Source organism: Butyrivibrio sp. VCB2006 (genome assembly GCF_000420945.1).
Taxonomy (GTDB): domain Bacteria; phylum Bacillota; class Clostridia; order Lachnospirales; family Lachnospiraceae; genus Butyrivibrio.
On sequence record NZ_ATVX01000010.1, the window covers coordinates 57,672 to 115,342 of the forward strand.

Genomic DNA, 57,671 nt, shown 5'->3' on the forward strand with positions numbered 1-57,671 from the left:
CTAATCATATCTTCGTTTATCATAGTAATGATGCAGTATTTCTTTTACTATGTTCTGTATCATCCCATGTATTCGCCGTTGTAGCTTACAAGTACTGCGCTGTTAACTCCGGACATATCAGCAAGTTCATTTATAAAGTCTGTGTTGTCTTCCTTAAGTCTTACTTCATAGTTGATCTCAAGATTTCCCTTCTGAGCGCTCTTACTCTTTACTACCATTTTCTGTGTCTTATTCTTGATATACTCAGAAGCCTTAACCTCTGCATCATGACCTTCACAGTTAAGAACAATGATATAAGGCATGAGATGTGACTTTCTGTTTACAAATACAAGAAGGAAAAGACCAATTACAATGCTTCCGAATACTGCAAGCGGAATCATTCCGGCTGCAAGAACAATACCTGCAGCAATTGACCAGAATAAGAATGCAATATCAAGTGGCTCCTTGATAGCTGTTCTGAAACGGACGATTGAAAGAGCACCAACCATACCAAGTGAAAGAACTACGTTACTTGTAACTGCAAGAATAACAAGAGTTGTTACCATTGTAAGAGCAACCAGTGTTACGCCAAAGCTTGATGAAAACATTACACCCTGATAGGTCTTTTTATAGATTAAAAAGATAAACATACCGATAGCAAAAGCAAGAATCATTGCAATTGCCATATCCAGAATACTGATACTTGCAACGTTCTCCAAAAAGCTTGATTTAAAAATGTCATTAAAAGTCATTGTTTCTATTCTCCTTATTTTTCGCTATATTTTAATTCACTTTTTTGTTATTAACTTAATCCTCATACCCTGCATATCTTGGATCTATCATGGGAAGCCTGCAGGCTTCATACTTGGAAAAAGCTCCTGTCCTTGCGTGGGGAAGTTGAACCACATCTCTTATAATTTCCGGAAGGAATTCATCCCATTTGACCTCCATGATGCATATGCCCTGAGCTGCCGGAATTGTTATACACTCTGTATCAAGAAAATCCGTATTGCTAAGTCCTGTCCTGATGTTGTAGTCAAGAGTAACTCTCACATTTCCGGGACCATATATAAAAGGTTCCCTTGTGTAGTCTACAATCACCTTGGGCTGCAATCTTTCCGAGACCATTCTTGAGTAAAGCTCACGGATGAGTTCATTTTCCGACTTTTCCATCCATCCAATGTCACCATGAACAATTGCTCCGGCCTCTTCTTCAGTCAAATTCGCAGATACCTTAAGGCCAAGTCCGCCAACTTTACATTTCTTTTCCAGATGGATAACTGACTTATCGCCGTTGTAATAGCGAATTCGAAACTTTTGTCTTCTGCTGACACCGCTTTGCTTTTCCAAAAGCGCTTTATCACCGGGCGTATCAAAATACAAACTTCGTATCAGATACTTACCATCAATTGCATGTTTATCAGGCTCAGCAACAGCTCTTAGCCTCTGCCTAATGGTGATCATATCTGCTGTCGTGATGTCATGCTTAAGTTCGTGTCGATATTTCACCTTGTTTCTCCCTTCCCTTTATGAATAATAATGCCCTTTTTTGAGCATTTTAAACAACCTTGTTAGACGATACACCCTGAAACTAAAATGAAACTAAAATGAAACTAATAATAATCAAATAAAAAAATACCTGTCACTGTGAAGATTCACAATGACAGGCATTTTCTTTACACTCAAGTTTTCTTAATAAAACGTTCTCCGCACTTAGGGCATCTTATCTCTATTCTGCCCTTTCCCTTCGGAACTCTTATCTGCTGGTGGCAGTGCTTACAGATATAGTATCTGCTTACATTTCTGTCTCTACACTGAAGTATTGCCAGTTTAAAGATTTTTCTTGGTCCTTCCGTTATCTGCATAAACTTCTTGTTTTCAGCATATCTTTTTGTAATATTCTTGGAATAGATTCTGAAAACGGAATAACCAAATAGAGCCACCCAAATGAAATATATCACTATGCTCTGAGCAAATATATTGATAATTAGCAGAACTATTGCTACCGCATTGCAAAATCTTGCCAGATTATCAAAACCATTTCTACCATAGAAAAACTGCGCCATCCTACTGCTAATCATATAGCCTAATTGCCTGATTTTGTTTTTATCCATTAGAGTTTACTCCTAATTAACTTCTTAAAGCTTCTCAAACACGACGGTTCCGGTCCAATATGGATTATCCTCCGGATTGTTGCATTACTTAAAACTATCAACCAGTTCCTGTAATTCAACGTATCTTTCCATTTTTCGCTCAATCTCAGCATCCACATCTTCCTTCTCTTTGCTAAGTTTCATGAGCTTTGGAAAATCTGTAGCAGCCTCTGCTATTTCTGTTTCCAGTTCAGCGCTGCGTTTCTCAAGCTTTTCTATTTCTGATTCGATACTGTCGTATTCTTTCTGCTCTTTATAAGAAAGCTTTGTTTTCTCCCTGGGAGACTGGTATTTTGCCTTAGCAGGCTTTTCTTCAGTTTTCTGATTTTTACCGTTGCCCTTACTTACAGAGATTTCAGCTTCCTGTATTTCTTTTTTATGAACAAGGTAATCCGAGTATCCACCTTCACTTTGCTGCAAATGACCATCTGCTTCAAAAGAAAAGATCCTGGTAACTACTCTGTCAAGGAAGTATCTGTCATGGCTTACTGTAATGATGATGCCTGCAAAGCCATCGAGGTAATCCTCCAATATTCTAAGGGTCTGAATATCCAGATCATTAGTAGGCTCATCAAGAATAATGACATTGGGCTGTTCCATAAGTACCTTAAGTAAGTATAGCCTTCTCTTTTCACCGCCGGAAAGCTTGGATATAGGTGCATACTGCATATCAGGATCAAACAGGAATCTGTCGCACATCACAGAAGCAGAAACAAGGCCATCTGCAGTCTGTATAAACTCTGCAATGTCCTTAATATAATCGATTACTCTTTTGCTTTCATCTAAAGCTTCATTTTCCTGGCCAAAATATCCGATTTTGATGGTCTGACCAATCTCAACAGTACCTGAATCCGGAGAAATCGCTCCAATAATACATTTAAGAAGAGTTGATTTACCACAGCCATTAGGACCGATTATACCGATTCTATCAAGCTTGTTGAATGTATATGAGAAGTCTGTAAAAAGAACTTTCTCGCCATAGCTTTTGGATAGTCCCTCCAAAATTATGGTCTTATTACCCATTCTGGTAGGAAGAGAATTAAGTTCTACCTGGCGTTCTTCTTCAGGGCGCTGTCTGTCGCGGAGAGCCTCAAACCTTTGAATATGGGCCTTCTGCTTGGTGGAACGAGCTCTTGCGCCTCGCAGCATCCAGGTAAGGTCTTTCCTATAGAGAGCCGCAGCCTTCCTCTCTGCAGCCTGCTCATAGTCCATACGCTGCTGCTTAAGTTCCAGGTAACCTGAGTAATTGGACTCATAACGATAAACACTACCCTTGTCAATTTCCAGAATCTGATTGGTTACCTCATCAAGGAAATATCTGTCATGGGTAATCATCAAAAGAGCTCCTCTAAAGTGCTGCAAAAACTCTTCCAGATATTCAATCATCTCGGAATCAAGGTGGTTGGTAGGCTCATCCAGAATCAAAAGATCTGAAGGAGTCATGATAGCTGCCACAAGAGCAGCTCTTTTCTTTTGGCCTCCGGATAAGACTGTTACACTACACTCAGGATCATCAATTCCAAACTTCGCAAGATTAGCCTTGATTTCTCCCATTTTGTCCCAGTTATCGTTACCTGCATATATCTTTTCAGTAATGTTTTCAAGCAAAGTTTTATTTACATCAAACACCGGGTTTTGGGGAAGATATGAGATTCGAAGGCCATTACTGATTACAACCTGTCCCTCATCCGGTTCTACAACACCTGCCACAATGGATAGGAGCGTTGATTTACCGGTTCCGTTGGTTCCGACTATTCCAATCTTGTCAGTGTCTTCTATTCCGACGGAAATCCCGCTCAGAACAGGCTTGGACATATATGTTTTTGATACATTTTCTACATTTAAAATATTCATACTATCAGATCTGCCAAGCTAATTCTTGCAACCGTAATAAGGTCCTGTGGAGTTAGCTCTATTTGGAAGCCTACCTTTCCTGCGCTTACATATACTTTGTCAAAAGAAGTAGCCGTTTCGTGAATAAATGTCGGAAACTGCTTCTTCATACCGATTGGTGAACAGCCGCCATGAACATAACCTGTTAAAGGAAGTAACTCCTTTTGTTTGATCATGCTGACTGCTTTTTCACCACAGGCCTTGGCTGCCTTTTTAAGATCAAGTTCCTCCTTAACAGGAATTACAAACACATAGTAAGCATTACTCTTTCCCTGTGTCACCAGAGTCTTGAAAACTTTCTCCGGTGTCTCGCCCAGTATGCCCGCAATCTCTTCACCTGTCATGGTGGCGTCAGGTTCATAGGAATGGCTTACATAAGGTATTTTCTTGCCATCAAGAACCCTCATTACATTTGTCTTTTCTTCTTTTTTCATATTTCAAAAATGTCCTTGTTTATTATTGCGTATATCAAAGTGCTGCCCTATAAATCTTCTCTACAGCCGCAGCATCAAGAGGTCTGATTCTTGAAAGCTTAACTGTATCGTTCAATGTTGCATCAAGAGCAAGGGCCTTTATATCATCATCAGATGGATAAACTCCCAGCTCGCTGATACGTACAGGCATTCCTATGTTTTTAAAGAACTCTACAGTCTTCTCAATTCCAAGAAGAGCTTTCTTGTCGTCATCGCCTTCAGTAATACCCCAGACCTTATCAGCAAACCTGGCAAATCTTGGAAGAGCCTCCTTATACAGTTCTTTTGCCCAAGACCCCCATACAGCTGAAAGAGATGCTCCATGTGTTGCATCATATTTAGCTGAAATGGCATGGCCTAATTTATGTACAGAAAAATCCTTTCCTCTTCCGCATTCAGTGAGGTTATTGTGAGAAAGGCTAGATGCCCAGAACACTTCACACATTGCATCATAGTTACTTGGATCATCAACTATAATTCTGCCATTTTTAATAACAGTTCTGATAAGTCCCTCTGCAATCTCGTCCGTCATATCACATTGAATACCCGGAATGAAGTATCTCTCCATGGTATGCATCATTATATCGGTAACACCGGCAGCCAGCTGATTCTTGGGAAGCGTCATTCCAAGGGCAGGGTTAACAATTGCAAAGCGGCATCTGTTAAAGTCAGTATTTATGCCGGCTTTCTTGCCAATAGCTTCATTTGTCAGAACCGCTGAATCACTCATCTCACTTCCTGCAGCGGCTATAGTAAGAACTACGCCAACAGGCATAGACTTTGTAAGCGGGACCTTTTTTGTCCACAGCTCCCAAAGATCATATTCAGGATTAGCTGAGCCGTGAGCAATGGCTTTTGCTGTGTCTATAGCGCTTCCGCCGCCAACAGCAATTATCATATCTGCGCCAAAAGAAAGAGCTTCTTTAATTCCTTCCATCGCATGAGCCAAAGTAGGATTAGGCTTTGCCCCGCCAAACTCCTTGTATTCCACTCCTGCATCAGATAAAGATTTCTCAACTCTGCTTAGGAGACCACTTTTTATAACACTGCCTTTTCCAAAAACAATAAGGGCTTTATTACCATATTTTTTGGCTGTTTCTCCTGTCTGACTTTCTGTGTCTTTTCCAAAAACAACTTCTGTTGGTGCATAGTACTTAAAGTTTTCCATAGTCTTCTCCCTTTCTTCACATGTTCTGGCTAAATCATGACTTAACTAGTGACTTCTCAGCAAAAGAGCTCCAAAGCATTCGCTCCAGAGCTCATTTAAGTTCTTTTCAAAGTGCTATATGCTGATCCTCGGCACCCTCAAACAATCTCTTACCATTGAATTCAGCATCGGTAACGTAGGTTATAATACCTTTTTTTCCAAGCTTCTTGCGGCCATACAAAACCAAGTGTATTCTCTTATCCTCAGTCATGTACTCCTCGGAAACTTCATTAAAATCATCGCTTTTCTCTACAACATTTTTGAAATCCGACACAAAAGCAGGTATGATCACCGCTCCTATGCTCTGGCCCTGATTCGGACCATAAATCCCCATAATTTCATGCAACAACTTCATTCTAAGTTCATCCATATCGCTTCCCCCAAAGCTTTCATATTTTTTTGAACTTATGCGAAGGCATACATGTTACATGCCGATTTGATTTGCACAGATAGATGATAAGTGTATATGCGTACAATCCGATTTGATTTGTTTACAAATCATCGGAGGATTGGACACATATATACGCATCATCTACTTGCAAATCATAGAGGCTCGTCATATATGCCGAGCATTACTGCTGAATTGTTTCTACGATTGATGGAAGGAGCTGTTTCTTACGAGATACCACTCCAGGCAAGATCGCGCTGTTTCCCTCTACATTAACACCAAATGCAGAACCAAGGGTGTGCTGAGCCTTATTTCCTGCAAAAACAACTTCTGATGATTCATCAATAATATTAGTCAGCATGAAGAACAGCATATCAAGGCCATCATCTGAAGCTACCTTCCTAAGCTCAGGCTGAATCTTTTCCTTGATCTCTGAAAGCTCCTCTGCACTCATAGAGTTGATCTGTCCGATACCGATAGTCATATCATCAACAGTAAACTTCTTGAAATCCTGATGAAGAATTTCAGTTGCAGTCTTGTCACTAAGATTAGATCCGGCATGGAACATCTCTTTTGCAAAGGATTCATAATCAACACCTGCAATAGCTGCAAGCTCTTCGCCGGCGTTCTTATCAATAACAGTACAGGTAGGTGACTTGAACATAAGTGTATCTGACAGGATTGCTGCAAGAAGAAGTCCTGCAATAGTCTTGTCTATCTCTACCTGGTACTCTTTGTACATAAGGTAAATAATAGTACAGGTTGATCCAAGAGGCTGGTTTCTGAAAAATACCGGGCCTGCTGTCTCAATAGTACGAAGTCTGTGATGATCTATGATCTCCAGAATCTCTGCACTGTCTGCTCCGTTAACAGCCTGGTTCTTTTCGTTGTGATCCACCAAAATAAGCTGTTTCTTGCGAGCACCCAGGAAGTTTCTTCGGCTGATCATACCAATGTAATGGTCATCCTTATCAAGAACAGGGAAATATCTGTGTCTCATCTGTGCCATCACTTCCTGAATATCTTCGATATAATCATCCATGTGGAAACATACAAGACCATCTTTTTTCATTACATGCTCAATTGGCATACTCTGGTTGATAAGTCTTGCCACAATGAAGGTATCATGTGGAGTTGTGATAATCTTGGTGCCATGCTCTCTAGCCTGAATCTGGATAGTCTTGGCAACATCAGCGCCCTCGCAGACAATGATACATCCGGCGTTCATCTCAATAGCGCAAAGCTGCATGTCATATCTGTTACCAAGGATAACAACATCGCCCTCCTCAATAACATTTTCCATCATATCAGGGTTAGCTGCAGCAATAACAACTTTGCCTTTGTGGAGGACATCATCTATATCTCCCACAATCAGTTCTCCGTTTAAGGTTTCAACAATATTTCTATAGCAGGTCTTAGCTTCAGAAAGAATCTTAGGATCAATAACATCCATGTAGGTCTCAACGATATCATTGGTTGTAACAATACCATTAAGATCCGCACCCTCAGTAATACAAAGGGTAACAACTCCGGCGTCTCTCATCTTGGCCCAGGCATTCTTAAGAGAAAGATTTCTGTCTATGCCTTCAAGCATTCTTATCTCCATGTCCCTGACCTGAGTTCTCACGTCCTTAACATAGGCTGGGGTCTCTACTCCAAAATGAGAAAGAACAAACTGTGTCTCCTCATTGAGGTGTCCCGCTCTGCAAGCGATGTAATTTCCGCCTGTTATCTTTCTTTTTAAATTAGCATATGTAATAGCTGCACAAATAGAGTCCGTATCCGGATTCTTGTGTCCCATTACTATAACCGGTCTATCCTGTTTATTCATCAAACTTTTCTCTCCTGATATTGTCATAATCCTCAAGGAAGTGATGTCTTATTCCATCCTTATCTTTATAACATATTAACGCATTTATACTTACATTTTCTACACTTTTAAAAATATTTGATTCCAAATACGGATTAATCTCTCGTAATTTACGAATTATAGCCTTTGTTTCTGCCCTCTTGGATACTGAACTGTCATTGTGAAGATTACCTTCCTTTTCAAGCCGCTCAGTAAGCTTGCAGGCACATCTGATAAACTTAAGCTCATTATAATTCATCCAGTGGATAATGTCTTCTTCTCTCACAAGATAAAGGGGTCTTATAAGCTCCATTCCATCAAAGTTCGTGCTGTGAAGCTTAGGCATCATGGTCTGGATCTGACCTCCATACATCATGGCCATAAAAATAGTCTCGATAACATCATCAAAATGGTGTCCAAGGGCAATCTTATTACAGCCAAGCTCCTTGGCCTTACTGTAAAGAGATCCTCTTCTCATTCTGGCGCATAAATAACAAGGAGATCCACCAACCTGGGTAGTTACATCAAAAATCTCCGTATCAAATACTGTAAGCGGAATATTCATAAGCTCCGCATTATGTAAGATATTCTGGTAATTGGCATCACTATAGCCGGGATTCATGGCAAGAAAAATAACCTCAAAGTTGTGCTTGCCGTGACGGGCAAGCTCCTGAAAAAGCTTAGCCAGAAGCATAGAATCCTTACCGCCTGAAATACATACAGCAATCTTATCCCCATCCTGAATAAGATCATAGGTATTGATTGCCTTTGTAAACTTACACCATATTTCTTTTCTGTATTTTTTTATGATCGACCTTTCAATTTCACGGCAGCGATCTGTGCTTTTTTCAGCCATTAAAACCTCCGACTGTTCTAAAAAACTACTATTTGCCTGTAATGTTAATCAATGCTTGTGAAAAGAGATAAATACTCATCGCACTCCTCAACGCTCTCACCGTAGGTAATCACATAACCTACATAGCCCTTATATATGAAAACATACTGCTTCTCATAAATATGAAAACCTTCAAAATTAAGGTCAACCAAAACTCCCTTATAGGGTTTGCCGCAGAATTCGCCATCCATCGTTTCGATAGTGACATCATCAGCATCCCACTCCTTCTTAAGAGCAGCTTTATTGATATACTGCTTCATATCAACGCCGTCAAGCAAAGTATCATCATCAATTCCGTAGTACTTAACCCTGACAATGACTTCTCCAAGAGATAAATCATCTGTGGCTTCTGCGCACATCTCGGTTCTGATAACTCCGTCGTTGACATCATCCGAAAGAGAAGTAAGGAAATCCTCACTGTCTGCACCATCCATGTCTGCAATACTCTCATTAGAAGAATATACCATTGTGGAAGGAAGCACAAACTTTATTCCAAGAGCATTACTTGTGAAATACTCTCCATCAATTTCAAATGCCTCATATTCGGTCACATACTGATCAAAAACAAGAGGTCCGATATCAACGGACATATCTTCCGTTGCTTCTTCAGAAGCACTGCTTTCGCCAAGTATATCTGCAAATGAATCGGTTTCTTTTGACTCCGACTCTGAAGCAGTTAATGTATCATCAGCTGAGAAATCAGCAGCTGTCTTAGTATAACGAAATGTAACAAAAGCTTCAGCCAGATACAAAACAACAATTACAGCGCTAAGAATAAGACCAATAGTCTTGTACATATTATCATCTTCTGTAAACATGAAGTTTCTATGATCAAAGTAAACATAGTTAATAATAAGAAGAATAATTCCCGCAGCAATAGCTGAAAACAGGCTTGAAGCGTCGATTCCTGCACGTATATTAATCACAGCAGTTACGATACTACTTAGCACTGTTACCGCATTAAAGATAAGCAAAAGCTTAGGAGCAAAAGACATTTTCTTGCGAAGTTCATAATGTACGCAGAATGCTAGTACTGCCATTAAAAGGTACTCGATTGCTGTGAAATTTTCTAAAATGTCGAAGCCACCATCGATTGTTATGCTAGTCAAACCCATCATGGCACTTATTACTATTGCAAGGGGAAGCTGAACAAATATTATAAATTTGTACCATCCCATTTTCTGTTCATACTGTGTTTCCATTTATTCCACCTCATCTAAATAAAAATTAGCGTCAAACGAACTTTCCAAGTATATCATTTTGATTATTTGAAGTAAATGATAATAATCTAATAAAATAACAAAAGAGAAGATACGTATTGCCGCGCATCTTCTCTTATATAAATCATCACTTGCTCTCTATTGATTTCATAAGCTGGTCAGCAAGATTGCTAAGTTCCTCAGTACTCATAAGTTCATGTGTAGTGGTAAGATTGTTATACTTAGCTTCTGCAAGCTGCTTGTCGATATCATCCTTGCAGGGTGGATAAAACCAAATTGAAAGAGATTTATCATTATTATCACTTGGATAAGCATCCAAAATTACTGTGCAGTTGTCTGCAAGCCACATAAATCCGTTGTTCTCATCAGTATGTACATAGCACTCTCCATAGTAATCCTCAAAGAGTTCTCTGTACTTATCAACCTTTTTGGCTCCCTCTATATCATAAATCCACACTTCTGATAATTTATTGTCATCATACTGGAATGTGAGGGAGGTAAAGTCATCATCTTTAATAGCCGGATGTCTAAACTTAGCCTCATAACGGTTGCTGCTTCCAAAAGAGTAATCTTTTTTCTCATACTCTTCTGACGTAATACCAAGAGTATCACAAGTAACTGTATATGCATAATCCCAATCAGTTCCAAAGAGGCAGAATGGATTCTTCATCCAGTAATCATGAATAGATTTCTTAGCCTCTCTAAGCTGATCATAATTGGTAACTTCAGCCTTCTGCTCCTCTGTCAGAGCATCATAAGCCTCAAACAGGCTTTCAACTTCCTTCTTATCGTCGTAGGTTATTTCCCCCAGCGCCTCTATCCTGTCAATTACAGCCTGCGCCTCTTCAGAAATCTTAGGCTCAGTACTGCCACAACCAGCCAGCATAGCAGCAACAATAAGTGTCGCAAATAAAACTTTCTTCTTCATATAAAAATAACTCCCCTTTCCTTAACAACACGCTCTAAATTATATCACAAACTGTCAAGGAAAAAAGTTGCACGCCCCTTCACATTTTTCTTTTATTTTATGCGAACTGGCTGTTGTAGAGCTGGTAGTAGAAGCCCTGTTTATCCAGGAGCTGCTGGTGGTTACCCTGCTCGAGGATGTGGCCATCTTTCATGACGAGGATTACGTCGGCCTCACGGATGGTGGAAAGTCTGTGGGCTACGATAAAGCTGGTTCTGCCCTGCATCATCTTATTAAAGGCTTTCTGGATACGAATTTCTGTGCTGGTATCAATTGAGGATGTAGCCTCATCAAGGATCAGCATAGGAGGAATGCTCAGCATAACTCTGGTGATACAAAGAAGCTGCTTCTGACCCTGAGAGAGATTACCTCCGTTTTCTGAAATTACTGTATCATAGCCGTTAGGAAGACGCTTAATAAAGCTGTGGGCATGGGAAGCCTTGGCTGCTTCTATTATCTGCTCATCAGTGAAGCCTTCTCTTCCGAGAGTTATGTTGTCCTTAATTGTACCGTTACGTAGCCAGGTTTCCTGGAGAACCATACCAAAATTCTCTCTAAGGTCGCCCCTTCTGATATCTCTGATGTCATTAAGGTCAACCTTGATGCTGCCCTTATCCACATCATAGAATCTCATAAGGAGGTTGATAAGTGTAGTCTTACCACTTCCTGTAGGACCTACAATTGCTACTCTCTGGCCCTTCTTAATATCAAGATTAAGGTCCTCAATGAGCTTTTTATCCTTGTCATAAGAAAAAGCTACATCCGACAAAAGAACATCACCATTTAGTTTAAGATCCTTAGGCGCATTTTCTTTATCAGAAATCTCAGTCTTTTCCTCAATAAGTCCAAATACTCTCTCAGCGCAGGCAAGAGCATTCTGAAGCTCGGTTACAACGCCTGAGATCTCATTAAATGGCTTGGTGTACTGATTGGCATAGCTAAGGAAAATTGTAAGTCCACCCACAGTCATTCCACCTGCTATGCAGGCAAAAGCTCCGAACAATGCGACAGCTGCATAAACTATATTATTGATAAATCTTGTACTTGGATTTGTAAGTGATGAAATAAATGTTGCTCTGATGCTGGCATCCTCAAGTCTTTCATTTATATCATCAAAAACTTCCATGTTCTCATCTTCATGAGTAAAGGCCTTAACCACAGAAAGGTTACCAACCATCTCATCTACAAAGGCTGTCTGATCTGAACGAGCCTGGCTCTGGGCCTTAAAAAGCTTAAAGGATCTGTCTGCAACAAACTTGGCTACAAACAGAGAAAGTGGTGTCAAAACCACAACTACAATCGCTATCTTAAAGTTAAGATAGAACATAAACACAAGAGTTCCTACGATAGTCACAACTCCGGTAAAGAGCTGTGTAAAGCCCATGAGAAGGCCATCTGAAAACAGATCAACATCTGAAATGATCTTAGATACAATGTCTCCTGTCTGCTTGGTATCAAGATACTCAAAAGGAAGCTTTTGCAGTCTTTCAAAGGCCTCTTTTCTCACATCCCTTACTACCGCAAAAGTTATCTTATTATTGGCCTTGTTCATGATCCACTGACAAACCGAGATTAGCGCAACACTCACAACAAGATTTGTAAGGATTTTACCTATTTTAACGAAATCAACATTTCCCTTACCAACAATATAGTCTATTGCACGACCTGCCAGAATCGGCACATACAACGACAAAAGAGCTGTTACGATAGCCAGCGTCATAGAAACAAAAATAAGGAAACGATATTTACCTGCATAGCGCAGAACTTTTTTAAGTGTACCCTTCTTCATGTCACGCCTCCTTCTTAAACTGTGAATCATAGATTTCTTTATAAAGATCACAGTTTTCAAGGAGCTGCTCGTGACTGCCGATACCTGCCACAACTCCATTATCAAGAACTACTATCTTATCGCAGCCCATAACCGCAGAGGTTCTCTGAGACACAATAAAGGTTGTAGGCGGATTTTCCATTTCCGCAATGGCAGCCCTGAGGTTCTTATCTGTAAGATAATCAAGAGCTGAAGCACTGTCATCAAGGATCAGGATTTCAGGCTTTCTGACCAGGGCTCTTGCGATCGTAAGTCTCTGTTTCTGACCACCGGAGAAATTTTTTCCTCCCTGAGCCACCATGAAATCAAGTCCGCCTTCTTTTCCATCCACGACTTCTTTTGCCTGGGCGATGATAAGAGCCTCTTCTATCTCTTTATCCGTGGCATCAGCCTTGCCCCACTTCATGTTATCTCTGATTGTTCCATGGAAAAGAACTGCCTTCTGAGGAACAATACCAATCCTCTCGCGAAGAGCCTCAAGGCTGTACTCTTTAACGTTCTTGCCATCAATTACCACAGATCCGTCTCTGACATCATAGAACCTTGGAATAAGATTTATAAGAGAAGACTTACCACTACCGGTTCCACCGATAACGCCGATTCTCTCACCTCTTTTAGCGCTAAAAGAAATATTCTCAAGAGAATCCTCGCTGTCTCCCTCATAACGCATAGAAACACCATTAAACACCACGTGCTCAGCTGTTTTTTCAAAGGTAGTAACAGTGCCATCTGCCATGGAGGATTTAAGTTCCATAAGTTCCTGGACTCTGTTTCCGGAAGCAACCGCCTTGGTCATAGTCAGAACAAGGTTCGCAAGTTTAATAAGCTCAACCAGGATCTGAGTCATGTAGTTATAAAGAGCTACAACCTGTCCCTGGGTAAGTTCTCCTGAATCAACAAGGAACGCTCCCTTATAGATCAGATACGCTATAGAAAGATTGAGAATAGCATAAGTAAGAGGATTCATAAGAGCTGTTACTCCTCCTACGAACTTTTGCATTCCCATGAGCACATTATTCTGCTTGTTGAATTTGTCTTTTTCTTCCTCTTCAAGGCCAAAAGCTCTAATAACCCTTACACCGGTGTGATTCTCTCTGGTGTATCTAAGAAGAACATCAAGTCCTCCCTGAATCTTTTCATATCTTGGAATGCTCCAGGCAGTAATAGATACAACTACTATGAACAAAAGAGCTATAGTTACCGCAAATATACCGGCCTGCCTAGCATCGATCGTAAAGGCCATAACCAGGGCACCAAACACCACAAAAGGCGAGCGAAGAAGGAGTCTTATTGTCATGTTGACTCCCTGCTGTACCTGGTTCATATCGCTGGTCATTCTGGTGATCATGGCCGCGTTTCCGATTCTATCCATATCCGCAAAAGAAAGCTTTTGAATATTATCAAACAGCGCCTTCTTGGTCTTTTTGGCAAAGCCTGCAGCGGCCTTTGCAGCAAAAAACTGAGCTGTAACAGCACTGACAAAGCCAACAAAACACAGCAAAATGAGAATCAGGCACATTCTGATAACATATCCCTTATCCCCACCGGCAATTCCCTTGTCGATCATAGCTGCAATTACAAGAGGCACCATCAGTTCGAAGGATGCCTCCAGTAGCTTAAACAAAGGTCCTAATATGGTTTCTTTTTTGTAATCATTTAGATAGACTAATAATTTACGCAATTTATCAAACCTCTAATTCTATATGCTCCCTCACAAAGAAAATAGCTTTTATAATATAATCAGTAGTTAATCCTCAGTCCCTTAGGATAATGGTTCTTGAGCATTCCTCCCGCCTGTTTGGCCCAGCCGATGCTATATCCATCCACAGTAATAAGTGTCCAGCCCTTGGCGGCATCCTTGCCACATCTGATGGTCTGACCATTCAAATACTGCCTTATGTCTGCACTGTCCTCGGTAAAAGAAACAGCGTTTAAAGCATCTTCTTTTCTAATCGCAAGAGCCAGCGCATGTGAAGGCTCAAATCGGTCTTTTTTGATAGTTCCAAGATGGAACCCAGGCCTCATACATTTAAGGCCGTTTATACCAGGCATTCTGCTATCGCAGATATAGAGCTGCTCTCCAAACATAAACATGGTTCCGGCAAGACTGCTTCCGCTCTTTAGCAGCTTAGCTTCTCTATCGGCAAATTCCAGGGTTTCATCTGCAAACTCCCAGAAAAGCTTTTGCATTTCTTTCTTGGCAGGAAGATTTCTTCCACCTGGAACATAGTTATCTTTTTCCCTGTCTATCAGATTTCCGTCTCTTTCAAGAACACATAAGAAATGGCCCTCACCTTTTAACTTATGAGGCCATAGTCTTATAGCTTTTCTGACTTCCTCGAATAATTTGTCCTTATCGTCTTCTGTAAGGCCGCACTCAGAAAGGCACTTATATGAAATCCACTCAGGTCTGGCATTTTCCATGCCTTCATACAGCTTAACCTCTTTAACATGGAAATCAGGGTGACTATTAAGGAATCTGAAAATAGACTCCTCATTTTCCCTAGCTGCGAAGGTACAGGTCGAATAGACAAGCCTTCCTCCCGGAAGAAGCATCATAGCGGCGTGTTCTAGAATCTGAGTCTGCCTTTCTCCACAGATTTCTACGTTTTCCGGGCTCCATTCAGAGGAAGCATTCTCATTTTTCCTGAACATACCTTCCCCAGAGCAGGGAGCATCAACCAATATCTTGTCAAAATAGCCTTCAAATACACCGGAAAGACTCTCAGGACTTTCATTTAAAACAAGTGCATTTCTTATTCCAAGTCTCTCCACATTAAGGGACAAAATCTTGGCTCTGTCTCTGTTTATCTCGTTAGTTACAAGGATTCCCTCACCCTTCATCCTTACAGCTATCTGAGTAGACTTACCTCCCGGAGCAGCGCACAGATCAAGAATTACCTCCCCCGGCTGAGGATCAAGGTAAGATACAGGTGCCATAGCACTGGGCTCCTGTATGTAATATAGTCCTGCCTCATGATATGGACTCTTTCCCGGAGTAGCCTGGCTATCATAATAATAGCCATTTTCTTCCCAAGGAACCTGCTCAGTGGTTGCTACCCTTAAGTCTGTGCCTGCCTTGAGTGTATTTATCCTAAGGCCATGGTATCTTTCTGTGTCTTCGCCAAAGCTTTCTATAAACTTTTCGTATTCATCTTCACCAAGAAGACTACGCATTCTATTACAAAACTGTTCTGGTAACATATTCAAACACCTCAACCACTACTATAACATAACGGGCATAAAAAATCCCCTTTGCAACCTGTGCAAAGAGGATCAAGTATTAGCTAATTACTGCTCCTTATGCTCTTTCATGTACTTCTTAATTCCCCTAAAAGTCTCAGGACTTATGATATGTTCAATTCTGCAGGCATCAGTCTCAGCCACTTCCTCGCTTACGCCGGCAGTCATCATAAGGAACTTGGTAAGATTGGTGTGCTTCTCATACACATGCTTGGCTGTCTTGAGCCCTTCTTCTGTAAGCACAAGTTCACCGTCATCCTCTACAGTAATAAGGCCATTGTCCTTAAGAATACCCATAGCTCTGGATACACTTGGTCTTGAAAATCCAAGTTCATTGGCAACATCTATGGAACGCACCATACCCTTTTTCTTCTTTAAGAGATATATTGTCTCGATGTAATCTTCCCCTGACTCGTGCATCGCTATACCCTCCGTTGTGTTATAGTATTGTGATTATTATATTGCGTGCAATTTATTTTTTCAAGTACTTTTAAATAGGCTTTTCAATTGAATAAACCGGCTCTAATGATGTATCATAGAGTGATGACAATTGAATTTGGGAGCTAGGTATGAATAAAAGATATAATTTCATGAATGTACTAAGAGTATTATCAATGCTCTTTATAGTATTCTACCACATGTTGATAACTCTTTATATAGATGGAATAAGACAACTTGAGAGTATTAGCTTTTTATTTGAAAATGCCAACATGCACATCGCCAAGATTGGCGTCGGACTTTTCTTTATGCTATCGGGAGCAGGGCTAATGCTAAGCTCACATGGTGATGATTTCAGTGCCTTAAAGTTCTACAAAAAGAGATTTTTCAAGATCCTGATTCCATTTTATATAGTTTACTTCTTCTATTTTGTATTTCTGGTTACAATTGGCGAAATGAACTTAAGTAATCCTTTTGGAGACAAGGAGCTCAAGCCCTACAGCTTTATTTTTACCATATTCGGAATGGATGCTTATCTTGAAAACTTTGGTGTGCCAACCTGTTCCCTTGGAATCGGCGAGTGGTTTTTGGGATGTCTTATCCTGATATACCTTCTGTTCCCTGTTCTAAGGCTTAGTATGCTCACAAGCAGAAAAATAGCCATGATAACTTCAACCATTTACTTTGCTTTTATTTGCATTTTCTACTTCTATGTCCCGGCTTTTGTGTTTGTTAATCCCTACATGAATATGGCCTTGAAAATATACGACTTTATTTTAGGAATGAATTTAGTCCTAACCATTAAGAAAAGACGCAAAATCACTCCATTTATATGTGCCGCCATTCTCCTATTCTTTATCCTGTATCCAACGAAAATGGCCGGTACAGAAGACTTTCAGATTCCTATTCAGTGCCTGTGCATCTATATAATATTTGAGGCCCTGGAAAAGATATTTGAAAAGGTTCCAAAGGTTATGAATATAATTGTCATTCTGGCTGCCTACAGCTATGAATATTTCCTTGTACATCATGTAGTCATCATTCACATGACCAAACTTGGGATGAACAAAGCTTTTGGAAACTTACAGATTGTTCTTTTATTTTTGGGAGAAATAGTTCTAACCACGGTTCTGGCAATACTACTCAAGAAATTTACAGGAATAATTTACGAAGTTATTCCTCATAAAAAATCCGATAATCCACAAGTTGGATAAATAATAGAAAAAGGCTATCCAATATGGGATAGCCTTCTTTTGCATAATGATTATTTAGCGTAATCTGTTGCTCTACTCTCTCTGATGATATTAACCTTGATCTGTCCGGGATATTCCATCTCGTCCTCGATCTTCTTGGCAATATCGCGAGCCATGAGCACCATATCAGCATCTGAAACCTGCTCAGGAACAACCATTACTCTGACTTCTCGACCAGCCTGAATAGCAAATGAGTGATCAACACCCTTAAAGCTATTAGTGATTTCTTCGAGTTCTTTTAATCTGGATGTGTAAGTTTCAAGTGTCTCTCTTCTAGCACCCGGTCTAGCTGATGAAATTGTATCAGCAGCTTGTACAAGAACAGCTATAAGAGACTGTGGCTCTACATCGCCGTGATGAGCCTCAACTGCATTGATAACAATCTGTGATTCCTTGTACTTCTTACAGATATCAACACCAAGCTGGATATGTGAGCCCTCAAGCTCATGATCAACAGCCTTACCAATATCATGTAAAAGACCTGCTCTCTTAGCAACTCTTACATCAAGTCCAAGTTCAGAAGCAAGAAGTCCACACAGCTGTGCAACCTCTACAGAATGCTTCAAACAGTTCTGACCGTAACTTGTTCTAAACTTCATACGGCCAAGAATCTTGATAACTTCAGGATGAAGTCCATGAACACCAGCCTCGATAGCGGCATTCTCACCTTCCTCCTTGATCTTGGCAGCTACTTCCTTCTGTGCCTTCTCAACCATTTCCTCGATTCTTGCAGGATGGATACGACCATCTACAATAAGCTTCTCAAGAGCTATACGAGCAACTTCTCGACGAATAGGATCGAAGCCGGAAATAACTACTGCCTCAGGTGTATCATCAATAATAAGATCTACACCGGTCATAGTCTCAAGTGTTCTAATGTTACGACCCTCTCTACCAATGATTCTACCCTTCATTTCATCATTTGGCAGCTGTACAACAGATATTGTAGTCTCGGAAACGTGATCTGCAGAACATCTCTGAATTGCATTAACAACTATTTCCTTAGCTCTCTTATCTGCTTCCTCTTTTGCCTCAGCTTCCATGTTCTTGATCATGACAGCTGATTCGTGTTTCACATCATCTTCAACGATTTTTAAAAGATACTCTTTTGCCTGCTCGGAGGTTAAGCCAGAGATTTTCTCAAGTTCCTGTAGCCTCTGTTCATTAAGCTTAGCAACCTCTTCACTCTTCTTGTTAAGCGCCTCTTCGCGAGCATTAAGACTTTGCTCTTTCTTCTCAATCGCTTCCGATCTCTTCTCGACGTTTTCCTCTTTCTGCTGAACTCTTCTTTCAGAGCGCTGAACCTCGTTTCTACGGTCCTTAACTTCCTTCTCCAACTCGTTGCGTGTCTTCAACGCTTCTTCCTTGGCTTCCAAAAGTTTCTCACGCTTTGTCTCCTCAGCAGTTTTGAGTGCTTCGTCAATAATCTTTCTTGCCCTTTCCTCAGCACTTCCGATTTTCCCCTCAGTTACCTTTTTATGGTATGAGTTTGACAAAACCCAAGTTACAAGTACAGAAATGACAAGAGTTGCTACTACTGCAATAATAATACCTGGCATTACAGGAGCACCTCCTTATTCAATTTTCATTGTACAATATTTTGTATAGTGTGCTGTAAAACACCCATAAATAACGCACATAAATACAATTTTACAACACTTAAATTTTACCTTTTATAAAGTGCAGTGTCAAGAAGTATCCATGGGAATAAAGAAAAGGCCGCATCCACAAAATCGCGGATTTACGGCCTTTTGGGTGAATCAAATATTTACATCAAAATTTGAATTTATTTACTTCTCCATCAAGCTGCTGCGCAATCTGGGCGTTTTCGTTAACTACCGCCTTATTTTCCTTCATGTTATCTGACATTTCAGTAACAGCACCTGCTACATCTCCGATGCCCTTCGCACTTTCATCTACTGCTGTAGCAACATCGCTCATAGCCTGGGATACAAAATTCATGGAGTTCTCGATGTTCTGTGAAGCGTTTTCAACGTTTCTAAGCATCTCTGAAATCTTCTGAGCATCATCCTGATACTGAACACCTGTATCCATAAGCTGCTGATAACCGCCGATTGTCTTATCTCTTACGAAATCAACCATCTTGGTTGCTTCATCAGCAAGCTCTTTAACATTACCAATAACTTCTTCAGAAATAACCTGGATTTTCTTGGCTGTATCAGCTGAACTTGTAGCAAGAGAGCTGATTTCTCCAGCAACAACCGCAAAGCCTTTGCCATGCTCACCGGCTCTTGCTGCCTCAATACTTGCATTGAGAGACAAAAGATTGGTCTGAGAAGCAATTTCTAGGATTGTCTGAGTAAGTCCGCTGATTTGTTCAACAGCACGGGACTTTTCAATCTTATCATTAAGACCTTCTGTCATATTGTCAGCAGCAATCTTGGCTGCCTCAGTCTCTTCCTCAGCATGCTTTCTCATCTCCTTAGCACGCTGCTCCATCTCGCTTGCGTAGTCAGTACCCTCACGAACACTGGTGTACATTCCCTGTACATCTTCTTTGATCTTATTGGTTGAGCCCTGAACCTGAGCAAGAGAAGCTGCGGTCTCTTCCATTGCAGCGCTCATCTGTTCCATTGTTGCGGAAACGCCGTCCAGCTGATCATTGGTTCTAACTGTAGTATCAAGTGCGGTTTCTACAGAACCGGAAAGCTTATTGGAGCTGTCAAAGATAGAATGTACAACGCCTCTGATGTATTCCAAAAGTTCGTTGATACTATCAGCAATATCTGATACTTCATCATTACCTTTAACTTCAATTTTCTGAGTAAGATCACCGTTATTATTAACAAGATCAGTAATCTTCTTATCTACAACTCCAAGTCCATATCCGATACCATTAGCCATAATAGCTGAGATAACTGCGGAAATAACTGCCATAATAATAGCAATGATAATAATTTTTTCGACGATAACCTTCAAAGATTTAACAAGATCATCCACAATGTAGTCTATTCCAAGAACACCCACCACATCGCCTGCCTTATTTGTTATAGGAGCATAAGCAGTTATATAATCAACACCTGCTGCGTTTTTTTCAACAGTCGTTGAAACATATCCTCCGGAGCTCATGGCTGCCTTCATATTTTCAGCACTTGCCCCTGCAACTGGGGTTCCTATAGATATTCCATCTGAGGCAGGTGTAGAAAGGTAAACCATTGATCCGCCTCTTTCTCCTGCTGTATATATAGCGCTGATACTTGCAGAATCTGCAACTACTGCCATATCCTCTCTCATAACGGTATTTGCATAACTTTCATCTGCCCCTGCTTCAAGAAGGCCAAGCAAGTTACCGTTAAGCTGTTTAGCAGCAATCTGGCAAATAGAAAGTGTATTCTTGGCTGCTGACTTTACATAGCTTTGATTAACAGTACTATAAATGGCTATACCCATAACAGCGCAAACAATAATATTTATGATAATACTTCCGATAAGTATCTTGGTCTTTATACTAAGCCTTAAGCCTCTATTCTTCTTCATTGCTCTGCCTCCTTACTCAGCATTCAGTGAATCTACAATCGCTTGGGACATGTATACTCCGTTTGAAGCTTCAAATTCTGCATATGCTGAGTCTATATCAGCCCCATCAACCACTACCTTCTTGACTAAATCCTTCTTAAGAGCCATCAGATCATCATTATAAAGCGAATAAGCCTCTGTACCATAAGGAAGATCTGCCATAACACTGTTCGCATTAAAAAGCTTCAGGGCTTCTGCCTGTTTCTCCGTAATACTTCCGGGATCATTTTCAAGTGTTACAGTGGCAATCATATGATCTATATGGTTTTTTGCGTACTTATCTGAAACAGGACTATATGTCCACAGTAGTTCCATCTCTCCACCATCGTTCATGGTCTCCAGGAAGTACTTGTATACTCCTGAAGGGTTCTTGCATGAGGAGGTGATGCACCATACAGGTGCCACTCTTTCAAGATACGCCCCTGTTTCTGCAATCGGTGGAATTGCTACCAGTTCATTGTCAACCTCTGCCTCTTTTAACTTGTTGGCAAGGGTCTGGGCCCAGTTACCTGCCCAGTAAGTAAATACGCCGTATTCATTGGCATAGAACTTATCTCTGCAGTCTCCTGTACCGTTCTCTGTAATATCCTTGTCTATATATCCATTCGCATAAGCCTCACGAATTCTTGTAAGTGCCGCTTTCATACTGTCTTCCATGAATCCGTCTGCCCAGGCCCCGTCATCTTTTTGATAGAAAGATGGATATGCGTCCTGGTAAAACTCTGGAAGATAGTTAATATACGGAGCCTCATTATTGATAATACCTGCCGCTGAAACGCCGTAAGTATTACCTTTTACTCCATCTCCATCAGGATCTTCCTCTGTAAAAGCCTTCAACATGGCAAGATACTCTGCATAATTAGTTGGGGCACTCATTCCCACATTATCAAGCCAGGCCTTTTTAATATAGGTTATACAGCCATTTCCTCTTGTTGGGCTAATGCCATAGAGCTTACCGTTAATCCTGATTCCATCGATAAGGCTTTCTTTACCCTCTGCCTGTATTCTTGCCTGAAGGTCAGATCCCTGATAGTAAGAAGATATATCTGCCAAAAAATCTGCTGCAGCATATTTAGTGTAATAGGTGGAGCTTAATAGTACTGCATCCGGAAGATTTCCTGATTCAAAAGCTTTAGTCACTTCATCATAATAAACATCATGCTCAGGCTGAATAATTATAAGGTCAATTCCAGTCAGAGCTTCCCACTGTTTTTCAAACTCATCTCTACCATTCTCCTGCGTGATAAGCGTACCATCAACCATAATTGTGATAGATGATGGCTTATCAAAGGACGCACTTCCACTGCCAATAACATCTGCCGAAGTAAGTCCACCACTGATAGCTGCGGTCGAAGCAGAACCGGCGCAGCCACCTAGCATGCTCGCTACTAATAATAATGAGCAAATTATAGTCGGTCTCTTCCTATTCATGGTACCTCCTAGCATAGCTAAACTCATACAAAATATAAAATTGTGCACAACTATTATCACCTATTTCAAGGCATAAAAAAACCGCATTTTCGTATATTTAATCATTTTTTTACGAAACTGCGGTTTTCTTTATATCCTATTTATAAACTCATTTAAGCTAATTATTCGTAGTGATTCATTGCCCTTTTTATGCTCTCAATGGAATAGCCTCTGCGCATTAAAAATGCCATTATTTTCTGCTTATCGTTGTATTCGAGATCCTCACTATAGTGTTTCTTGCTAAGAAGCTTTTCTATCTGCGCCTGCTCAATATCTGTATCAGAATTCTCATTGGCCTCACCACATAATTCATCATATATAGGAACTATAAAGTCCTTACTAAGGCCCTTTCCCATTAAATCCTGTATAATACGATTCTTACTGCGCATTTCCAGATGATAAGTAATGTAGTCTCTGGCAAAGCGTTCATCATCAAGATACTTATAAGACTTTACATAAGAAATTGCTTCATCAACTAGATTATCAGGATACAATCCGTCATTAAGCTTGTCTCGCAGTTGCTTCTCAGTATAGTCTTTCTTCTGAAGGAGGTTCATTGCCCTGAGTTTAGCTCTCTTAGTCAGAAGCGTTCCCGTGATTTCCTCATAGGTACTCTCTAAAATATCAGCACCAACTTTAATACCATATTCTCGAAGTTCTCCCTTGTACAAAACAAATGCAAATTCGCCATCTATATATATCTTGCTACGTTTCTTATCCAGTTCAACAATGTCCGTAACTGTCATGCATCACTCCATTTATAAATAATCGGTGGCCCGAAAGCCACCGATTTAAGCCGAGTACTGATTATTTAGCTGCTTTGGTTCTTCTAGCTGAAGAAGTTGCAGGTTCGTCTGCAGCTGCATCCTCTGCCTTGGCTGCAGGAGCTTCTCCATTTACTGGAAGACCATATTTAGCTCTAACCTTGGCATCGATTTCAGCAAGGATAGCAGGATTATTCTCAAGATAAAGCTTTGCATTCTCTCTACCCTGGCCAATCTTCTCACCTTCATACTGATACCAAGCGCCGGACTTGTTGACAATATCAACACCTGCTGCAAGATCAAGGATATCGCCTGTAGCTGAGATTCCCTTACCGAACATAATATCAAATTCTGCCTCTTTGAATGGAGGAGCAATCTTATTCTTAACAACCTTAACTCTTGTTCTGTTACCGATGTTCTCACCATTCTGCTTGATAGCCTCAATACGACGAACATCCATACGAACTGATGAATAGAACTTAAGAGCACGTCCACCTGTTGTGGTCTCAGGGTTACCAAACATAACTCCAACCTTCTCACGGAGCTGGTTGATGAATATTACAGTACAGTTAGACTTGCTGATTACAGCTGTAAGCTTACGAAGGGCCTGAGACATAAGTCTTGCCTGAAGACCTACGTGTGAATCACCCATATCACCATCAATTTCAGCCTTAGGGACAAGGGCTGCAACTGAGTCAACTACAACAATATCAATAGCCCCTGAACGTACCATGGTCTCTGTGATCTCAAGAGCCTGCTCACCGCTATCCGGCTGCGAAATATAGAGGTTATCAATATCTACACCAATATTCTTGGCATATACAGGATCAAGTGCATGCTCAGCATCGATGAAACCTGCGATACCGCCTCTCTTCTGAACCTCAGCGATCATATGAAGTGTAACGGTAGTCTTACCACTTGACTCTGGTCCGTAAATCTCAATAATTCTTCCCTTAGGAATTCCACCAAGTCCAAGTGCGATATCAAGACTAAGTGATCCTGTTGGGATTGTCTCAATATTCATAGTATTGGATGGATCTCCAAGCTTCATAACAGCGCCCTTACCAAACTGTTTCTCAATCTGTCCAAGTGCCGCCTCTAATGCTTTCTGTTTATCTTCTCTTTCCATACTAATCTCCTTCCAAGAACACCCGTTCTGTATATATAAAATAATAAAACAAACGTTCGGGTGTGTCAACATTAAAAATATAAATAGTTACAATAAATTATGAAACCCCCGGCAGAAACGCCAGACGTGTATGTATCAAGCAGCCCCTCATCTCTGTCATGATCATAGTAACAGATAAGAAGTCCAATATATGGTACACTCACAAATAAATCCCCGATTAACATATACAAGTCATTGCTCTTACGAACAATGACTTGTCAACAATACCATATTATTCCCCACCAAACAAATTAATATTTTATGTATATCTCAATATCGTAGCTAATTGTATGCTATAAAAAACATTAATTGATCATACTGATATCGAATTGTCTGCAAAGTGCCGCATACTCTTCGTTGATTAGCTGAACCATGCTCTGATCCCCTGAAACATTGTCCGGATGGAACATTTTCATCAAATCCTTGTATCTCTTCTTGAGAGTGAGAGGATTATTAACGCCTCTGAACAGAAGATCCAGAGCATCATACTCATTTTCTCTCTGATAAGATTTTTCCCTCTCAAGTCTGATAAATTCAGCCTCCAACTTCTTTTTATCGCTGTTAAGCTGATCAAATCCGTTATTAAGAATTCGAAGCCTCTGGTCAAAAAGAGCCTTGTCGTTATTGAGCTTCTTGGTAGCTGTATCAAGCTTACGCTCTAAAGAGTCCATACGCTCATTGAAAGCAAGCTCATCTGCCTCAAGCTTGGCATACCTGTCCTCAAGAGCACTCTCCTGATTCTCAAGTCTGACACTCTCCTTGAATAACCACAAACGAAGCTGAGCAAGTTCATCTTCGGTTCCGTTTAATATGATTTCTTCGATATTTCTTCTTTCTTCCATATGGATACCCCCTAAGAAAGGCAGTATTACTTATCCTCGTCAGGGAAAGCTATATCTATTGCCTCTTCATCATCCATCATGTTTTCTTTCTTGGATGAGATACGGTCCACAATATCCGGAACAAGATCAAGTACCTTGGTAACAGCATCCTGGTTCTTGATATTTACAAGCTTGGTAGTACCGTTCTTGATCACAAGTACAGCGCTTGGTGACATCTTGGCAGCGAATCCGCCGCATCCACCGTTCTTCTTGTCTGCTTCTGAAGATCCGGCTCCAACGCCAAAAGAAACATCAACAAGCGGAACGATAATTGTATCCCCAACCTTGGTAGCCTCACCGACAACGGTCTTGGCTGCCATAATCTTGTTCATTCCTCCAAGTAAAGACTCCACAACCTCATTAAAATTACTCAAAACACACCTCCAACGATCCCCATCATGAATTTAAAATCTTTTTAAATCTCTTGATGACTTTTTTCACATCTTTATTAAAGTAGCAGACGCACACACAATACAGTACTGTAAACAAAGTAATGTGCCCCTTAAAATGAGCATCTGCATATATAACTTTCCTGTCAAAATCCGGCCTGAATGATACGCTCTTAAAAAGAACAGGATAAAGAGCTCCGAAAACCGCCATTGCCTGCGCTGTATCTGCAGGATCCCCAAGTCCAAGCATTATATCTACCTTGGATTTATCCGGCAAAATCATCTTGATAAGCTTGATTAATTTGCCCTTAACTAGCTCAAATGCCCGCTTGAAAATATCGTTTTCAAGTGTAGTTTTTATCATCCCTATCTTACCACAAACTCTAGATATTGTATATTGGATTTTCGAAAGCACATTTTGTGGCGTTTTTAGAATATTCTCAATCTTATCAAAGATGTCTGTAATTATTTCTATAAGAGCCTTATCCTCATCCTCAGATTCTACCTTCTGATCATCGTCTGAATCTTCATTACCTGATTCAGCATTACCTTCTGAAACATAATCGGTATCAATAGCTGTCCCTGATTCTTCTGTATTCTCTTCTTTAGGAGCAGAATCAGTTTTTGGCTCCTCTATATTTGTATCGGATTCTGAAGCTGATTCTTTATCATTTTCAGCTTCGTTTTCTTCCTTATCTTTTTTCTTCTTATCCTTTTTGCCCTTCTTATCTTCCTTCTCAGGCTTTTCTTTTTTCGGTAAAATTTTTATTCCAAGAATCCTTACCGTAAACTCTTTATTCTTGGGATATTCAATTCCACCGCTGACAAAATGCAGAAGCCAGGAAAACTTGGCCGATCCAATAATCTTTTCCAGGTCAAAGCCCTGATCCAGATCTGTTTCCGGAATAGTTCCATCAAGTTTGTATCTGACCGGAACAAACAAAACAAGAATAAGCAAAACAATTACCGCCGCCAGAATAACAAGCAGCGTAATTCCTATTATCTTAAGTACAGTTAGTATCCCCGTAAGCATATACTGCTCCCAACAATATTATTCTTGCATCAACAAATAATCCATAAGTCTTCCATCCATGCCTACTTCACTGGCATCTCTGGATATCTGGAGGACTATTTCAACCGCTTCATTATAGCTGGATGCAATTCCATAAATTAGTACGGGATGTTTGCGATAGTACTGCTGTTTGAGGAAAGCACAATGAATTATATCAAGCTGATCATTGTCATCCATAGCTTTGGTCACGCAAAAGACATTAAACTGACCACTCCCTGTATAAAGCTTCCACTTTACCAGAGTTCTTTTTTTGACACTATTCCCCCAATATAGATTCTTGTAGAATCGGCAAAAGCCACCTTTTCTCATTACTTATCTCTTCCCCATAACTAATTCCATAAGTAAAATCCAAACTATAATTTAGGTTTTACCACTTAATCTATAATATCATAAAAAACATAATTCCATCGAAATAATCACTCAGATTCCTCTCGGTTTTCATTCCGCATCGAAGTATGCGTCAAACAGTCTCTTGGCAATAGGAACCGCATAGCTTCCGCCGCTTCCTGCATCCTCAACAATGATAGTTACGCAGATTTCAGGGTCCTCTGCCGGAGCATATCCTGTAAACCAGGCATGTGAATCAGAGGTTGATGAATTGTACTCTGCGGATCCTGTCTTACCGGCTGCTGTATAGGAAAGCCCCTTCAATTTGCTGGCAGTTCCCTTTTGAACTACTTCTTCCATCATTCCTCTGAGGATATCGGCCTCATTTTTGGCCATAAGCCTCTTATATGATTCAGAAGAAAAATTCTTAACAACCTTGCCTGTTTCGCTCTTTACACTTGATACAAGATAAGGCTTCATCAGCACTCCGTCATTGGCGATGGCGCAGGTTATCATGTTCATGTGTATAGGTGTAACGGATGTTGTTCCCTGTCCGATGGAAAGCTGCATCACATCATCCGAGGTGGTTGAGGAATTATACACTGCTGAGCTCTTTGCATAATTCATAGTCAAAGGAAGTTCTGTGTTAAACAAAAGGTCATCCAAAGTGTCGTCAAAGGTAGCTCTTTTGACATCAAGTCCCATGTTTGCAAAGGATGAATTGCAGGATTTGGCAAAAGAACTGGCGAAATCCACCGATCCGTGATTCTCACCGTGGAAGCAGGATATGGTATTGCCTTCATAGCTAAAATGACCATTACAGTTAAACTTATAATTCTGGTAACTGCTCTGGTGGTCCCTTAAATACGCAAGAGCTGTAACTATCTTGAAGGTTGATCCCGGAGGGTAAAGACCCTGTGTGGCTCTGTTAAGGAGCTTGGCATCAGGTGATGTATCCGCGATCATGCTATCCCATTCAGCTGCAATCGTATTGGGATCATAGTCAGGCTTGGATACCATTGCCAGTATTTCACCGGTCTTGGGATTAGACACAACTATAGCTCCCTTTCTTGCTGATAATGCATTATAGGCAACTTCCTGAAGGTTAACATCGAGAGTTGTATACACATTATCTCCCGGGTATTTAGACCCTTGCGCATCTAGCTTAACCTTATCCTGAAGGTCAATGCTGGTATTGATAAGATAATAGTTAGCTGCTGATTCAATTCCGGCCTTTCCGTTCGTTGAATATCCCACAACATGGGCAAATTCCTTATCATAAGGATAGACTCTCTTATCCTTGCCGTTTTCATCGGTGGTTGTATAGGCCAGAACATCTCCGTCTCTTGATAGGATCTTTCCTCTGTAGTTCTGATTAAGAAGTATCTGCTGTCTTGTGTTATAACTGTTGTTAAGCAGAACCTGCTTATTCTTGTAGGCGTAATTGCAGATGTATCCTATAAGAGCCACAAAAAGAACGCAGTAAAAAGAGCCAAGAACTATAATAGGCTTAGATCTTATCTTCTTTTTCTTGCGGGGCCCGTCATTCTGTCTTTTGACCGAAGTCTTTATTCTGTTTTCGTCTATATTATCTTTCTGTATTCTGAACTGGTCTTTCATATCTCTGTTCCTGTCTGCGGCGATTAGCTTCAAGTTTCTTTCTTCTCTTTTCCCTTGCCTCGTAAATCTCATCCTGCCTGATCATGCAGATGCCCTCCGCGATCATTATCAGAATAATCGAAACTAGCACCGAGGTTCCCCCATAGCTTACAAGGGGAAGAGTAACTCCGGTAAGAGGTATAAACTTGGCACCGCCTCCGATTGTAAGGAAGGTCTGGAAAATATAGGCCACCGCTCCGCCTGTAATTATCAGTCTGTAGAATCTGTCTCTGATGTAATAGCCCTCCATCATCATCATGATAAATGTGCTGACGCATATAAGGGCCATGAGAACAGCAAAAATAACTCCGAGCTCCTCCGCTATGGCCGAGAAAATAAAGTCCTGTTCAACATAAGGAATGGACTTTGGCGAACCACCATAAAGTCCCAGTCCAAACCAGCATCCGCTGCTGATACCAAACAGAGACTGCGACAGCTGATAGCCTGTCTTTTCTATGTCGCTGAAGGGATCAAGGAAAGCCTGAACCCTGACTCTTATATGGGAAAAGAGATTGTAAGCCAGTACACTCGCAATAATTCCCGCAGCAAGTCCTGCCCCCAGGTACCCTATATTCTCAGTGGAAATATAGATAAGCGCCAGATAAATCACAAAAAAGATCAGGGCACTTCCAAGATCCTTGGAAAGCACCAAGATTATCACATGTGCCGCAGCAATAACAGATATAAGGAAAAGCTCAAACAGGCCTTCTGCCTGATACAGTGCCGCCGCCAGATAAAATATAAATACAATTTTGACAAACTCTGAGGGCTGGAAAGTTATTCCCGCAATAGTGTAAGCAATCTTGGAGCCATTGGTTGTAGCTCCCAAGATCAGTACTATTCCAATCAGCACTATTCCAACGCCTGCATAAATCCAGGTGAACTTCTTGAGAAAATTGAACCTGAAAATCAGTTCAGGCACAAAGAATCCCACGATAAAAGAAGCTGTGATGATAAAGAACTGCTTGATTGCCTTGTCATAAGACAGTCTTGTTAGAATGATCATTCCAATCATCAGAAGCATACAGCAGTTGTTTATTATCAGCTTATTACCGTCCGGATATATCAGATAAAAAAGTGTTATGACAGATGCAAACACTATGATTTGAAAAGCAAAAAAGAACGCGTATCTGGCCTTTCCCGTCCTAGCCAGAATCTGTACAAAGCAGGCTATCTGCACTGAGAACATGCAGATGATCTGCCTTATGTATAAGCCCTTTCTCTTTTCCTCATTCTTTTTGGCCAATGCTATAAATGCCTCAAGAGTGTACAGGAAAAGAAAAAGAGTTATCACATATTTTGATATTTCAGTCACATATAATTCCATATGTCTTATTCTACTTCGCGCTTAAAGTGACCTGTTGTATATCCCTTTTGATCAAGAGCGTCAAATGCGCTCTGATTCCCATGTAAATAGGCCCCACAAACTAAAGTACTTTCCTCCATACTTTCAGTTGTAAGATCAATCCTAAAGTGATCAAACAACTCCATGTTTCTAATATTATCAAGCTTTTTGTGCAGTGATGTCGGATGTGCATTCCAAATCACATTGTAACAGTTCCTGCAATTGGTTGTAACCGGCAGAACATTCCCCATCCTGTCTACCAGATTCATTTTTTCCCGATTGAACTCATGAAGCTTTCCGCTGCATTTATCCAAGGTCTTCTTTACACATCCGGCACTTACCATCATAGGAGTTCTGCCGTAGATATTGTAAGTTCTCGGAATATTTACGTTTCCATCCAAAGCTCTTGAAAGCTCCTTGGCTTCATGGATTGTAAGTTCAAGGGGCACTGAAATCTCAGCAATATCAAGGCTCTTTTTAGCATCAGCAAGTTCCTGCAAAAGAGCTGCCGCCTGATTATTCCATACATAAACGCCGTAATCCGTGATGATAAGTCCCTTGTAGTCCTGCGCCTTGATAAATCCAAGCTGTTCAAGGTTTCTAACAAGGACTCCTGAAAAGCCCTTTGAATCACCTGTTTCAAGAATTGTACGGATATCCTTTGTACCATCGAATTCTTCCGTTCTTGTCACAAAAGGAAGCGCAACTACAAACTCTGCCCTTTTACTGTCTGCCAGAGACTTGATGTTCGCTGCAAGTTCATCTTTCAAACTAAAGAACAGATCACTGTCCACATAAATCCTGATCATCTGATCATAATCTTTAATTGAATCAAGAACAGCCTTAAACTGATCAGCTTTATTTACCAGGATATGGAAATCACCGTGGTGTTTACTCCTGTTCTGACCACTTTCAGCACCTTCTGATTTACCGCCTTTTTCTTTCTGGAATGATGCATCAGGTCCGGATTCAGTATCTAAAGAAGCATCGCTTTCTCCGGTAAGCTTTGGCAGCATCTTATCTACCAGTTCTCTTCTTAGTTCATTAAGCTCACTGGCGGGAACAAAGATGCCAGCAGCATTACCCATATCCTCTATTACAACGTTAATAGCTTCTGCTTCAAAAGGCGTATTTCCAAGTCTATCCAGCTGCTTGATCACCGCAGCTTCATCCATAGGTCTTTTTGAAGCAGCTTGTACAGTGCTGCCGGTAACAGTCTCTACAAGCATTTTGCCGTCTTTATCAACTGTCATTGTGACTATTATATCTTCATTCAGTGTAAGATAAGCATCCAATGTACATTTTATCTTCTTTTCTCCCTGAAGGTACTTATCTTTTACCATGTTAAGAACCTTGTCGGAAGTTCCGTTATATGCAGGGGAAGAAATTGTCACCATGTTTCTTCCGTTATGCTGGTGATAATAGCCCTCACTTATACCGGTTCTAAGGTACAGCCCCTTAAGAATCTCCATGTCCTCTTTGGAAACACTGATATTTCCTGTAGGATTTGCATAGTACATATCTATATATTTGCGATAAAGAGCTGTAACTCCGGCTGCATATTCAGGTCTTTTCATTCTTCCCTCAATCTTGAAGGAATCAATCCCAGCTTCTATAAGTTCAGGAATAATGTCTATTGTACACATATCCTTAAGACTAAGAGGATATGTTTCATCGTTGTTCTTAAGGCCCTTCATCTGATACGGAAGTCTACAGGGCTGAGCACATCTTCCTCTGTTGCCACTTCGCTCCCCTACCATGCTGCTAAACAGGCAAACTCCAGAATAGCAATAGCACATTGCTCCGTGAATAAAGGCCTCAACCTCCACATCTGCATCTTCTCTGATTGCCTTCATCTCGGTAAGGCTGAGTTCTCTTGCAGGAACTACTCTGCAACATCCAAGCTCTTTTAACAGCTTTGCTCCGTAAACTCCTGTTACAGTCTGCTGAGTGCTGGCATGAAGCTCAACTTCAGGAAACTCGTCCCTAATAAGGCGCATAACACCAAGGTCCTGAACGATCACGCCATCAAGCTTTTTCTCTGCAAAGGGATGCATAAAATCATACACCTGGCCAAACTCTTTTTCTTTTACCAGGGTGTTAACTGTCATATATATCTTCTTGCCGTGCAGATGCGCATAAGTAATGGCATCCAGCACCTGCTGGGTGTCAAAATTATCGGCATATGCTCTTGCACCAAACTTGGATCCTCCAAGATAAACAGCGTCAGCTCCCGCATTGAAAGCTCCCACCATTGTCTCATATCCACCTGCCGGTGCTAAAAGTTCAACTTTTTTATTCATTCATATATCCTTTATATACAAACAAAAAGGCTGTCGCAGCGACAGCCTCTAAATAATCACTTCTTACTACCAGTGCCTTTTATTTGAGTTTCAAGCTGAATTATCTTCTTGGATGAATCATCAAGTTTACTCTGAAGGTTCTTGCCATTTTTCTCAGTATTCTCCAGCTTGATCTGAGTTGCAATAAGCTCATGCTTAAGATCATAGAGCTCTTTTTCTTTCTCAGAGAGCTGCTCCTCCATGAGCTCTATCTGTTTCTTGGATTTGAAATAGTCATCAGCAATATTCAGCTGCAAAAGAACATTCTGCGTATCAATAGGCTGTCTCTTGAAACCATCAATCTTGTTGTATTCAGCAATCTTATTATTGATATAAGAAGCCACCTTCTGAAGGTACTCCTCACTCTCATAACCACTTAAGGTAAATACCTTTCCCCCGATAATTACCTCAGTATCTGTCTTGGACGCCATAAAAAACTCCCCTCTACATAGCGCGTATAACTACGCATTTAAGTCACTACAATCGACACATTACAGTTATTATATATCAGCGCCCTCGGGCATTTCAAGTCCCAAATGGTGATAGGCAGATTCAGTAACTACGCGGCCTCTGGGGGTTCTGTTAATGAATCCGTTCTTGATAAGATAGGGTTCATAAACATCCTCGATTGTGCCTGCATCTTCTCCTATAGCAGCTGCCAGTGTATCAAGTCCAACCGGGCCTCCGCCAAATTTACCGATCATTGTCATAAGAAGATTTCTATCAGTATGATCAAGTCCCATCTTATCTACATCCATAAGATCAAGGGCTGTATTAGCTACTTTTTCTGTGATCTTACCGTCATACTTAACCTCGGCAAAATCCCGGACTCTCTTAAGGATTCTGTTGGCAAGTCTTGGAGTTCCTCTGCTTCTCTTAGCCATTTCCACAGCACCCTTTTCATCCACCTCGACACCAAGCACCTTGGCTGACTGCATGATAATGGTAGAGAGTTCCTCTATATCGTAGTACTCCATCCTGTGGATCATACCAAATCTGTCTCGAAGAGGCGCTGAGAGCATTCCTGCCCTTGTGGTTGCTCCAATCAAAGTAAAATGAGGAAGGTCAAGCCTGATAGATCTTGCTGTAGGGCCCTTACCGATCATGATATCAATGGCATAGTCCTCCATGGCAGGATAAAGAACTTCCTCTACCTGTCTGTTCAGACGATGTATCTCATCTACAAAGAGAACATCCCCCTCCTGAAGGTTATTGAGAATTGCTGCCATATCTCCGGGCTTCTCAATAGCAGGTCCACTGGTTATCTTGATGTTAACTCCCATTTCAGCGGCAATAATCCCTGCCAAAGTGGTCTTACCAAGTCCCGGAGGGCCGTAAAAGAGAAGATGGTCCAGACAGTCTCCTCTTTTCTTGGCAGCCTCAATATAGATTTTGAGGCTCTCTTTGATTTTCTTTTGTCCTATATAGTTATCAAGACGCTTGGGACGAAGTGATCCTTCAATCTTGGCATCTTCAAGCTTTTCAGTTGTATCCACGCTTCTGGCGGTGGTATTGATCTTTCTTTTTTCCATGGTTACTTCCAATTATTCTTAGTTTGCTTGATTATCAGCTATCAAAACATTTCTTTTAAAGCCAGCTTGAGGAGTTTCTCCGTATCCTCTCCTGCTTCAGGATTTACTACAAGAACCTTTCTTACAGCCTTCATAGAGTCTGTTGAGTTGTATCCAAGAGCAACGAGTGCAGCAACAGCCTCATCTCTAGCTGGATTGATGCCATCTGTCTCGAAGCTTCCACCTGCCATAGCTCCTGCGCCTGCTCCGCCGGATAAGAGCTCATCCTCAGTTACTTTCAGCTTGTCTCTCAGTTCCAGAGTGATTCGCTCAGCGGTCTTCTTGCCGATTCCGGGAGCCTTGGAAAGAGACTTACTATCTCCCGCCAATATGGCAAATCTCAGATCATCAGGTGTCATCACAGACAAAATAGACAGACCGCCCTTTGGTCCGATTCCATTGACCGTGATCAGCATCTTAAATAAATTCAGTTCATCCCTTGATAAAAACCCGAATAACGTAAAGGCATCTTCCTTGACGTTTGTGTAGGTATAGAGTTTGACAGCTTCGCCTATTCCGGGCATTCTGTCCATAGTAGAACCAGATATATTAACGTTGTAGCCAATGCCATTAACATCAACTACAGCGTTCCCCTCTTCAATACTCTCAAGTATTCCATTAACGTACGCGATCATTTATAATCCCCACCAACAAATCATTTCTTTTCTCTAGTTATTCTATCACAGATATTGGTGTCACACAGTGAAAAAGTTGTTAGCTTATCCTGGAATATAATCTTACCTACGACTCACACCGTCCATTATCCTCATCGTAATTTCTTTTCCATCAAAAGAAATCTTCCCTTGCGCCAATCTGCATATCCGCGCTTAATATACCCATTTTTATCATAAAGCCTTAGTGCATACGGATTCTTAGTAAACACATCAAGTCTTACCGAATCATATCCGGCGTCGATGAGCTGCTTCTCAATGTGTTTTAGTACAGCAGCTCCAATCCCTTTATTCTGAAAAGCTGGAGAAACGCAGAATCTGTGAATGATACAGGGTCTTCTGTTTTCCCATTCGCACTTAAGATACTCCTCATCACACTCCTCACTGATGACGTATATAGCAGCAAGCTGAGCATCCTCTAAAGCCACGTACATCGTTTTCTTATTTATATCTTCTTCAAAATCTTCACAGACCGGATAAATATCGTCCCACTGCTCTATTCCCTGTTCTGACATAAGCTGTTTTGCAATTTCTATCATATTGCATATTTCTGACAGGTCATCCATAGTAGCTAATCTATAGTACATCTATATTGTTCTCCTCAGTCACCCTTTATCTTTTCAAAAATCAGATGGTTATAAAAGGCAACCTTCTTGAAGAGATAAAGTGCAAGAGCCTTGTTCCTGCTTATCAGCAGCTCCTCCAACTCACAATAAGATACTTATTACACTATAGCTTGTTTTAGCGCATAAATAAAGGCATATAGCGGATTTTTGTCCACCATATGCCCTATACATCTAACTTATTTCTGCATCAGCTATTTATTTTCCATTATTCTTGGCTTCTTCTTTGAGCAATGCCAGAATCTTGGGATTCTGCATCATCTTTATAGATTCCACAGCGCATCTGTATATCATTGCCATTTCTCTCTGTGCACTATCAGATGTATTACATTTCTTTTCCAATGTCAGAAAATGCTGGATAGCCTTTTCGGCAACTGACTTAGAAATAACCATTCCATTACAATAGAGAGTTCCTGTCTCGGCATCGAATCTCGATTCTTCGTATGAAGTAGAAGCAAACTGCCCTGCTCCCATTGACGCTGCAAGCTGATTAATAAGATCTGACCTATCTGCCATGAATAAAAACCTCCTGTTAAATAAGCTCATTCAATTACACTATTTAATACTACATTTTTCTTGTAACAAGGATGTAAATCCATAGTTAAATTTATATAAAGTTTTTGTCATGTTTGCAAAAACAAAGGCATATAGTAGCTCTCATTTCAGATTGCCACCATATGCCTTATCATCACAAATATACTCTTAAAATAATATAGTTAGTCGTATTATTCTAATTCAATTGAATTATTCGATTACGTGGATCCATCCCTCTGGAGCTTCAATTCTGCCCATCTGGATTCCTGTAAGAGTGTCATAGAGCTTCTTCATAACAGGGCCCATGTCGTCCATGCCGCTAGCGAAGCAAATTTCCTTGCCGTGGTCATTGATCTTGCCTACAGGGCTGATAACTGCAGCTGTTCCGCAAAGCCCCATCTCAACGAACTCAGGAACCTCAGAAAGCTTAACAGGTCTCTCCTCAACGTTCATGCCGAGAACATCTCTTGCAACCTGTACAATTGATCTTCTGGTGATCGATGGAAGGATTGAATCTGTGTGAGACTGTGGAACAACCAGGCCACCATCCTTGGTAACAAAGATGATGTTTGCTCCGCCTGTCTCCTCGATGTAAGTACGAGACTCAGCATCAAGATATACGTTCTCAGCAAAGCCCTCGTCATGAGCTGTTACGATAGCATGAAGGCTCATTGCGTAGTTAAGTCCGGCCTTGATGTTACCTGTTCCGTGTGGAGCTGCTCTGTCGAAATCTGAAATCTTAACAACGATTGGCTTAGCGCCGCCCTTGAAGTATGGTCCAACAGGAGTAACGAAGATTCTGAACTGATACTCATCAGCAGGCTTAACTCCGATTACATTTCCTGTAGCAAACATAACAGGTCTGATATAAAGTGTAGCGCCGCTTCCGTAAGGTGGAACCCAATCCTTGTTAGCAGCTACGACTTCTTCTACTGCCTTGATAAATCTATCCTCAGGAAATGCTGGCATCTCAAGTCTCTTGGCTGAATCAACCATTCTCTTGGCATTGAGGTCAGGTCTGAAAGTAACAATCTTGCCGTCCTCTGTCTCGTAAGCCTTAAGTCCCTCAAAACACTCCTGTGCGTAGTGGAGAACACCTGCGTCCTCACTAAGAGTTACTGTAGAATCCTCGGTAAGAGTTCCCTCGTCCCACTTGCCATCCTTGTAATTTGAAACATAGCGCTTATCAGCTACCATGTAGCCAAATCCGATATTAGCCCAGTCTAGATTTTTTTTGCTCATAATACTGTCCCCTTCCAAAATTAAGATGCCCGGCATCCTTTTTTCATCACGCTTATCTTCACACTTTAATGCGTTGACGTACTAATATTATTCTCAATTATATACCTTTGAGTCCCCACGTCAACCCACAATATTCATTAAAATTCACTATTATTTAGTACTGTCATCCTGCTTCTTTTCATTTTTCTTGGGTTGGAAATTGAAATGGAACAGCTTCTTGAATGCGGAAGAATTCTTCCTTGCATTGTGCTTGGTGTTGTTCTTGTCACTAAGAAGCTTGTACTCTCCATATTCTATATAAGCAAGATCCGTGTATTCGTTAGAAACTGTTGAAAGTCCTTTTTTGGTAAGAAGGACATTTGTAATTCTTGAAACCAGTGCATAGAACACAGCAAAAATCGGAACGCCCACAAGCCATCCAACAATTCCCCAAAGGCCACCGAAAAGAGTAATGGCAAAGATAACCCAAAAGCTCGAAAGACCTGTAGAGTTGCCAAGAATTGTTGGTCCTAGGATATTTCCATCAAATTGCTGCAGAATAATTACAAAAATAAGGAATACCAGTGCACTTACAGGATTGATAAGAACAAGGATAAGTGCTCCAACTCCTCCACCGATGTAAGGTCCAAAGAAAGGAATAATATTTGTAACACCTACAACAACCGAAATCAGTACGGGATATGGAAGCTTTAAAAGCATGCATCCGATATAGCAGATAACACCGATGATCAGTGAATCCACCAGTTTGCCACCAACAAATCCCTGGAAGGTGTAATTAGCGAATCTAAAACCACTGATTAGCTCATTGGCATTTTCTTCATTAAAAATGGCATAGGCCATCTTCTTACCCTTAGTGGTAAATCTTTCCTTGGAATTAAGAACGTATATAGCCACAATAAAGCCTACCACCAGATCAAAAACAACCTTGATACCGGAAATAAAGCTTCTGGATGCATATCTTACAATGTTATTGGCATTGACCTTAAGAACAGGCATAACCTTCTGAGTCACATAGCTACTAAGAGTTGCGTAGTAACTATCCAGCTGTGAATCAATAAACTGCTGCAGATCAGGGTTATTTGCCAGGAAAAGATTTGAATACTCATCAATATAATCCCTGTAGACAGGAAGATTAGCCGCAATTTCTCTGATACTGCTAACAAGCTGAGGAATAATGACTCTGAACAGGCTATAAAGCAGCAGCATAAAAACAGTCATGGTAAGAAGAATAGAAATCTTACGCATCTGTGCTCTCTTTTTATGATCTGCAGTTGCAGCGATTGAAACATCGATATTTCTCTTTTTATAAATCGGAATCAGTATTCTATGCTCAATCCCCTCCATTAAGGGAATCAGAATGTATGCAAGTACAATACCGATAATAATTCCGGAAAGAGAATCTACTATCTGCGATAGGTTCTTGGCTAGCGATGTGCCTTTGAAGATCACATAATATGCCAGCATAACGCAAACGCTAAGTACAAATGCAGTAATAGCCCAAGTCACTTGATTTTTCTCAGGTTTCATTTTCATAACAGCTTACCCCAATACTCTTTTGTCAAAAGAAATTTACTCTTCGGAGCCTATCATTCCCTCAAGTACATATACAAGGCTGTCCATGTACTCATTCTCAATGTTCTCAGCCTTACCGGCATCGCAAAGACCTGCGATAGAAGGATCAAGAGGAAGTCTTCCAAGAACATTAAGTCCCTTGGAAGCAGCATACTGCTCGATCTTACTCTCACCAAAGATGTTGATTGGCTCTCCGCAGTGAGGGCACTTCATGTAGCTCATATTCTCAACAATTCCAAGAACCGGAATATTCATCATATTGGCCATGTTGATAGCCTTCTCAACGATCATCTCTACCAGCTCCTGAGGAGTTGATACGATGATGATTCCGTCAACAGGAAGTGACTGGAATACTGTAAGAGGTACGTCACCTGTTCCCGGAGGCATATCCACAAACATAAAGTCCACATCGCCCCAGTTAACATCTGACCAGAACTGCTTTACGATGCCTGCAATAACAGGGCCTCTCCATACAACAGGGTCTGTCTCGTTATCCATCAGCATGTTAAGTGACATAATCTTCATTCCGCCCTCTGTTGTAGCAGGAATGAGAAGCTGATTCTCATCGGCATAGTTTGCTTTTCCGATACCAAACATCTTAGGGATTGAAGGACCTGTGATATCAGCATCCATAATTGCTGTCTTGTAGCCTTTTTTGCTCATAGCTGTAGCTGAAAGTCCTGTAACAAGGCTCTTTCCTACACCGCCCTTACCACTTACTATACCTATTACCTTTTTGATATGTGAAAACTCAGAAGGCGCTACTCTAAAGTTCTCCTCCATCTGTTTCTTAAAATCTTCAGGTTTTTTACCGTGTCCGTTTGACATTGCTTAAAATTCTCCTAATACATATTATTTATTGTGTCGCATGTCATATTTGCAGAAACATACGAAAGAGCACAGCTGATTATCTGTGCTCGTTATCTTTGAATATAGCTTCATCTTTTTCATCAGCTATATAAGATTCAATTATAAATCTTGGTCTGTTCTTGGTCTCAAGATAAATCTTTCCGACATATTCACCGATTACTCCCAGGGATATCATCATAAGACCGCCAATAGCCCAAACCGAAATAACTGTTGTGGTCCAGCCTGTTATGGTATGACCAGTGAAATATCTCACCAAACTATAAATAAGTACAGCGATGCTGACAAAGAAAATGAAAAATCCAAGACCTGTTATCAGCTTGATTGGTTTGGTACTAAGGCTGGTAATACCTTCCACCGCGAAACTGAGCATCTTCTTGAGAGGGTACTTACTCTCTCCTGCAAATCTCTCTGCGCGCTCATAGTAGACAATTTCTGTATTGTAACCAACCATTGGTACAATACCTCTAAGAAACAGATTTACTTCTCCAAATTCAGCAAGTCCCAATAGCGCACGCCTGCTCATAAGTCTGAAATCAGCGTGATTGTAGATAGTTTTGGCACCAAGAGCATTTACCAGTTTGTAGTAGCTCTCGGCAGTAAATCTCTTAAAGAAAGTATCTGTAGCCCTCTTGGAGCGGACGCCGTATACAACATCCGCACCCTTAAGGTACTTATCAACCATTTCATCTATCGCGTTTATATCATCCTGAAGATCCGCATCCATTGATATAGCCGCGTCGCACACGTCCTTAGCAGTTAAAAGACCTGCAAGAAGCGCATTCTGATGTCCCATATTTTTGGATAAATTGATACCCTGGAAAAGAGGATTCTGTTTGTGCAGTTCCTCTATCATATTCCAAGTATTATCTCTGGAACCATCATTTACAAAAACAACTCTGCTATCCTCTGAAATCTTGCCACTTCTGATAAGACTTTCCATCTTTTCCTGAAGCCTTCTGGATGTCTCAGGCAAAACTTCCTGCTCATTGTAGCAAGGGATAACGCAGAACAACCTATTCATTTAAAACATTCCTCCCCAAATTAATCCTTAGCATTAATATAATTGATTAAGCCTTCAGAATCAATTATCTTCTGCATAAAAGGAGGAAAAGCCTGTCCCTGAAATGTCTTGCCTGTGGTCTCATCAGTAATAACGCCGCTGTCGAAATCGATGCTTACCGTATCTCCGGCCTTAATTGCATCTGCAGCTTCTTCGCATTCGATAATAGGAAGGCCGATATTAATACTGTTTCTGTAAAAGATTCTGGCAAAACTCTTTGCTATTACGCAGCTTATTCCGCTTGCCTTAATAGCAATCGGCGCATGTTCCCTTGAAGATCCACAGCCAAAGTTCTTGTCGGCAACAATAATATCGCCTTCCTTGACGTTCTTGGCAAAATCCTTGTCGATATCTTCCATACAGTGAGCAGCAAGCTCCTGTGCCTGTGTGCTGTTAAGATATCTTGCAGGGATGATTACATCAGTATCAACATTATCTCCATATCTAAAAACTGTTCCTTTTGCAGCTTTCATCTTTTTTCCTCCCTTATAAACCAAGCTCTGATGGCTGTGAAATCTTACCGGTTACGGCACTTGCAGCTGCAACAGCAGGTGATGCAAGATAAATTTCTGAGTCTATTGCGCCCATTCTTCCGACAAAGTTTCTGTTAGTGGTGGATACGCATCTTTCTTTTGACGCAAGAACTCCCATATATCCGCCAAGACATGGTCCACAGGTTGGAGTAGATACAATGGCACCGGCCTCGATAAAGGTCTTGATAAGGCCCTCTTCCATTGCCTTAAGATATATCTTCTGGGTGGCAGGAATAACGATACATCTTACTCCATCTGCAACATGATGGTCTGTAAGGACCTCAGCAGCAATTCTAAGGTCATCAATACGGCCATTAGTACAGGATCCGATAACGACCTGGTCTATCTTAATGTCTTCTATGTTATCGAAGGTATGTGTATTTTCTGGAAGATGTGGGAAAGCAACCGTTGGAGTAAGTGTACTAAGGTCAATTGTATACTCCTCGTCATACTCAGCATCCTCATCAGCTTCATAGACAACATATTTCTTATTAGGCGCATGTTCCTTCATATAAGCAATTGCAATGTCATCTACTGGGAAAATACCATTTTTGCCGCCGGCCTCTATAGCCATATTGGCAATTGTAAATCTGTCATCCATAGATAGGTTCTTGATGCCCTCGCCTACAAATTCCATTGATTTGTACAGCGCGCCGTCAACGCCTATCATGCCTATAATGTGGAGAATCACATCTTTACCGCTTACCCATTTGGATGGCTTGCCGACAATATTGAACTTAATTGCAGAAGGAACCTTGAACCATGCCTTACCGGTTGCCATTCCGGCAGCCATATCGGTTGAACCGATACCTGTTGAGAAAGCACCAAGAGCACCATAGGTACAAGTATGTGAGTCTGCACCGATAATCAGATCTCCGGCGACAGTAAGGCCCTGCTCCGGTAAAAGAGCATGCTCAATGCCCATCTTACCAACTTCAAAGTAATTGGTAATCTTGTTCTTAATGGCGAACTCTCTTACACATTTGCAGTTCTCTGCTGATTTAATGTCCTTGTTAGGCACAAAATGATCAGGAACAAGTGCAATCTTGTCCTTGTCAAAAACACCATCTTTTGTGAACTTCTTAAGTTCGTTAATTGCTACAGGACTGGTGATATCATTCCCCAACACCAGATCAAGATCAGCCTCAATAAGCTGCCCTGCATGTACCTCTGAAAGCCCTGCGTGGGCTGCCAGTATCTTTTGGCTCATGGTCATCTTGCTCATACACACTCATCTCCTTAATTTAAGTCAAAATAGTTTATGCAAATATAACATAGGAAACTGCTTAATTGAACATAACAAATTTAATCGCTTTTCTTGATATTTTTTAATATCAGTGCATAAAAACCTAAAATACATATTCCAAGAATGCTAAGAGCCATGCCTGATTTAAAGCCTTCAGGTGTGTAAGTTACCCTTATTTCATGGCTTCCGCCTGATACAGGGATTGCCATCAGCCCGTAATCAGCCTTTATTATCTCCGTGTCAACTCCATCAACCGTGCAGCTGAAACCTTCCGTATACGGAACAGAGAAAAATACAAGGGTATTGTCACTAAGCATTGCAGTCTTTGCAGTAAATCCATAGGTATCTGTTGTAAACTCTGTGCAGGAAGTCTGGGCTCTCTTTGTACACTCATCAGTGAATTCAAGATAAGATATTGGATTCTCAGAAATATCCTCTGCCTTCATCTCAGTCATTATGAGTTTATCGCCATACTCATCTGCCACTTCATCAGGAATTATAAGAACTCTTGTAAGGTCATAGTCGTGTTCCTTTGCCTCAAGATCCTCCCACTCAGACTCCGTGATGTAGTAGTCGAAGGTAAATCCCATAGGAATAAAATTCAGGTTTTCGAATACATCAAACCCATTTTCATTCTTTAAAAAGAAATATCCGTCAGTGCCTTCTCCGTTGTGGTAGACTCTGTTCTTACTGATCTCAGCATTTTCAAAGTAATACTTACCGGAAAGAATAGCCCTTGCTCCGGCCCTTTCCACAGGAAGATTAGTCTCTACGGTTCTTGTGATTCCGCAGCTGCCATACAGGAAATCAAATATTTCAGAAGGTACAGTACTTAGGAAACAGTGAATGGAAGGAACTCCCCAAACCATGTCATAGTTGGTTGAAGTGCTGTCCACCTCTCCTCTGCAGAAATCGCTCTGATCAACCTCAACCTTGTTAAAGAGCATCTGCTCCTGCCACATCTTTTTTCCTCTGTCACTGATGATGCCGCTTCCGTTCTTGATAGGTACGAAAGTGGAAATGATGCAGCTTATAACTACTGCCCCAAGAATAATCTGATCTCTTATTCCTGTTCTTGATTTACTATTTCCAAATAATGCGCCGTTCTTGGGCACAATGAAAACAATAACAAGAAGCATCAGGCACAAAATTGCTGTTCCCAGAACATCACGAAGAAAAATGGTGTTGTTCTCAGTCATATTAAAAAATACCATATCTCCGTCATCATTCTTGGAAGGCAGGAAATAAACAAGCAGGAAGAACAAGAACATCAAAACTGCGGCCACAGCTCCTTTTTTAAGCTGTGGAGATTTGCCCCTCTCAGTAACCTGTGCTGTCATAAGGCACATGATGAGAATAGGCATGTAATACCATCTTGCGTAGTATGATGAATTAAACATGGAAAAAGCTGCGTTGAATACCGGCATAAATGCGATAACAAAGCAAATAACCAGCATTGTCTTTTCCCAGTTTTTCTTTTTCTTATTGATAAGGAAATAAGCTATTACTCCGGACATTCCAAACATAGGGATATAGGCAGCCAGAGATGCGTTCTTGACTGTTCCTGTGTAGAAAAGGGTTCCCTTACCGATAATATCCGGAAGCATGGATACGCTCTTAACAATGTCCCACAACAGCTTTTCACTTGGATAGATAAGCATATTGTAGCCATTAATATAGTTATCAAGTCTTGTATTGCCCTTAATTCCTGCGTATGCCTGTAACAGGAAAAAGGCTGCCGTCAAAGCGCCTGCCGCGCCACCAAGAAGTGCCTTGCTAAACATGATAAAATTGCTAAGAAGTTTATTATTCCTGGCATATCTGACAACAAAATAAAGCAGCAAAAAGACAACCTGACCAAAGAAGAAATAATAGTTAACAACAGACATAAAGGCTGTCATAAGCGCAAAGGCCACAAACTTTTTGCCGGAATATCTGTACCCGGGCTCTTTTCCATCATCCACAGACATAAGATTTTCAAAGGTCAAAAGATAAAGCGGAAAAAACGCCACAGAATCAGTAAAGTGGTTAAACACAATATTGCAGGCATTAAATCCAGAGAATGCAAACAGATAGCCGCCAATCATTGCATAGCTATACTTGTGTACATATCTTCTGATGTATACATAAGCACAGGTTGCAGCTGTAGCATATTTAAGAGCCATAAGAAATGGCATAAGATACGGAATCGCACTCTCCGGAAACAGCATTGTTATCCAAAAGAATGGACTACCCCACAGATAAAATGCAAAATCTCCGGCCATTGTGCCGCCAAGATCTATATTCCAGTTCCAGAAAAACTCTCCATTCTCAACAGCTCTGTGAGCTGCAATATAGAATGGAATCTGCTGAACATTGTAATCACCATAATAAAAGAACGGCAGACCTCTCTTAATAAAGATTGGCAAAGCCGCTATTACATACATCAAAAATGCGCTGGCGAACATTATCACCGGCACATACCACTTCTTCTCGTTCTTATTGTAATTAACCGAAACACCTGACATTCTAAAACTTCCTTTTTTTCATAATAATCCTCATTAATAATATTAGATTAAAGAAGCGGTATGTGCAAGGCACACACCGCTCCAAAAAAGAAAGGAATTAGTTATTGATAAGTTTATCTGATTCGTTGTTCCAGCTGTAAAGCTTTCTGATTTCCTCACCAATCTTCTCAGATGGGTGTTCAGCATGAAGCTTACGCATAGCCTGGAAGTGAACCTGTCCGCCAGCCTCTGACATATCAAGCAGGAACTCCTTAGCAAATGTTCCATCCTGGATATCTGCAAGGATCTTCTTCATTGTCTTCTTGGTCTCTTCTGTGATGAGCTTAGGGCCTGTTACATAATCACCGTACTCAGCTGTGTTGGAAATTGAATATCTCATTCCTGCAAAGCCTGACTGATAGATAAGATCTACAATGAGCTTCATCTCGTGAACGCACTCGAAATATGCGTTTCTTGGATCATATCCTGCCTCAACAAGAGTATCGAAACCAGCCTGCATAAGTGCACATACACCACCGCAAAGAACAGCCTGCTCACCAAAGAGGTCAGTCTCTGTCTCTGTTCTGAAGGTTGTCTCAAGAAGACCAGCTCTTGCTCCGCCGATTCCTGCACCATAAGCCAGGGCAAGGTCAAGTGCCTTACCTGTAGCATCCTGCTCAACAGCAACAAGACAAGGTGTTCCCTTTCCTGCCTGGTACTCAGAACGAACTGTATGTCCGGGAGCCTTAGGAGCAATCATAGCAACGTCTACATCCTTAGGAGCCTTGATAAGTCCGAAGTGTACATTGAAACCATGCGCAAACATAATCATATTACCTGGCTGAAGGTTTGGCTCGATGTCTTCTTTGTACATCTTAGCCTGCTTCTCATCATTGATAAGGATCATGATGATATCAGCCATCTTGGCAGCCTCTGCTGTGTTATATACCTTAAGTCCCTGAGCCTCAGCCTTAGCCTTACTCTTAGAGCCTTCATAAAGTCCGATGATAACGTTGCATCCGGAATCCTTTAAGTTAAGGGCATGTGCATGTCCCTGTGAACCATAACCGATAATAGCAATTGTCTTGCCCTCAAGAAGTGAAAGGTTACAATCTTCCTGATAAAAAATACGTGCATCCTGTGACATAATATTCATCCTCCATTGTTTAATCATAAAAAGGGATAATCCCTGTTTATTCATCCAAATAAATAATTTTATCAGTTCCTCTTCCAAGGCCTGCTATACCGGTTCTTGCAAGTTCAAGGATTTCTCTTCCTTCCAATAATCTAAGGAAGGCATCCACCTTGGACTGGCTACCTGTAATCTCGATAATAAGTGAATCAGGGCTTACATCAACGATATTGCCTCTGAAGATATTGGCTGTTGCCAAAATACTCTGTCTCTCATCAGCCTCAGCTCTCACTTTAATAAGTGCAAGTTCTCTGTAAACTGACTCATCAGGAACCAGCTCATGAATATCTCTGACATCAACAAGCTTAGCTACCTGTTTCTCAATCTGATCCAGGATAACATCATCTCCTGATGCCACGATTGTAATTCTCGTAAACCTCGGATCAGCAGTTACTCCCGCCGTAATACTCTCGATGTTATATCCTCTTCTGGAAAACAGACCAGAAATTCTGGAAAGAACACCTGACGTATTATCAACCAAAAGCTGAAATACTTTTTTCTGCATTTTCACTCCTCTTAAAGCCATCTCAAACCCAGTAACTACCACTGTGCTTTAGCACTTTAAACTTATAAAATCCATTGCTTTAAATCACTGGTTTTTTAACTACTTTTTTGTATATTAGTTATTGCATTTGAACTAATTAAATCAAATTATACCACTCATAATTAACATGTCAACATATTTTTCTTTTGCACTTTAAACTCTAAGCAATTTACAGTGTTAAAGTGTGCTGAATAAAGAAAAAGAGATAAGCAAAGTTCTTATCTCTTTTCATAAATTGTTAAGCCAAAGTTCAGTCCTCTACCTTCTTAACAATGTGATCCTTATCCTTGAAGATATGATATGCAGGGACGCATCCGCGAACACTTGAAAGAGGATATACATTGCACCATCTTCCGATTACTGTTCCGGGATTAAGTACGCTGTTACATCCAACTTCAACGTTGTCTCCGAGCATTGCACCCATCTTCTTAAGCCCAGTCTCTACCTGATCGTCAGGACCGTTTTTAACAACGATAAGCTTCTTGTCGCTCTTAACATTAGATGTGATAGAGCCTGCTCCCATATGAGCCTTAAAGCCAAGGATTGAATCTCCGACATAGTTGTAATGTGGAACCTGAACCTTGTTAAAGAGGATTACATTCTTAAGCTCTGTAGAGTTACCAACTACAGCGCCCTTACCAACAATAGCGCTTCCTCTGATAAATGCGCACTGTCTTACTTCTGCCTCTTCATCAATGATGCATGGTCCGCCGATATAAGCAGAATCGAATACCTTGGCACTCTTTGCAATCCAGACATTCTCTCCTCTTTTCTCGAACTTATCTGCAGGGAGTTTGTTACCAAGTTCAATAATATAGTCCTTAATTCCAGCCAGTAGTTCCCATGGATATTCCTTGGTTCTCATATAATCAGCTGCGATTGTTTCATTTAAATCATACATGTTAGAAATTTTAAATTCTTCCATAATCATGTCCTTTCTACCATATCAATAATATCTATAAGACATTCAGTATTATAGCCTATCGCCTTAAAATGTTAAATTAGCATTTTTCATAATTAATTATCAAAATCAAAAACCACATTGAATTTCTCATCAAACTTGAGCTTAGCATCGAAGGTGGATCCCTTCTTGCTGGTAAAGCCTGCTATTTTATCTGTGGTCTTCTCCTTGATAAGCTTGGTGAAATCTTCTTTTCCCAGCATCACACCGGCAATCTTTCCAACAAAGAAGCTGCAGCCCTCATCGCCCTTCTGATAGCCTTCGCATCTATAGCCCATATGGCCCTTGATGATCTTTTTTCCGCAGATAGGACAAGTCAGGTCTTCCATCACCTCATCTTCGCTCTCAAAGACAAACTTGATTCCCTTTACTTTGCCTGCTTCATCCTTATCAAGGCCAAGTTTGGCTTCAAAGGTCTTGCCGCTTTTGGATTTAAACCCTGAAATCTTGGAGGTCACTCCGGTGAGCAACAGTTCTTTTATCTGAGCATCCTTGAGATTTTTGCCCGCGATAGCCCCAATGTTGAACTTACAGCTATTCTCCGGATCATCCTTGCGATAATTGCTGCATCCGTATCCAAATGAGGTCTTAACTATCTCACCGCCGCAAAGAGGACATACCACGTCCTTGACCTTCTTGGCTTCTACATTTTCAAAGTCAAAAGAAATCTCACTGACACCATTCTCATTCTTTTTCATTACAAGACAGGCATCGAAAGACTTCTTGTCTTTATTCTTAAAGCCACGGATTGTACCGGTTTTGCCTTCCTTAAGAAGTTCTATTACATTGGCCTCAGAAATTTGTTTCTGAGCAATCTTGCCAATAAAGAACTTACATGACTGTGGATCATCCGCCTTAAAATTCTCGCAGCCAAAACCTACTGTCTTCTTGATGATTCTGCCGCCGCAGTCAGGACAGACCACATCAGGAAGATAATCAGGCTCAACTCCTTCAAAATCAAAGGTTATCTCTTTCTTGCTATCCTCAGTCGTCTTCATTACTAGCTTAGCATTAAATAGCTTGCCGTTTTTGGACTTAAAGCCCTTAATAACTTCTGTCTCATTTCCGGCAAGGATTGTTCTAACCTGCTCTTCTGTGAGTTTTTTACCGGCAACCTCACCAAGATAGAAGTAGCATGTGCCTTCTTCCTTGTTCCTATTTTCACAGGAATAGCCGTTAGCAGTTCTGATAATTCTTCCGCCGCAGGCCGGGCAACTTAAATCCTCAACATATTCAGTAGGTACATCATCAAAATTGAATTTAATGGTAAGCTTTCCGTTTTCATCCTTATCCATTAAAAGAGATGCCGAAAAGTTTTTCTTATTCTTACCGGAGAACCCTTCTATAACATCGGTTCTACCTTCTGTTATAAGTTTTTTAACAGTCTCCTCATCCAGGTCTTTGCCTGCAATCCTGCCTACGCTGAAGGTACACTTTATCTGATCATTAAAGTAGTTGCTGCAGCCATATCCAAAAGAAGTGGTAGTAATATCGCCGCCACAGACAGGGCATTTAATGCCTATCGGCTTTCTGGCCGCAATTCCCTTGGACTCTTTACCTGTAAACTGATTGATGTGAGCAACAATATCAGTTGTCAGATCTCGTTCTATAAGTTTACCGGTTTCGCGCCTAATATAGTCCTCAAGCTTAACTCTGTATTCTTTGCCGTTTACCGTACCATTGTATATGCCTTCAAGACCCTTTTCCCAGCTGGCAGTCATCTCAGGGTTAAGAAGTGTAGGTACTGATAGATTAACCACTTCATAAATCATCTCTCCCAGATTTTCAGGAGTAATGATCTGACTCTTACTCTGAGCCAGGTACTTGTTATCAATGAGCTTTTGTATAATGGCAGCTCTGGTTGCCGCAGTACCAATGCCCTTTTTCTTGATCTGCTCACGAAGTTCTTCATCCTCAATGAGATTACCGGCATTTTCCATGGCAATAACCAGATCACCGGAGGTGTATCTCTTAGGCGGATTGGTAGCGCCTTCTTTTAGCATGTAGTCATTTACAGTTATGGCATCTCCCTTATGGGCTCCTTCCACAAATCTAAGGAAGTCCTCTTTGGAAATACCTACATCCTCTTCATCCTCTGAGGATGAACTGTTTTCATCCACCTTTTTATCGGCATTTGACTTGTCATTTGGCATTCCCGCCACAGCAAGGTATCCCGGAGAAGTAAGAACCTTGGCAGTTGCAAAAAACTTCTCATCTCCCACTGCTATCTGAAGCTTGGCTGTCTTATACTCCGCAGATGGATAGAATATTGATACAAACCTTCTGCAGATTAAAAGATATACGTTCTTAGCAAGTGGTGACAGTGTATTAATGGCTCCTGTCTGGCCTGTAGGGATGATAGCATAGTGATCCGTAACCTTGGAATCATCTGTATAAGGAGACTTCTCAATTCCTTTATACAGACCATTTTTAAGAACATGGTCAACAAATCCGGATACTTCCTGTACTCCTGACAATCCCTTTACGTTCTTGTAAATCTCTTTTGCCACAGCCGTAGTAAGAACTCTGGCATCAGTTCTGGGATAGGTTGTAAGCTTTTTCTCATAGAGCTCCTGAGCTATTTCCAGTGTCTGGGAAGGGCTGATCTTGAAACGCTTCGTACAATCAGCCTGAAGCTCAGTCAGGTTATACAAAAGAGGTGCTCTCTTCTTGGTATTACCGGTTTCAATACTGTCTATTACTGCACTCTGTCCACGAAGCTTATCTATAAGTCCCTGAGCATCTTCCTGTTTTTTAAAACCATTCTCTTTGTATAAAAGTGGGGATTCAAAAAAAGCTGAGCCGTTTACAGCCTTCCATTCTGCCAGAATTTTGGCATCAGAAAAAGAACCTACAATTCTGAAAAACGGTGTCTTCTGGAAGTTTCGGATTTCCCTTTCTCTTCTGACTACCATTCCCAAAACGCAGGTCATTACTCGACCAATCGCTATAGCTGTGTATGATTTGGTTGCAGCGGCATCATTTATCAGCTTGCCATATTTAACGGACAATGCCCTTGAAAAGTTGATTCCAAGACTATAATCCTCAATAGCTCGCATGATACCTGACTCGCCAAGAAGTGCGTAGTCTGACATAGGTCTGGCTTCTTCGATTCCTCTTTTGACCTCTTCATCAGTCATGGAATCAATCCACACGCGAAGCTCTGTCATGCCATCCCTGACACCACCATAGTTTCTGATATTCTCTTCTATGGTCTGTCCTTCTTTTCCTGAGTCGCCTGCCCAATATACAGTATCAATATCTTCTCTGTGTAAAAGACTATTGATCAGCTTGTACTGGTCTGCACTATTTTTAATTACGCCATACTTATAATTGGCTGGAAGAAAAGGTAAATCTTCCAGCCTCCATTTTTTGTATTTCTCGTCGTATTCTTCCGGATACACCATCTCTACAAGATGACCGAAACACCAGGAAATAACATACTGGTCATTCTCTATGTATCCGTTTTTATTGCCTGAAACATTCAGTACTCTGGCAAAGTCTCTTGCCACTGAAGGTTTCTCTGTTATTATCAGTTTTTTAGCCATTCGTTAATTCATCTATTCCAATCAACTTAAGGCTCTCTGATGATTTCATAGCTGCATCTGTAAGCCACGCATCAAAGCCGCCTGTTGAAAAGAGATAGATAACATCTCCCTCAAGTCTTGCTTTTCTTGCGTCAGAATGCAATTTAACGTAATCGGCATGGGTTGCCTGTCTCCCCCAGAAGCACATACCAAGCGCTGTATCTCCGGTATCGCTCTGGACAATAATATCAATGTCGCCTTCCTTACCGTTCCACTCTCCATCTTCGCTAATTTCAAATGGGAACTGACCCCGCTCTTCCAACTTGAAGATATATTCCCTGCAAATCGCTTTGAATGGTACGTGTAAATAATCTTGCATTCCCGCAGATATAAATATATCATAAAATTTCTCATTGGGCATCAGCATAAGATCAGTTTGGTTTGGATAAACGAATTTAAAGAAAAAAAGCACCATAGGATCGCATATTTTGTACACGCCCTTCATGACATTTTCTCTTCCGGCACTACCAAAAGAATCAGCCTTATAAACAAAATCATGATGAATCAAGGTCTTAAGATAAACTGAAATCTTGGCTCTGGAAAACCCTGTAACGTGATACAGGTCATTAAGTTTATTAACACCCCTTGCCATTTCTGCCAAAAGAGTGTGATAAACAGCCGTTTCTCTAAGATTCTGTTCTGTAAGCCTTATAGCTTCACCATACAGGAAGGAATTGTCATTTAACAGATTCTTACAAATATTCTCTTTAAATGACAGCTTCTCATCAAAATATTTCCAAAGTCTGGTACGGCCACCAAGAACTGAGTAGGCCATAACAGCGTCTTTATAAGACATGGTAGGAAAATAGGCCCTGATCTCAGAAAATGAAAGAGGTTTTAACTTTCTGCAACCGGCTATAACTCCTGCATTCTTGCCAAGAGTAGCAACCATGGTATTTTCAACCCAGTTTATGTCATGGCTTTCAAGAATAAACAGTATCTGTCTTTCTTTTCCTTTTACAGTCAAAAACTCTGAAACCTCAGCCATAAAGGAGTCCGACATCTTAACTATATGCTCAAAGTTGCGCACAACAATAATAATCGGATTCCTGCCCACAGTGCTGATACAAGCATCAAATATCTCAGTGTATGTAGGATATTCTGCTATATCAATGCCTTTTTTCCTAATGTCATTTCCCCACAAGAAGCGCTGCTCCTTATCAGAAGCAGATCTTGCAAGATAATAAACATTTCTCCTATTTTCAATAAACTTCTCAACAAGTTCTCTGTCTTCAATATTCCTGTGTCCGTAAACTACAAGAACATTAGAAATCCCACTCTCATAATACCTGTTCAAAAAATCAAGATCTTTTTGTCTTGTTTCTTCCATAAGTCCCCAATCTTATAATTCGCGTAGGCTTTTACTTGTTAATAGTTAAATATTTTATTTCTTATTGATGTATCCACTTGCCTTAAGAAGCTCAGCGCACTCAACCGCACCGCCTGCAGCTCCTCTGAGTGTATTATGAGAAAGACCTACAAACTTCCAGTCATAGATAGTGTCTTCGCGAAGTCTTCCGATGCTGACACCCATTCCGTTCTCATAATTTACATCAAGTGTGATCTGAGGTCTGTTGTCTTCCTGCATATACTGGATAAACTGCTTAGGAGCAGAAGGAAGGCCAAGTTGCTGTGGAAGTCCTGAGAATTTCTCAAGTTTTTCGATAAGTTCTTCCTTGCTTGGATTCTTCTTGAACTTAACAAATGCAGCTGCTGTATGTCCGTAGAGAACCGGAATTCTGATACACTGGCATGTGATCTTAACATCATCAGCAGGAACAATCACGCCGTTTTCAATCTTACCCCAGATTCTAAGAGGCTCTTTTTCTGACTTTTCTTCCTCTCCTGAAATGAAAGGAATTACGTTGCCTACCATCTCTGGCCACTCATCAAAATTCTTACCTGCACCTGAGATAGCCTGATATGTTGTAGCTACAACTTCATATGGCTCATACTCTTTCCATGCTGTAAGAGCAGGTGTATAGCTCTGAATTGAGCAGTTTGGCTTAACAGCAATGAATCCAGCTGTTGTTCCAAGTCTCTTTTTCTGGAACTCAATTACATCCATGTGCTGAGGGTTGATCTCAGGGATGATCATAGGAACATCAGGAGTCCATCTGTGAGCTGAGTTGTTGGAAACAACAGGGGTCTCAGTCTTAGCGTACTCTTCCTCGATATGCTTAATCTCATCCTTGGACATATTAACCGCAGAAAGAACAAAATCTACATCTGCTGAAACGCCCTTAACATCAGTTACATCTTTGATTACAAGGTTCTTAACAGAATCTGGAATAGGCTCATCCATCTTCCATCTTCCGGCTACTGCCTCCTCATAGGTCTGCCCTGCAGATCTTGGACTTGCCGCAACTGTTGTTACCTCAAACCAAGGGTGGTTGTTGAGAATAGAGATAAATCTCTGTCCTACCATTCCTGTACCACCAAGTACCGCTACCTTAAGTTTCTCGCTCATAATGTTACTCCTCTCCATTTATTTAATCCTATATTTATTGATGAACTCGTCATTCAACGCTACGACTTTCTTCATGCATTCGGGGCTTGGGGCTCCGATCGTAAGGCGCTTATTTACACAAGTTTCAAGACTTATTGCATCGTATATATCTTTATCGAACAGCTCTGAAAATGATTTAAGCTCATCGATCATAAGATCGTCGATAGCACAGTTCTTATCAATGCAATGAAGAACAAGTCTTCCGATCACAGAATGTGCATCTCTGAAAGGCATTCCCTTATTTACAAGGTAATCTGCTGCATCAGTAGCATTGGTAAATCCCATCATTGCGCTTTTAATCATAGCATCTTTGTTGAACTGAATTGTTGCTAACATATCGGTAAAAAGTGCAAGGCAGTTCGAAGTATTATCAATAGCATCAAAAAATGCTTCCTTATCCTCCTGCATATCCTTGTTGTAGGCAAGAGGAATACCTTTCATTGTAGTTAAAAGAGAAATCAGATCTCCATAAACTCTTCCCGTCTTACCTCTTACAAGTTCTGCTATATCAGGATTCTTTTTCTGAGGCATGATGCTGCTACCTGTAGAATAGGCATCATCTATGGTCACAAATCTGTATTCATTGGAATTCCAGATAATAACTTCCTCAGAGAACCTGGACAAATGCATCATTATAGTTGAAAGAGCTGACATAAACTCTATAAGGTAATCTCTGTCCGAAACAGAATCCATGCTATTAAGAGTAGGTCCGTAAAAATCAAGGAGCTGCGCTGTAAACTCTCTGTCCAGCGGATAAGTGGTGCCTGCCAAAGCTCCAGCCCCAAGGGGACAATAATTCATTCTGTTATAAATATCCTTAATTCTAAGGAGGTCTCTTTTGAACATCTCAAAATAAGCCCCAACATGATGAGCAAGAGTTACCGGTTGCGCCTTCTGCAGATGGGTAAAGCCCGGCATGTAGGTATCAAGATTATCTTTCATTATCTTCTGTAGGCAGCCAAGTGTGTTGAGTAGCTGCTGAGACATATGCTCAAGCTCATCTCTGGCATAAAGTCTCATATCAAGGGCAACCTGGTCATTCCTGCTACGTCCTGTATGAACTTTTTTGCCGGCATCACCAATTCGCTCGATAAGATTAGCCTCTAAAAAGCTGTGAATATCTTCATACTTAGTGGTAATCTCAAGTTTTCCATCCAAAACGTCCTTGAGTATTGAATCAAAGCCGCTTAAAATCTGATTTTTTTCCTCTTCTGATATAATGCCCTGTTTGGCCAACATAGTAGCATGTGCCTTACTGCCTCTGACATCAACTTCAAGGAATCTTTTATCAAAAGTAATTGATGCATTAAAATTCCATGCCAGTTCATTTATACTTCCGGTAAATCTACCGCCCCACAACTGTGCCATTGCATGTCTCCTATCAAGAACTATATCCATTTATAATCAATGCATAATGCGATGAAAGCGCGAATAATTATTCATCGGTGTAATACTTTTATAAGTTAAAGCTCTAAAAAATTATAATCCAAAGACAAAAATAAGGAAACCCCTTATTTAATCAAATAATTAACAAAACTTTTTAAGTCTCGGAATTTTATTTGTATAAAAAAGACAAATGTCCGCAGTGCGCAGACATTTGCCTTAGTTTTGTTCGCTAATAATTATAAATTGTTAGATAATTTAATATTGGGCTTCATTTCTTACAGTGACATGCTGAAGATGCCTTCTGACAAGCCCCTGCTGATGGGCAACCAATACATTTTCTGCCACTTTTTTTCTCTTTATAGATGTAAAAGCAAGCCCATCCAAACAACAATATTATAACCAAAGCGGCAATTATATTGGCCATTGTGTTACCTCCAAAAATCATTGTATCAGCTTCTTAATATCAATCCAGCTTGTACTCCAGTGCCATCTGTTTATTATTGCGCTGGATGATAAATGTGATTATACCAGCAAATACAGCGATTGCAATAAGACCTGCTACAAAGCCGGCTCCAAGAGAGCCTGTAACAACAAGTGTACCAATCTGGTATACAAGGAAGCCTACTGTAAATCCTGTAGCAAGCTGAAGTCCGATTGCACCCCAAAGCCACTTAGCTGACTTCATCTCTGAGTTCATAGCTCCAAGAGCTGCAAAGCATGGTGGTGTGTAAAGGTTGAACATAAGGTAAGCAAGAGCAGCAGCCTTTGTAATACCTATAACTGCAGCAACTGCACTGCCTTCTCCTACAAGTTCAAGTTCCTCTGTATCAATAACGTTAGACAGAGCAAATACAGTAGCGATTGTTCCAACAACGTTCTCTTTTGCAATAAAGCCTGTAATAGCTGCTGCTGCAAGCTGCCAGCTTACGATACCAACTACAGGAACAAGAAGATATGCGAATGGTCCTGCAATTCCTGCAAGGATTGATGTGCTCTCCATACCCTCTTCTACAGGCTGGAAGCTGAAATCAAATGTGCTCATGATCTGAACCACTGTATTACATACAAGAATTACTGTTCCAGCCTTAACAATGTAAGCCTTTCCTCTTTCAAGCATAGACTTAACAGCAAACATAAGGCTTGGAACCTTGTACTCAGGAAGCTCGATAATGAAGAAGCTCTTTCTATACTTCATTCCTGTGATTGCCTTGATTAGGAGAGCTCCCAGGAGAATAAGAACGATACCAACTACATAGCACATGAATCCAACCCATCTTGACTCCGGGAAGAATGCGCCTGCAAAAAGAGCTATAACAGGAAGCTTAGCTCCGCAAGGCATGAATGTTGCAAGCATTGCAGTTGAACGTCTTTCTCTTTCATTTCTGATAGTTCTGCAAGCCATGATAGCCGGAATACCACAACCTGTACCGATTATCATAGGGATAACAGATTTTCCTGAAAGACCTACTCTCTTGAAAATAGGATCAAGAACTACTGTAGCTCGTGACATATATCCGCAATCCTCTAAAAGAGCAATGAGGAAGTACATAACCATAACAAGTGGAAGGAATCCAACAACGGCTCCAACGCCTCCAATAATACCATCAACAAGGATTGCATAAAGAAGTGGATTTGCATCCTCCATAGCCTCTCCAACCATTCCCTGGAAATCCTCAATCCATCCGGCCAAAAGTTCTGAAAGCCATGTTCCAACTGTTGTCTGTGAAATATAGAATACAAGCCACATAACAGCTGCAAAAACAATAATTCCAAGAACAGGATGTGTAATAATACTGTCTATCTTATCACCGAAATTCTTGTCTTTGGTATGAACTTTACGATTCTCAACCTCGGATACAATACCGTTTACATATTCAAAACGTTTTCTGTCTGCAGCCTCAACCTCTGCCTTATTGGTAAGATCAATATTTCCCTGAACGAATGGCTCCTTCTGTCCCTTGCCTTCAAGTTCTGCAGCAGCCTTTACAACTTCTTTAAGTCCTTTTTCAGATGTTGCAACCGTCTTGATTACAGGACATCCAAGCTTTTCAGAAAGTTTTTTCTCATCAATAAGGTTTCCCTTTTTATCATTGGCATCATTCTTGTTAAGCGCAACAACTACAGGAATCCCCAATTCCAGAAGCTGCGTCGTAAAAAATAAACTTCTGCTAAGGTTAGTAGCATCTACTATATTAATAATTGCATCAGGATGCTCATTCTTAACATAGCTGCTTGTAATACTCTCTTCCGAGGTAAACGGTGACATCGAATAAGCACCCGGAAGATCTACAGCAATAAGCTCCTTATCTCCCTCGTAAAAAGATTTCTTGATTATGCTCTCTTT

At 40.8% G+C, this 57,671-nt stretch carries 49 protein-coding genes (1 of these 49 only partly in view); 1 reads left to right on the forward strand and 48 read right to left on the reverse strand.

What is annotated here, in order from left to right; all coding sequences use genetic code 11:
• Nucleotides 1-59: 59 nt before the first annotated feature.
• From G613_RS0111035 to G613_RS0111105, 15 genes are all read right to left on the reverse strand, one after another.
• Nucleotides 60-731: a DUF4956 domain-containing protein gene (locus tag G613_RS0111035; RefSeq protein ID WP_029232691.1), complete on the reverse strand. Its 672-nt coding sequence runs from the start codon at nt 729-731 to the stop codon at nt 60-62.
• Nucleotides 732-786: 55 nt separating this feature from the next.
• Nucleotides 787-1,488, reverse strand: coding sequence for a polyphosphate polymerase domain-containing protein (locus G613_RS0111040; RefSeq protein WP_029232692.1), 702 nt, complete (start codon nt 1,486-1,488; stop codon nt 787-789).
• Nucleotides 1,489-1,661: 173 nt separating this feature from the next.
• Nucleotides 1,662-2,093, reverse strand: a complete 432-nt coding sequence (locus G613_RS0111045; RefSeq protein ID WP_051151066.1) for a hypothetical protein — start codon at nt 2,091-2,093, stop codon at nt 1,662-1,664.
• An 84-nt stretch (nt 2,094-2,177) separates the two neighbouring features.
• On the reverse strand, nt 2,178-3,986 hold the full coding sequence (locus tag G613_RS0111050) for an ABC-F family ATP-binding cassette domain-containing protein (RefSeq protein ID WP_029232694.1): 1,809 nt from the start codon (nt 3,984-3,986) through the stop codon (nt 2,178-2,180).
• Nucleotides 3,983-4,459: a Cys-tRNA(Pro) deacylase gene (ybaK, locus tag G613_RS0111055; RefSeq protein ID WP_029232695.1), complete on the reverse strand. Its 477-nt coding sequence runs from the start codon at nt 4,457-4,459 to the stop codon at nt 3,983-3,985. Before ybaK ends, G613_RS0111050 begins: the two co-directional genes overlap by 4 nt.
• Nucleotides 4,460-4,493: 34 nt before the next feature.
• On the reverse strand, nt 4,494-5,666 hold the full coding sequence (locus G613_RS0111060) for an iron-containing alcohol dehydrogenase (protein ID WP_029232696.1): 1,173 nt from the start codon (nt 5,664-5,666) through the stop codon (nt 4,494-4,496).
• A gap of 106 nt (nt 5,667-5,772) precedes the next feature.
• Entirely contained in the window at nt 5,773-6,075 is a 303-nt protein-coding gene (locus tag G613_RS0111065; protein WP_029232697.1) for a hypothetical protein, read from the reverse strand.
• Nucleotides 6,076-6,277: 202 nt separating this feature from the next.
• Nucleotides 6,278-7,924, reverse strand: a complete 1,647-nt coding sequence (locus G613_RS0111070) for a putative manganese-dependent inorganic diphosphatase (RefSeq protein WP_029674859.1) — start codon at nt 7,922-7,924, stop codon at nt 6,278-6,280.
• Nucleotides 7,917-8,798, reverse strand: a complete 882-nt coding sequence (locus G613_RS0111075; RefSeq protein WP_029232699.1) for a tRNA lysidine(34) synthetase — start codon at nt 8,796-8,798, stop codon at nt 7,917-7,919. The genes G613_RS0111070 and G613_RS0111075 overlap by 8 nt, the downstream gene beginning before the upstream one ends.
• Nucleotides 8,799-8,842: 44 nt before the next feature.
• Nucleotides 8,843-10,039, reverse strand: coding sequence for a hypothetical protein (locus G613_RS0111080; RefSeq protein ID WP_029232700.1), 1,197 nt, complete (start codon nt 10,037-10,039; stop codon nt 8,843-8,845).
• Nucleotides 10,040-10,184: 145 nt separating this feature from the next.
• Complete coding sequence (locus G613_RS0111085; RefSeq protein ID WP_029232701.1) at nt 10,185-10,985, reverse strand: hypothetical protein; 801 nt, start codon at nt 10,983-10,985, stop codon at nt 10,185-10,187.
• A 97-nt stretch (nt 10,986-11,082) separates the two neighbouring features.
• The gene (locus tag G613_RS0111090) at nt 11,083-12,813 is read right to left on the reverse strand and encodes an ABC transporter ATP-binding protein (protein WP_029232702.1); all 1,731 of its coding nucleotides are present in this window, start codon (nt 12,811-12,813) and stop codon (nt 11,083-11,085) included.
• A 1-nt stretch (nt 12,814) separates the two neighbouring features.
• Entirely contained in the window at nt 12,815-14,533 is a 1,719-nt protein-coding gene (locus G613_RS0111095) for an ABC transporter ATP-binding protein (protein WP_029232703.1), read from the reverse strand.
• 59 nt (nt 14,534-14,592) lie between these two features.
• Nucleotides 14,593-16,056, reverse strand: a complete 1,464-nt coding sequence (locus tag G613_RS0111100) for an RsmF rRNA methyltransferase first C-terminal domain-containing protein (protein ID WP_029232704.1) — start codon at nt 16,054-16,056, stop codon at nt 14,593-14,595.
• 87 nt (nt 16,057-16,143) lie between these two features.
• Complete coding sequence (locus tag G613_RS0111105; RefSeq protein WP_029232705.1) at nt 16,144-16,515, reverse strand: metal-dependent transcriptional regulator; 372 nt, start codon at nt 16,513-16,515, stop codon at nt 16,144-16,146.
• Nucleotides 16,516-16,664: 149 nt separating this feature from the next.
• On the opposite strand from G613_RS0111105, the gene G613_RS0111110 reads away from it, so the two are divergent.
• Nucleotides 16,665-17,747, forward strand: coding sequence for an acyltransferase family protein (locus tag G613_RS0111110; protein WP_035774630.1), 1,083 nt, complete (start codon nt 16,665-16,667; stop codon nt 17,745-17,747).
• A 50-nt stretch (nt 17,748-17,797) separates the two neighbouring features.
• On the opposite strand, the gene rny is transcribed toward G613_RS0111110, so the two are convergent.
• The 33 genes from rny to feoB form a co-directional block, all read right to left on the reverse strand.
• Nucleotides 17,798-19,345, reverse strand: coding sequence for a ribonuclease Y (gene rny / locus G613_RS0111115; RefSeq protein WP_029232707.1), 1,548 nt, complete (start codon nt 19,343-19,345; stop codon nt 17,798-17,800).
• Nucleotides 19,346-19,559: 214 nt separating this feature from the next.
• Nucleotides 19,560-21,284, reverse strand: coding sequence for a methyl-accepting chemotaxis protein (locus tag G613_RS0111120; RefSeq protein ID WP_029232708.1), 1,725 nt, complete (start codon nt 21,282-21,284; stop codon nt 19,560-19,562).
• A gap of 12 nt (nt 21,285-21,296) precedes the next feature.
• On the reverse strand, nt 21,297-22,754 hold the full coding sequence (locus tag G613_RS0111125; protein WP_029232709.1) for an extracellular solute-binding protein: 1,458 nt from the start codon (nt 22,752-22,754) through the stop codon (nt 21,297-21,299).
• A gap of 161 nt (nt 22,755-22,915) precedes the next feature.
• Nucleotides 22,916-23,539, reverse strand: a complete 624-nt coding sequence (locus G613_RS0111130) for a regulatory protein RecX (RefSeq protein ID WP_029232710.1) — start codon at nt 23,537-23,539, stop codon at nt 22,916-22,918.
• Nucleotides 23,540-23,600: 61 nt separating this feature from the next.
• Nucleotides 23,601-24,686 carry a recombinase RecA gene (recA, locus tag G613_RS0111135; protein WP_029232711.1) on the reverse strand — a complete coding sequence of 362 codons (1,086 nt, stop codon included), beginning with the start codon at nt 24,684-24,686 and terminating at the stop codon, nt 23,601-23,603.
• Between the two features lie 344 nt (nt 24,687-25,030).
• Nucleotides 25,031-25,567, reverse strand: a complete 537-nt coding sequence (locus G613_RS0111140; RefSeq protein ID WP_029232712.1) for a J domain-containing protein — start codon at nt 25,565-25,567, stop codon at nt 25,031-25,033.
• A gap of 26 nt (nt 25,568-25,593) precedes the next feature.
• On the reverse strand, nt 25,594-25,980 hold the full coding sequence (locus G613_RS0111145; protein ID WP_029232713.1) for a GerW family sporulation protein: 387 nt from the start codon (nt 25,978-25,980) through the stop codon (nt 25,594-25,596).
• Between the two features lie 22 nt (nt 25,981-26,002).
• A complete protein-coding gene (locus tag G613_RS0111150) occupies nt 26,003-27,028 on the reverse strand; it encodes a DUF2953 domain-containing protein (RefSeq protein WP_029232714.1) in 1,026 nt (341 codons plus the stop codon).
• An 18-nt stretch (nt 27,029-27,046) separates the two neighbouring features.
• The gene (locus G613_RS0111155; RefSeq protein WP_029232715.1) at nt 27,047-27,376 is read right to left on the reverse strand and encodes a hypothetical protein; all 330 of its coding nucleotides are present in this window, start codon (nt 27,374-27,376) and stop codon (nt 27,047-27,049) included.
• 129 nt (nt 27,377-27,505) lie between these two features.
• Nucleotides 27,506-29,047: a peptidoglycan D,D-transpeptidase FtsI family protein gene (locus G613_RS0111160; RefSeq protein ID WP_242826139.1), complete on the reverse strand. Its 1,542-nt coding sequence runs from the start codon at nt 29,045-29,047 to the stop codon at nt 27,506-27,508.
• Entirely contained in the window at nt 28,983-30,368 is a 1,386-nt protein-coding gene (locus tag G613_RS0111165; protein WP_242826140.1) for an FtsW/RodA/SpoVE family cell cycle protein, read from the reverse strand. Before G613_RS0111165 ends, G613_RS0111160 begins: the two co-directional genes overlap by 65 nt.
• Nucleotides 30,369-30,385: 17 nt before the next feature.
• Nucleotides 30,386-32,701, reverse strand: coding sequence for a peptidase U32 family protein (locus G613_RS0111170; RefSeq protein WP_029232718.1), 2,316 nt, complete (start codon nt 32,699-32,701; stop codon nt 30,386-30,388).
• Nucleotides 32,702-32,757: 56 nt separating this feature from the next.
• On the reverse strand, nt 32,758-33,171 hold the full coding sequence (gene zapA / locus G613_RS0111175) for a cell division protein ZapA (RefSeq protein ID WP_029232719.1): 414 nt from the start codon (nt 33,169-33,171) through the stop codon (nt 32,758-32,760).
• 69 nt (nt 33,172-33,240) lie between these two features.
• The gene (gene ruvB / locus G613_RS0111180; protein ID WP_029232720.1) at nt 33,241-34,272 is read right to left on the reverse strand and encodes a Holliday junction branch migration DNA helicase RuvB; all 1,032 of its coding nucleotides are present in this window, start codon (nt 34,270-34,272) and stop codon (nt 33,241-33,243) included.
• A gap of 41 nt (nt 34,273-34,313) precedes the next feature.
• On the reverse strand, nt 34,314-34,946 hold the full coding sequence (gene ruvA, locus G613_RS0111185) for a Holliday junction branch migration protein RuvA (protein ID WP_029232721.1): 633 nt from the start codon (nt 34,944-34,946) through the stop codon (nt 34,314-34,316).
• A 131-nt stretch (nt 34,947-35,077) separates the two neighbouring features.
• A complete protein-coding gene (locus G613_RS0111190; RefSeq protein ID WP_029232722.1) occupies nt 35,078-35,569 on the reverse strand; it encodes a GNAT family N-acetyltransferase in 492 nt (163 codons plus the stop codon).
• A gap of 234 nt (nt 35,570-35,803) precedes the next feature.
• Nucleotides 35,804-36,121, reverse strand: coding sequence for a hypothetical protein (locus G613_RS0111195; RefSeq protein ID WP_029232723.1), 318 nt, complete (start codon nt 36,119-36,121; stop codon nt 35,804-35,806).
• A 228-nt stretch (nt 36,122-36,349) separates the two neighbouring features.
• Complete coding sequence (locus G613_RS0111200) at nt 36,350-37,381, reverse strand: branched-chain amino acid aminotransferase (RefSeq protein ID WP_029232724.1); 1,032 nt, start codon at nt 37,379-37,381, stop codon at nt 36,350-36,352.
• A gap of 150 nt (nt 37,382-37,531) precedes the next feature.
• Nucleotides 37,532-38,914 carry an AI-2E family transporter gene (locus G613_RS0111205; protein ID WP_029232725.1) on the reverse strand — a complete coding sequence of 461 codons (1,383 nt, stop codon included), beginning with the start codon at nt 38,912-38,914 and terminating at the stop codon, nt 37,532-37,534.
• 36 nt (nt 38,915-38,950) lie between these two features.
• Nucleotides 38,951-39,781, reverse strand: a complete 831-nt coding sequence (locus G613_RS0111210; protein WP_029232726.1) for an Mrp/NBP35 family ATP-binding protein — start codon at nt 39,779-39,781, stop codon at nt 38,951-38,953.
• Nucleotides 39,782-39,860: 79 nt separating this feature from the next.
• Nucleotides 39,861-40,844: a glycosyltransferase family 2 protein gene (locus G613_RS0111215; RefSeq protein WP_029232727.1), complete on the reverse strand. Its 984-nt coding sequence runs from the start codon at nt 40,842-40,844 to the stop codon at nt 39,861-39,863.
• A 20-nt stretch (nt 40,845-40,864) separates the two neighbouring features.
• Complete coding sequence (leuD, locus tag G613_RS0111220; RefSeq protein ID WP_029232728.1) at nt 40,865-41,356, reverse strand: 3-isopropylmalate dehydratase small subunit; 492 nt, start codon at nt 41,354-41,356, stop codon at nt 40,865-40,867.
• Between the two features lie 13 nt (nt 41,357-41,369).
• Nucleotides 41,370-42,641: a 3-isopropylmalate dehydratase large subunit gene (gene leuC, locus G613_RS0111225; protein ID WP_029232729.1), complete on the reverse strand. Its 1,272-nt coding sequence runs from the start codon at nt 42,639-42,641 to the stop codon at nt 41,370-41,372.
• Between the two features lie 80 nt (nt 42,642-42,721).
• Complete coding sequence (locus tag G613_RS0111230) at nt 42,722-45,169, reverse strand: YfhO family protein (protein ID WP_029232730.1); 2,448 nt, start codon at nt 45,167-45,169, stop codon at nt 42,722-42,724.
• A 97-nt stretch (nt 45,170-45,266) separates the two neighbouring features.
• Nucleotides 45,267-46,295, reverse strand: a complete 1,029-nt coding sequence (gene ilvC, locus G613_RS0111235) for a ketol-acid reductoisomerase (protein ID WP_029232731.1) — start codon at nt 46,293-46,295, stop codon at nt 45,267-45,269.
• Nucleotides 46,296-46,341: 46 nt separating this feature from the next.
• The gene (gene ilvN / locus G613_RS0111240) at nt 46,342-46,845 is read right to left on the reverse strand and encodes an acetolactate synthase small subunit (protein ID WP_029232732.1); all 504 of its coding nucleotides are present in this window, start codon (nt 46,843-46,845) and stop codon (nt 46,342-46,344) included.
• 289 nt (nt 46,846-47,134) lie between these two features.
• Nucleotides 47,135-47,809 (reverse strand): UDP-N-acetylglucosamine pyrophosphorylase, encoded by a 675-nt coding sequence (locus G613_RS0111245; RefSeq protein WP_029232733.1) that lies wholly within the window; start codon nt 47,807-47,809, stop codon nt 47,135-47,137.
• A gap of 92 nt (nt 47,810-47,901) precedes the next feature.
• Nucleotides 47,902-51,393: a type IA DNA topoisomerase gene (locus G613_RS0111250; protein WP_029232734.1), complete on the reverse strand. Its 3,492-nt coding sequence runs from the start codon at nt 51,391-51,393 to the stop codon at nt 47,902-47,904.
• Complete coding sequence (locus G613_RS0111255; RefSeq protein WP_029232735.1) at nt 51,386-52,762, reverse strand: ATP-binding protein; 1,377 nt, start codon at nt 52,760-52,762, stop codon at nt 51,386-51,388. Before G613_RS0111255 ends, G613_RS0111250 begins: the two co-directional genes overlap by 8 nt.
• 54 nt (nt 52,763-52,816) lie before the next feature.
• Nucleotides 52,817-53,902, reverse strand: coding sequence for an aspartate-semialdehyde dehydrogenase (asd, locus tag G613_RS0111260; protein WP_029232736.1), 1,086 nt, complete (start codon nt 53,900-53,902; stop codon nt 52,817-52,819).
• Between the two features lie 18 nt (nt 53,903-53,920).
• On the reverse strand, nt 53,921-55,309 hold the full coding sequence (gene argH, locus G613_RS0111265; protein ID WP_029232737.1) for an argininosuccinate lyase: 1,389 nt from the start codon (nt 55,307-55,309) through the stop codon (nt 53,921-53,923).
• 286 nt (nt 55,310-55,595) lie between these two features.
• Nucleotides 55,596-55,751: a FeoB-associated Cys-rich membrane protein gene (locus G613_RS19515; RefSeq protein WP_155828078.1), complete on the reverse strand. Its 156-nt coding sequence runs from the start codon at nt 55,749-55,751 to the stop codon at nt 55,596-55,598.
• 39 nt (nt 55,752-55,790) lie between these two features.
• Nucleotides 55,791-57,671 carry the 3' portion of a ferrous iron transport protein B gene (gene feoB / locus G613_RS0111275; RefSeq protein WP_029232738.1) on the reverse strand. The gene runs 111 nt beyond the window's last position, so 1,881 of the gene's 1,992 nt are visible here — the last part of the coding sequence; its start codon lies off the right edge, out of view; it ends in the stop codon at nt 55,791-55,793.

Excerpts from the sequence above, each read along its gene's own strand:
- G613_RS0111035 (WP_029232691.1), bottom strand. The coding sequence starts at position 731 with ATGACTTTTAATGACATTTTTAAATCAAGCTTTTTGGAGAACGTTGCA.
- G613_RS0111045 (WP_051151066.1), bottom strand. The coding sequence starts at position 2,093 with ATGGATAAAAACAAAATCAGGCAATTAGGCTATATGATTAGCAGTAGG.
- G613_RS0111050 (WP_029232694.1), bottom strand. The coding sequence starts at position 3,986 with ATGAATATTTTAAATGTAGAAAATGTATCAAAAACATATATGTCCAAG.
- ybaK (WP_029232695.1), bottom strand. The coding sequence starts at position 4,459 with ATGAAAAAAGAAGAAAAGACAAATGTAATGAGGGTTCTTGATGGCAAG.
- G613_RS0111060 (WP_029232696.1), bottom strand. The coding sequence starts at position 5,666 with ATGGAAAACTTTAAGTACTATGCACCAACAGAAGTTGTTTTTGGAAAA.
- G613_RS0111065 (WP_029232697.1), bottom strand. The coding sequence starts at position 6,075 with ATGGATGAACTTAGAATGAAGTTGTTGCATGAAATTATGGGGATTTAT.
- G613_RS0111070 (WP_029674859.1), bottom strand. The coding sequence starts at position 7,924 with ATGAATAAACAGGATAGACCGGTTATAGTAATGGGACACAAGAATCCG.
- G613_RS0111075 (WP_029232699.1), bottom strand. The coding sequence starts at position 8,798 with ATGGCTGAAAAAAGCACAGATCGCTGCCGTGAAATTGAAAGGTCGATC.
- G613_RS0111080 (WP_029232700.1), bottom strand. The coding sequence starts at position 10,039 with ATGGAAACACAGTATGAACAGAAAATGGGATGGTACAAATTTATAATA.
- G613_RS0111085 (WP_029232701.1), bottom strand. The coding sequence starts at position 10,985 with ATGAAGAAGAAAGTTTTATTTGCGACACTTATTGTTGCTGCTATGCTG.
- G613_RS0111090 (WP_029232702.1), bottom strand. The coding sequence starts at position 12,813 with ATGAAGAAGGGTACACTTAAAAAAGTTCTGCGCTATGCAGGTAAATAT.
- G613_RS0111100 (WP_029232704.1), bottom strand. The coding sequence starts at position 16,056 with ATGTTACCAGAACAGTTTTGTAATAGAATGCGTAGTCTTCTTGGTGAA.
- G613_RS0111105 (WP_029232705.1), bottom strand. The coding sequence starts at position 16,515 with ATGCACGAGTCAGGGGAAGATTACATCGAGACAATATATCTCTTAAAG.
- G613_RS0111110 (WP_035774630.1), top strand. The coding sequence starts at position 16,665 with ATGAATAAAAGATATAATTTCATGAATGTACTAAGAGTATTATCAATG.
- rny (WP_029232707.1), bottom strand. The coding sequence starts at position 19,345 with ATGCCAGGTATTATTATTGCAGTAGTAGCAACTCTTGTCATTTCTGTA.
- G613_RS0111120 (WP_029232708.1), bottom strand. The coding sequence starts at position 21,284 with ATGAAGAAGAATAGAGGCTTAAGGCTTAGTATAAAGACCAAGATACTT.
- G613_RS0111125 (WP_029232709.1), bottom strand. The coding sequence starts at position 22,754 with ATGAATAGGAAGAGACCGACTATAATTTGCTCATTATTATTAGTAGCG.
- G613_RS0111130 (WP_029232710.1), bottom strand. The coding sequence starts at position 23,539 with ATGACAGTTACGGACATTGTTGAACTGGATAAGAAACGTAGCAAGATA.
- recA (WP_029232711.1), bottom strand. The coding sequence starts at position 24,686 with ATGGAAAGAGAAGATAAACAGAAAGCATTAGAGGCGGCACTTGGACAG.
- G613_RS0111140 (WP_029232712.1), bottom strand. The coding sequence starts at position 25,567 with ATGGAAGAAAGAAGAAATATCGAAGAAATCATATTAAACGGAACCGAA.
- G613_RS0111150 (WP_029232714.1), bottom strand. The coding sequence starts at position 27,028 with ATGCTTACGGGGATACTAACTGTACTTAAGATAATAGGAATTACGCTG.
- G613_RS0111155 (WP_029232715.1), bottom strand. The coding sequence starts at position 27,376 with ATGAGAAAAGGTGGCTTTTGCCGATTCTACAAGAATCTATATTGGGGG.
- G613_RS0111170 (WP_029232718.1), bottom strand. The coding sequence starts at position 32,701 with ATGAATAAAAAAGTTGAACTTTTAGCACCGGCAGGTGGATATGAGACA.
- zapA (WP_029232719.1), bottom strand. The coding sequence starts at position 33,171 with ATGGCGTCCAAGACAGATACTGAGGTAATTATCGGGGGAAAGGTATTT.
- ruvB (WP_029232720.1), bottom strand. The coding sequence starts at position 34,272 with ATGGAAAAAAGAAAGATCAATACCACCGCCAGAAGCGTGGATACAACT.
- ruvA (WP_029232721.1), bottom strand. The coding sequence starts at position 34,946 with ATGATCGCGTACGTTAATGGAATACTTGAGAGTATTGAAGAGGGGAAC.
- G613_RS0111190 (WP_029232722.1), bottom strand. The coding sequence starts at position 35,569 with ATGTACTATAGATTAGCTACTATGGATGACCTGTCAGAAATATGCAAT.
- G613_RS0111195 (WP_029232723.1), bottom strand. The coding sequence starts at position 36,121 with ATGGCAGATAGGTCAGATCTTATTAATCAGCTTGCAGCGTCAATGGGA.
- G613_RS0111200 (WP_029232724.1), bottom strand. The coding sequence starts at position 37,381 with ATGAGCAAAAAAAATCTAGACTGGGCTAATATCGGATTTGGCTACATG.
- G613_RS0111205 (WP_029232725.1), bottom strand. The coding sequence starts at position 38,914 with ATGAAAATGAAACCTGAGAAAAATCAAGTGACTTGGGCTATTACTGCA.
- G613_RS0111210 (WP_029232726.1), bottom strand. The coding sequence starts at position 39,781 with ATGTCAAACGGACACGGTAAAAAACCTGAAGATTTTAAGAAACAGATG.
- G613_RS0111215 (WP_029232727.1), bottom strand. The coding sequence starts at position 40,844 with ATGAATAGGTTGTTCTGCGTTATCCCTTGCTACAATGAGCAGGAAGTT.
- leuD (WP_029232728.1), bottom strand. The coding sequence starts at position 41,356 with ATGAAAGCTGCAAAAGGAACAGTTTTTAGATATGGAGATAATGTTGAT.
- leuC (WP_029232729.1), bottom strand. The coding sequence starts at position 42,641 with ATGAGCAAGATGACCATGAGCCAAAAGATACTGGCAGCCCACGCAGGG.
- G613_RS0111230 (WP_029232730.1), bottom strand. The coding sequence starts at position 45,169 with ATGTCAGGTGTTTCGGTTAATTACAATAAGAACGAGAAGAAGTGGTAT.
- ilvC (WP_029232731.1), bottom strand. The coding sequence starts at position 46,295 with ATGTCACAGGATGCACGTATTTTTTATCAGGAAGATTGTAACCTTTCA.
- ilvN (WP_029232732.1), bottom strand. The coding sequence starts at position 46,845 with ATGCAGAAAAAAGTATTTCAGCTTTTGGTTGATAATACGTCAGGTGTT.
- G613_RS0111245 (WP_029232733.1), bottom strand. The coding sequence starts at position 47,809 with ATGGAAGAATTTAAAATTTCTAACATGTATGATTTAAATGAAACAATC.
- G613_RS0111250 (WP_029232734.1), bottom strand. The coding sequence starts at position 51,393 with ATGGCTAAAAAACTGATAATAACAGAGAAACCTTCAGTGGCAAGAGAC.
- G613_RS0111255 (WP_029232735.1), bottom strand. The coding sequence starts at position 52,762 with ATGGAAGAAACAAGACAAAAAGATCTTGATTTTTTGAACAGGTATTAT.
- asd (WP_029232736.1), bottom strand. The coding sequence starts at position 53,902 with ATGAGCGAGAAACTTAAGGTAGCGGTACTTGGTGGTACAGGAATGGTA.
- argH (WP_029232737.1), bottom strand. The coding sequence starts at position 55,309 with ATGGCACAGTTGTGGGGCGGTAGATTTACCGGAAGTATAAATGAACTG.
- G613_RS19515 (WP_155828078.1), bottom strand. The coding sequence starts at position 55,751 with ATGGCCAATATAATTGCCGCTTTGGTTATAATATTGTTGTTTGGATGG.